At 67.0% G+C, this 56,354-nt stretch carries 53 protein-coding genes and 1 tRNA gene (1 of these 54 running past the window's edge); 26 read left to right on the top strand and 28 right to left on the bottom strand.

What is annotated here, in order from left to right:
• Window positions 1-385: 385 nt before the first annotated feature.
• Window positions 386-811, top strand: coding sequence for a hypothetical protein (locus IE266_RS26925; protein WP_229864226.1), 426 nt, complete (start codon window positions 386-388; stop codon window positions 809-811).
• A 28-nt stretch (window positions 812-839) separates the two neighbouring features.
• Here IE266_RS26925 and IE266_RS16875 read toward each other — a convergent pair whose 3' ends face one another.
• Window positions 840-1,331 (bottom strand): hypothetical protein, encoded by a 492-nt coding sequence (locus IE266_RS16875; protein WP_189681289.1) that lies wholly within the window; start codon window positions 1,329-1,331, stop codon window positions 840-842.
• Between the two features lie 22 nt (window positions 1,332-1,353).
• A complete protein-coding gene (locus IE266_RS16880) occupies window positions 1,354-2,502 on the bottom strand; it encodes a hypothetical protein (protein ID WP_189681290.1) in 1,149 nt (382 codons plus the stop codon).
• A gap of 423 nt (window positions 2,503-2,925) precedes the next feature.
• On the opposite strand from IE266_RS16880, the gene IE266_RS16885 reads away from it, so the two are divergent.
• Window positions 2,926-2,999, top strand: a tRNA-Cys gene (locus tag IE266_RS16885).
• 56 nt (window positions 3,000-3,055) lie between these two features.
• Here the strand turns inward: IE266_RS16885 and IE266_RS16890 are convergent.
• Entirely contained in the window at window positions 3,056-4,843 is a 1,788-nt protein-coding gene (locus tag IE266_RS16890) for a divergent polysaccharide deacteylase family protein (protein WP_189681291.1), read from the bottom strand.
• A 178-nt stretch (window positions 4,844-5,021) separates the two neighbouring features.
• On the opposite strand from IE266_RS16890, the gene IE266_RS16895 reads away from it, so the two are divergent.
• From IE266_RS16895 to tpiA, 7 genes are read left to right on the top strand one after another with little or no spacing between them, the layout of a single operon-like run.
• Window positions 5,022-5,603: an anthranilate synthase component II gene (locus IE266_RS16895; RefSeq protein ID WP_189681292.1), complete on the top strand. Its 582-nt coding sequence runs from the start codon at window positions 5,022-5,024 to the stop codon at window positions 5,601-5,603.
• On the top strand, window positions 5,600-6,616 hold the full coding sequence (gene trpD, locus IE266_RS16900; RefSeq protein ID WP_189681293.1) for an anthranilate phosphoribosyltransferase: 1,017 nt from the start codon (window positions 5,600-5,602) through the stop codon (window positions 6,614-6,616). The genes IE266_RS16895 and trpD overlap by 4 nt, the downstream gene beginning before the upstream one ends.
• On the top strand, window positions 6,616-7,275 hold the full coding sequence (locus IE266_RS16905; protein ID WP_189681294.1) for a uracil-DNA glycosylase: 660 nt from the start codon (window positions 6,616-6,618) through the stop codon (window positions 7,273-7,275). The genes trpD and IE266_RS16905 overlap by 1 nt, the downstream gene beginning before the upstream one ends.
• Window positions 7,276-7,277: 2 nt before the next feature.
• Window positions 7,278-8,090, top strand: coding sequence for an indole-3-glycerol phosphate synthase TrpC (trpC, locus tag IE266_RS16910; RefSeq protein ID WP_189681295.1), 813 nt, complete (start codon window positions 7,278-7,280; stop codon window positions 8,088-8,090).
• Window positions 8,090-8,563: a cyclic pyranopterin monophosphate synthase MoaC gene (moaC, locus tag IE266_RS16915; protein WP_189681296.1), complete on the top strand. Its 474-nt coding sequence runs from the start codon at window positions 8,090-8,092 to the stop codon at window positions 8,561-8,563. Before trpC ends, moaC begins: the two co-directional genes overlap by 1 nt.
• Window positions 8,560-9,732, top strand: coding sequence for a molybdopterin molybdotransferase MoeA (locus IE266_RS16920; RefSeq protein ID WP_189681297.1), 1,173 nt, complete (start codon window positions 8,560-8,562; stop codon window positions 9,730-9,732). The genes moaC and IE266_RS16920 overlap by 4 nt, the downstream gene beginning before the upstream one ends.
• Before the next feature lie 27 nt (window positions 9,733-9,759).
• Complete coding sequence (tpiA, locus tag IE266_RS16925) at window positions 9,760-10,509, top strand: triose-phosphate isomerase (protein WP_189681298.1); 750 nt, start codon at window positions 9,760-9,762, stop codon at window positions 10,507-10,509.
• A gap of 57 nt (window positions 10,510-10,566) precedes the next feature.
• Here tpiA and IE266_RS16930 read toward each other — a convergent pair whose 3' ends face one another.
• The 5 genes from IE266_RS16930 to IE266_RS16950 form a co-directional block, all read right to left on the bottom strand.
• Window positions 10,567-11,961 carry a TRAP transporter large permease gene (locus IE266_RS16930; protein WP_189681299.1) on the bottom strand — a complete coding sequence of 465 codons (1,395 nt, stop codon included), beginning with the start codon at window positions 11,959-11,961 and terminating at the stop codon, window positions 10,567-10,569.
• A gap of 3 nt (window positions 11,962-11,964) precedes the next feature.
• Entirely contained in the window at window positions 11,965-12,654 is a 690-nt protein-coding gene (locus IE266_RS16935) for a TRAP transporter small permease (protein ID WP_189681300.1), read from the bottom strand.
• Between the two features lie 91 nt (window positions 12,655-12,745).
• The gene (locus IE266_RS16940) at window positions 12,746-13,750 is read right to left on the bottom strand and encodes a TRAP transporter substrate-binding protein (RefSeq protein ID WP_189681301.1); all 1,005 of its coding nucleotides are present in this window, start codon (window positions 13,748-13,750) and stop codon (window positions 12,746-12,748) included.
• 256 nt (window positions 13,751-14,006) lie between these two features.
• Window positions 14,007-15,224: a sigma-54-dependent transcriptional regulator gene (locus IE266_RS16945; RefSeq protein WP_189681302.1), complete on the bottom strand. Its 1,218-nt coding sequence runs from the start codon at window positions 15,222-15,224 to the stop codon at window positions 14,007-14,009.
• Complete coding sequence (locus IE266_RS16950; RefSeq protein ID WP_189681303.1) at window positions 15,221-16,969, bottom strand: sensor histidine kinase; 1,749 nt, start codon at window positions 16,967-16,969, stop codon at window positions 15,221-15,223. Before IE266_RS16950 ends, IE266_RS16945 begins: the two co-directional genes overlap by 4 nt.
• Window positions 16,970-17,030: 61 nt before the next feature.
• Between IE266_RS16950 and IE266_RS16955 the strand changes: the two genes are divergently transcribed.
• Window positions 17,031-18,212 (top strand): cytochrome P450, encoded by a 1,182-nt coding sequence (locus IE266_RS16955; protein WP_189681415.1) that lies wholly within the window; start codon window positions 17,031-17,033, stop codon window positions 18,210-18,212.
• A 79-nt stretch (window positions 18,213-18,291) separates the two neighbouring features.
• On the opposite strand, the gene IE266_RS16960 is transcribed toward IE266_RS16955, so the two are convergent.
• A complete protein-coding gene (locus tag IE266_RS16960; RefSeq protein WP_189681304.1) occupies window positions 18,292-18,759 on the bottom strand; it encodes an Lrp/AsnC family transcriptional regulator in 468 nt (155 codons plus the stop codon).
• A 147-nt stretch (window positions 18,760-18,906) separates the two neighbouring features.
• Between IE266_RS16960 and cysG the strand changes: the two genes are divergently transcribed.
• The 9 genes from cysG to infC all read left to right on the top strand — a co-directional run bounded on the left by cysG (window position 18,907) and on the right by infC (window position 27,676).
• On the top strand, window positions 18,907-20,301 hold the full coding sequence (cysG, locus tag IE266_RS16965) for a siroheme synthase CysG (protein ID WP_189681305.1): 1,395 nt from the start codon (window positions 18,907-18,909) through the stop codon (window positions 20,299-20,301).
• The gene (locus IE266_RS16970; protein ID WP_189681306.1) at window positions 20,301-20,603 is read left to right on the top strand and encodes a DUF2849 domain-containing protein; all 303 of its coding nucleotides are present in this window, start codon (window positions 20,301-20,303) and stop codon (window positions 20,601-20,603) included. The genes cysG and IE266_RS16970 overlap by 1 nt, the downstream gene beginning before the upstream one ends.
• A gap of 9 nt (window positions 20,604-20,612) precedes the next feature.
• Window positions 20,613-22,280 carry a nitrite/sulfite reductase gene (locus IE266_RS16975; RefSeq protein ID WP_189681307.1) on the top strand — a complete coding sequence of 556 codons (1,668 nt, stop codon included), beginning with the start codon at window positions 20,613-20,615 and terminating at the stop codon, window positions 22,278-22,280.
• Window positions 22,270-23,037: a phosphoadenylyl-sulfate reductase gene (locus IE266_RS16980; RefSeq protein ID WP_189681308.1), complete on the top strand. Its 768-nt coding sequence runs from the start codon at window positions 22,270-22,272 to the stop codon at window positions 23,035-23,037. Before IE266_RS16975 ends, IE266_RS16980 begins: the two co-directional genes overlap by 11 nt.
• A complete protein-coding gene (locus IE266_RS16985) occupies window positions 23,034-23,402 on the top strand; it encodes a DUF934 domain-containing protein (RefSeq protein WP_189681309.1) in 369 nt (122 codons plus the stop codon). Before IE266_RS16980 ends, IE266_RS16985 begins: the two co-directional genes overlap by 4 nt.
• A 75-nt stretch (window positions 23,403-23,477) precedes the next feature.
• Window positions 23,478-24,299, top strand: coding sequence for a ferredoxin--NADP reductase (locus IE266_RS16990; RefSeq protein WP_373310587.1), 822 nt, complete (start codon window positions 23,478-23,480; stop codon window positions 24,297-24,299).
• 122 nt (window positions 24,300-24,421) lie between these two features.
• Window positions 24,422-25,783 carry a calcium-binding protein gene (locus tag IE266_RS16995; RefSeq protein WP_189681311.1) on the top strand — a complete coding sequence of 454 codons (1,362 nt, stop codon included), beginning with the start codon at window positions 24,422-24,424 and terminating at the stop codon, window positions 25,781-25,783.
• 84 nt (window positions 25,784-25,867) lie between these two features.
• Window positions 25,868-27,052 (top strand): MFS transporter, encoded by a 1,185-nt coding sequence (locus tag IE266_RS17000; RefSeq protein WP_189681312.1) that lies wholly within the window; start codon window positions 25,868-25,870, stop codon window positions 27,050-27,052.
• A 159-nt stretch (window positions 27,053-27,211) separates the two neighbouring features.
• Window positions 27,212-27,676 carry a translation initiation factor IF-3 gene (infC, locus tag IE266_RS17005; protein WP_229864240.1) on the top strand — a complete coding sequence of 155 codons (465 nt, stop codon included), beginning with the start codon at window positions 27,212-27,214 and terminating at the stop codon, window positions 27,674-27,676.
• Between the two features lie 74 nt (window positions 27,677-27,750).
• On the opposite strand, the gene IE266_RS17010 is transcribed toward infC, so the two are convergent.
• The 3 genes from IE266_RS17010 to IE266_RS17020 form a co-directional block, all read right to left on the bottom strand.
• Window positions 27,751-28,533, bottom strand: a complete 783-nt coding sequence (locus IE266_RS17010; RefSeq protein WP_189681313.1) for an FAD binding domain-containing protein — start codon at window positions 28,531-28,533, stop codon at window positions 27,751-27,753.
• Window positions 28,534-28,637: 104 nt separating this feature from the next.
• Entirely contained in the window at window positions 28,638-31,001 is a 2,364-nt protein-coding gene (locus tag IE266_RS17015) for a xanthine dehydrogenase family protein molybdopterin-binding subunit (protein WP_189681314.1), read from the bottom strand.
• An 88-nt stretch (window positions 31,002-31,089) separates the two neighbouring features.
• Window positions 31,090-31,572: a (2Fe-2S)-binding protein gene (locus IE266_RS17020; RefSeq protein WP_189681315.1), complete on the bottom strand. Its 483-nt coding sequence runs from the start codon at window positions 31,570-31,572 to the stop codon at window positions 31,090-31,092.
• A 222-nt stretch (window positions 31,573-31,794) separates the two neighbouring features.
• Here IE266_RS17020 and IE266_RS17025 point away from each other — a divergent pair, with 222 nt between their 5' ends.
• Window positions 31,795-32,103 (top strand): 5-aminolevulinate synthase, encoded by a 309-nt coding sequence (locus tag IE266_RS17025; protein WP_189681316.1) that lies wholly within the window; start codon window positions 31,795-31,797, stop codon window positions 32,101-32,103.
• A 324-nt stretch (window positions 32,104-32,427) separates the two neighbouring features.
• On the opposite strand, the gene IE266_RS17030 is transcribed toward IE266_RS17025, so the two are convergent.
• The 7 genes from IE266_RS17030 to trkA form a co-directional block, all read right to left on the bottom strand.
• Window positions 32,428-33,297 carry an MBL fold metallo-hydrolase gene (locus IE266_RS17030; RefSeq protein ID WP_189681317.1) on the bottom strand — a complete coding sequence of 290 codons (870 nt, stop codon included), beginning with the start codon at window positions 33,295-33,297 and terminating at the stop codon, window positions 32,428-32,430.
• The gene (locus IE266_RS17035; RefSeq protein WP_189681318.1) at window positions 33,294-34,304 is read right to left on the bottom strand and encodes a molybdopterin-binding protein; all 1,011 of its coding nucleotides are present in this window, start codon (window positions 34,302-34,304) and stop codon (window positions 33,294-33,296) included. The genes IE266_RS17030 and IE266_RS17035 overlap by 4 nt, the downstream gene beginning before the upstream one ends.
• A complete protein-coding gene (locus tag IE266_RS17040; RefSeq protein ID WP_189681319.1) occupies window positions 34,301-35,272 on the bottom strand; it encodes an XdhC family protein in 972 nt (323 codons plus the stop codon). Before IE266_RS17040 ends, IE266_RS17035 begins: the two co-directional genes overlap by 4 nt.
• 249 nt (window positions 35,273-35,521) lie before the next feature.
• On the bottom strand, window positions 35,522-36,793 hold the full coding sequence (gene hflX / locus IE266_RS17045) for a GTPase HflX (RefSeq protein ID WP_189681320.1): 1,272 nt from the start codon (window positions 36,791-36,793) through the stop codon (window positions 35,522-35,524).
• Window positions 36,793-37,032 carry an RNA chaperone Hfq gene (gene hfq / locus IE266_RS17050; protein WP_088648030.1) on the bottom strand — a complete coding sequence of 80 codons (240 nt, stop codon included), beginning with the start codon at window positions 37,030-37,032 and terminating at the stop codon, window positions 36,793-36,795. The genes hflX and hfq overlap by 1 nt, the downstream gene beginning before the upstream one ends.
• 132 nt (window positions 37,033-37,164) lie before the next feature.
• On the bottom strand, window positions 37,165-38,658 hold the full coding sequence (locus IE266_RS17055; protein WP_229864227.1) for a TrkH family potassium uptake protein: 1,494 nt from the start codon (window positions 38,656-38,658) through the stop codon (window positions 37,165-37,167).
• A gap of 39 nt (window positions 38,659-38,697) precedes the next feature.
• Complete coding sequence (gene trkA / locus IE266_RS17060) at window positions 38,698-40,068, bottom strand: Trk system potassium transporter TrkA (RefSeq protein ID WP_189681322.1); 1,371 nt, start codon at window positions 40,066-40,068, stop codon at window positions 38,698-38,700.
• A gap of 105 nt (window positions 40,069-40,173) precedes the next feature.
• Here trkA and IE266_RS17065 point away from each other — a divergent pair, with 105 nt between their 5' ends.
• Entirely contained in the window at window positions 40,174-40,641 is a 468-nt protein-coding gene (locus IE266_RS17065) for a hypothetical protein (protein ID WP_189681323.1), read from the top strand.
• 132 nt (window positions 40,642-40,773) lie between these two features.
• Here IE266_RS17065 and ntrX read toward each other — a convergent pair whose 3' ends face one another.
• The 5 genes from ntrX to dusB form a co-directional block, all read right to left on the bottom strand.
• Window positions 40,774-42,189, bottom strand: coding sequence for a nitrogen assimilation response regulator NtrX (gene ntrX, locus IE266_RS17070; RefSeq protein WP_189681324.1), 1,416 nt, complete (start codon window positions 42,187-42,189; stop codon window positions 40,774-40,776).
• Window positions 42,186-44,477, bottom strand: a complete 2,292-nt coding sequence (locus tag IE266_RS17075; RefSeq protein WP_189681325.1) for a sensor histidine kinase NtrY-like — start codon at window positions 44,475-44,477, stop codon at window positions 42,186-42,188. Before IE266_RS17075 ends, ntrX begins: the two co-directional genes overlap by 4 nt.
• 100 nt (window positions 44,478-44,577) lie before the next feature.
• Window positions 44,578-45,945, bottom strand: a complete 1,368-nt coding sequence (locus tag IE266_RS17080) for a response regulator (protein ID WP_189681326.1) — start codon at window positions 45,943-45,945, stop codon at window positions 44,578-44,580.
• Window positions 45,945-47,027 carry a two-component system sensor histidine kinase NtrB gene (locus IE266_RS17085; protein ID WP_189681327.1) on the bottom strand — a complete coding sequence of 361 codons (1,083 nt, stop codon included), beginning with the start codon at window positions 47,025-47,027 and terminating at the stop codon, window positions 45,945-45,947. The genes IE266_RS17080 and IE266_RS17085 overlap by 1 nt, the downstream gene beginning before the upstream one ends.
• Window positions 47,024-48,019 (bottom strand): tRNA dihydrouridine synthase DusB, encoded by a 996-nt coding sequence (gene dusB, locus IE266_RS17090; RefSeq protein WP_268249760.1) that lies wholly within the window; start codon window positions 48,017-48,019, stop codon window positions 47,024-47,026. The genes IE266_RS17085 and dusB overlap by 4 nt, the downstream gene beginning before the upstream one ends.
• Before the next feature lie 194 nt (window positions 48,020-48,213).
• Between dusB and IE266_RS17095 the strand changes: the two genes are divergently transcribed.
• From IE266_RS17095 to IE266_RS17105, 3 genes are read left to right on the top strand one after another with little or no spacing between them, the layout of a single operon-like run.
• Entirely contained in the window at window positions 48,214-49,353 is a 1,140-nt protein-coding gene (locus tag IE266_RS17095) for a bifunctional 2-C-methyl-D-erythritol 4-phosphate cytidylyltransferase/2-C-methyl-D-erythritol 2,4-cyclodiphosphate synthase (protein ID WP_189681329.1), read from the top strand.
• Window positions 49,350-49,838, top strand: a complete 489-nt coding sequence (locus IE266_RS17100; RefSeq protein ID WP_189681330.1) for a phosphatidylglycerophosphatase A family protein — start codon at window positions 49,350-49,352, stop codon at window positions 49,836-49,838. Before IE266_RS17095 ends, IE266_RS17100 begins: the two co-directional genes overlap by 4 nt.
• A gap of 7 nt (window positions 49,839-49,845) precedes the next feature.
• The gene (locus IE266_RS17105) at window positions 49,846-50,328 is read left to right on the top strand and encodes a CinA family protein (protein WP_189681331.1); all 483 of its coding nucleotides are present in this window, start codon (window positions 49,846-49,848) and stop codon (window positions 50,326-50,328) included.
• Between the two features lie 19 nt (window positions 50,329-50,347).
• On the opposite strand, the gene IE266_RS17110 is transcribed toward IE266_RS17105, so the two are convergent.
• Both IE266_RS17110 and IE266_RS17115 read right to left on the bottom strand, forming a co-directional pair.
• Window positions 50,348-50,905: a DUF4453 domain-containing protein gene (locus IE266_RS17110; RefSeq protein ID WP_189681332.1), complete on the bottom strand. Its 558-nt coding sequence runs from the start codon at window positions 50,903-50,905 to the stop codon at window positions 50,348-50,350.
• 31 nt (window positions 50,906-50,936) lie between these two features.
• Window positions 50,937-51,386 (bottom strand): type II toxin-antitoxin system RatA family toxin, encoded by a 450-nt coding sequence (locus tag IE266_RS17115; protein WP_189681333.1) that lies wholly within the window; start codon window positions 51,384-51,386, stop codon window positions 50,937-50,939.
• A gap of 159 nt (window positions 51,387-51,545) precedes the next feature.
• Here IE266_RS17115 and hpt point away from each other — a divergent pair, with 159 nt between their 5' ends.
• Together hpt and typA are read left to right on the top strand one after the other, a co-directional pair.
• Window positions 51,546-52,085, top strand: a complete 540-nt coding sequence (hpt, locus tag IE266_RS17120; RefSeq protein ID WP_189681334.1) for a hypoxanthine phosphoribosyltransferase — start codon at window positions 51,546-51,548, stop codon at window positions 52,083-52,085.
• A gap of 199 nt (window positions 52,086-52,284) precedes the next feature.
• On the top strand, window positions 52,285-54,105 hold the full coding sequence (gene typA, locus IE266_RS17125) for a translational GTPase TypA (RefSeq protein ID WP_189681335.1): 1,821 nt from the start codon (window positions 52,285-52,287) through the stop codon (window positions 54,103-54,105).
• A gap of 79 nt (window positions 54,106-54,184) precedes the next feature.
• Here the strand turns inward: typA and IE266_RS17130 are convergent, their stop codons facing one another.
• The gene (locus tag IE266_RS17130) at window positions 54,185-54,472 is read right to left on the bottom strand and encodes a DUF1330 domain-containing protein (protein WP_189681336.1); all 288 of its coding nucleotides are present in this window, start codon (window positions 54,470-54,472) and stop codon (window positions 54,185-54,187) included.
• A gap of 1 nt (window position 54,473) precedes the next feature.
• Window positions 54,474-56,354, bottom strand: the 3' portion of a protein-coding gene (gene alaS, locus IE266_RS17135) for an alanine--tRNA ligase (RefSeq protein WP_189681337.1). Its footprint extends 792 nt past the window's final position; the window shows 1,881 of its 2,673 coding nt (coding positions 793-2,673); the start codon falls outside the window, past its right edge — the gene reads right to left on this strand; the stop codon is at window positions 54,474-54,476.

The following is a 56,354-nucleotide window of genomic DNA, read 5'->3' on the forward strand; positions in this document are numbered from 1 at the left end:
GACCCTACCGAGAAACCCGATGGCCACCGACAGCTACACCACGCACCGGGACGTCACCTCGCAAAGGCTTCGTGCGACATCGGAAAATCCTTTCGGACCCTGCGGAAACAGGGCCATTTTAGGCCATGCGAGAAGAAACTCGCACCGCCCGCAGCGCAACTCGGAACTGACCATTGGTCTTGCGCGTGTCCGCAAGGGAGCTGCGGAAAATTTTGGCGACGCAGATCGCCCCGACACTAGGACAGGATGAGCGCCGGAACCCAAGCAGCAGTTGAAGTGACAGCGGCCGAACAGAAAATCAGATCAATTGGAAGGCGCGGTGGTCGTAGGCTCCACTGTAACCCTGCCTGTCGGAATGACGCCTGAAATGTAAAGGAGTGCACCCATGGCGACGATTACAATGGTGATCACGGCTAGTGTTCTCGGGGACATCGAAGTCTCCTGCAGGTTCAACCAGCTGGGGCAGCCCCACGGTTCATTTAAGCATGGACCTCAGGCTGCGCTGATGCAAGCCGCTTGTGGCTGCCCGAATTACCTGGGCCGAAAGGTCCTGACCAAGGCGGACGGATCACCACTGCCCTATCGCCGGATGGCCGAGATCATGCGCACCGAGCGCGAGCGCCTCGAGCTGCTGGCCTACGACCTCCACGCGTTGCGCTACCGTGGCGTGAAGGAGCTAGCCTGGGCCGGGTGCGACGACGACGAGATCATGAGTTACTCTGGGCACTCCACGAAGGCGATGGTGCGGCTCTACGCCGGCGAGGCGAGGCAGGAGATGGCGGCGCGGAGGGCAAGGGAGAAGCGTCGTTGAACGCTGGTCCTAGCTGTACGATCTCAGATTAACCTAGGGAACGGATCAGCACATCACGCGCCACGAGCACCTGAGCTGCACCTTCCCAGAACGGGCGCATTTTCAGCACTTCATCGGTGTCAGTCACAACGTTCGAGAACATAGAAAGCGCGACTTTGTAACTGGCAACCGCATCGCGCGAGCCCACCGGCAGAAGATCTTCCAGCATATCCACTGTCGAGTACTGCCTCATGACGTTTTCAAGTAAGCGTGCTCGAGCATCCGGGATTTCCGATGTGCCATCCACGACGGCAGCAGCATATGCCGCGGCAAAAGTTTGGAAGTCGAGGGCCGAAAGCCGAATTTCATCGCTACGTCTTTCGATGACTTCGGCCACGGCACGGTCAGCTTCAGCCCCCTTTTGGTCATGCCAAAGCCACAGAGAAAGACCCGCATTCAAGAGGAACATGACAACTGCCCCGACAACCATCCATCCTCGGGGGGTACTTTCAGCATTAAACCAGTCTTTCACATGGCCCATCGCTTGCCTATCGACTGAGTGTTCACTTCCTGACCGTTGCTCTAGGGGCAAAGCCCTCATCTTCGTTGGCCGCCGTTGCCGCTCGACACGCCTCTTGCCACCTATCATAGCCCATTGCACGCAAAGTTTCACGTGTCGCCTCATCAATACCTTCCGCCGCACATGGGTCATACCTAGTCGACACGGAGTTTTCGAACTCAATCGAGACATTACCGTTCACATCGATGGGCTGGGCATTCCCTTCTAGCGCAAGTGCGAAGAGCGCAGACACCACAAAGACGATCGAAGTGCCCTTGAGCGTCGTGTAACCGGGTGAGTGGATGCTAAAGTCCTGCTCTGGAATATACCGGTCACCCCTTTTGACCGACGCCGCCATCGCATAGATCGATTCTTGCAGCTTGTCCGTCACTCCCTCTTCGCTACGGCGCGAAAAAGCCTCAACCACAGCCAAGACGAAGGCCTGAAAGTGGTAGGATTCACGTGCATTGAACTCCAATCCGGTAGTCTGAAACCGCGCCAGAAAGTCTCCGTTTACGATTACATTTTGATACGCGGCACCGAGGACCGGTCGCAGAAGATCCGCCCTCATGCTGATCAATGCATTTTGCGTTCTCAGGGAACGATAAGTCCGACCGTCCAGATCTCGTTCGTCGATCTCTGCAAGCCAACGAACCCGCCGAACCAGAAGACCAGCACTCGCATAAGGTTCGGGCGCCTCCCTCCAACGCTCCGGTAGCCCGAAGACTTCGCCGACCAGAGTGTTCCGAACCTCGTTGTCTTTGGGGCCGATGGGGCCAGGTAAGACCACCAGGTCGCCCGCTTTCACTTCATGATAGAGACCATTGATCCAACCAAGCGCGAGCTCACGACGCTTAGACCAACGTGTGTTTCCGAGATCGAGGGCGGCGACCTCAGCCATCAACTCCCCAACCCGGTCAGAACTCCGGTAGGCGACTTCCGCGTATCTCTCCCCGCGGACTATAGCTTCTTTTGTATGTTCAGAACGTGGATAACTGGTTCCTGAAGGAAGAGGCAGGCCGGGATAGTCCAAGAAAACGACGCCAAAGTCCTTCATCACATCGTAATGGCGGTACCTTACGCCCGGAAAGATGCGATATGCTTTGTCATCTTCACCGAATACGCGTGCTCTAATATCGACAATGGGTGGCAAAGTGAGTTCCCGAATCTTCCTGTTGGCGCGATTTTATCGTCGATAATTCACTTTGAAACAACCGATCCTGCGCACCGCCACCCGGAAACGAAGGATGGCAAAGGCTGCGACCTGAAATCTGCTGCTGTCCACCGGCCAAGCGAAGAGCAGTCAAGACAGTGGCTCGCTGCGCGCTTTGCGTTGAGAAGTCGCGTCCTAAACCCACATCGCGCTGACGTCTCGCGCCGCAAATGGCCTCCCCCCAGGACCCAAAGTAGGTAACCTAGAAGGCTGACGTCCCCGCCCTCCGGTCGCGGATTGAGTTGAGGCTCCAAGGCCCGTGAAAGCCCCCATGAACAGAACAAGCACAGAACACGAACGTGATAACCGGAGTGATAACCGCTTGACGGCACCGATGGGAAAATCTATGCAGCGTCGGCAGTTGGCGGGTTGGCGGAGAGGTTACGCAGCGGATTGCAAATCCGTGTAGACCGGTTCGATTCCGGTACCCGCCTCCAGAACACTCCCCCAAGACCCGGCAACGCCCTGTATTCTCAGGCGAATCCCCCCGGCCTCACTCCCCCACCGATGCCCTCAGCACCGCCGAGACCGGGGCCAGCGCGACGCGCGTGGCGCGGTCCTGCAGGGCCCAGAGCACCAGTGACGAGATCGTGTCGGGCCGCACCCGGCCCAGCATCACCACGGCGCCCTCCTGGCCGGCGCGGAAGGCGGCCTGGTCGAGGAATCGGCGCATCACCGTCGGTGACTGCCCGGCGCCGTCGAAATCGCGGAACACCGCCGCCGCCGGCACGCCCTCCTTCACGGCGAGCTTCTGCATCGTGTTCAGCCCGTTGCCCTGGGTGATGACGCCGCGCCCGCTGGCGCCGGCAAAGGCGCTGACCTGGTCCGACAGCGCGCGGTTCCCCTGCAACCCCGTGCCCGTGCCCTCGAGCACCGCCAGCGCCTCGGGCACCCGGTCGAAGAGCGTCGAGAGCGAGACCTCGGCATCCTGCGCCGTCGCCGCCGCGGGCAGGTCGACCAGCGCCACCACCTCGAACCCGGCGGCGCGGTGGCGCGCCATCTTGGCGGCGGCCCCCGGCTTGGTCGGATCGACCGCGAAGGTCAGCGGATAGGGAAAGTCGCTCAGCGCCTCGACGCCAAAGGCCTTGTCGTCGTCGATCAGGACGATCGCCATCAGCGGCTTGTCCTCGGGGTTCTCGAAGGGCGCGGCAAAGCGCACCAGCGGTGGCGCATTCTCGTCGACCTCGGCCACCGGCGCTTCGGCGGTCTCGGCTGCATTGCGCTCGGTCAGCGGCACAACCCGCTTGCCGATACGCGGCTGCAGCTCGGCCCCCTCGGCCGCCTGCGACAGCACCACGACCTTCGGCGCCTCGCCCGGCGTCGCCTCGTTCACCGCCGGAGGGCTGTCGCTCTCGGGCACGGCAATCGGCGCATCGCGCGTCTCCGGCGCGGCGATCTGCGCGGGAACCTCGGCCACTTCCGGCGCGGGCACCGCCTCGGGGGCAACCGCCGCACTGCCGGAGGCCGGGGCCTGCCCCTCGGCAGGGGCCGGTTCGGCCACCGGCGGCGCGGCCGGAGCCGTCGCCACCTCGGGCGCGGCCTCGGGGCCGGGCACACTCACCTGCGGCGCCGTGCCACCGGGTGCGGGTTCGCTCTGGCCCGCCACCTCGGGCAGCGGCGCCTCGCCCGTCGCTCCCGAGGCAGCGACCACGGCTTCGGTCTCGGGCGCGGGCTGCGCGCCCGCCTCGGTCGCCACATCCGGGGCCGGGTCGCCCTCGGGCTGCGGCATCGGCGCGGTTGCATCACTTGTTGCGGGGGCCGGCTCGACCGGCGTCACCACCACCGGCGCACCGCCCGCCGAGGGCGCGCTCACCGCCTCGGGGGCCGCCGAGGCCTCGGGCCGCGCCGGCGCTTCACCGGCAACCTGCGGTGCGGCAACCACCTCCGGCACCGCCGGGGCCGGCACCGCTTCCGGCGCGCTCACCGCGCTCTCGGGCTTGACCTCCACGCCCGCGCCTTCGGCGCTCGGGGCAGTCGTGCCCGGCACCGCCGGGGCCGGCGCCACTTCGGGCTGGTCCGCCGGGGCGGTATCCGCGCCCGCGGCCGGAGCGGCCGGCGCCGCCACCTCGGCCGGCGCGGCGGGCTTCGCCTCGACCACCTGCGCGTCCTTGCCCTCAACGCCGACGTCGCTCTCCCCGGCGCTCGTCGATCCGCTCGCCGAGACCGGCGGCTCGCTGCGCACCTCGGGCACCGGCGTCACCGGCGAGAGCACCGAAAGCGTCACCAAACCGGCCCCGACCACGACGCCGCCAGCAACGATACCTCCGAGAAATCCACGCATAGCTGCCTTGCCTCTCATCTGTTGGCCCGCAGCCGCCGGCTGTCTCAGGCAGCCTTGACGACGGAACGGGTCGCGGACGGTTGCGCCTTGACGCTGGCCCGCAAGCCTGACCATTTAGGTGCCGAACCTTCACGCGCTCGGGGCCACCGCCCCTGGCCCCCATCGACCGATACGCCGAATGCTGCTGCTGATCGACAACTACGACAGTTTTACCTACAACCTCGTGCATTATCTAGGGGCCTTGGGCGCAACCGTGACGGTCAAGCGGAACGATGCGCTTGACGTGCAGGCCGCGATGGCGATGAACCCGGCGGGCATCGTGCTCTCGCCCGGCCCCTGCGATCCCGACCAGGCCGGCATCTGCCTCGCCCTGACGGCGGCCGCCGCCGAGACCCGCACCCCGCTGCTCGGCGTCTGCCTCGGTCACCAGACCATCGGCCAGGCCTTCGGCGGAAAGGTGGTCCGCGCCGGCGAGATCGTGCATGGCAAGCTCGGGCATATCCGCCATACCGGCAAGGGCCTCTTCGCCGGTCTGCCCTCGCCCTTCGCCGCCACCCGCTACCACTCGCTGGTGGTCGAGCGCGCCTCGCTGCCCGACTGCCTCGAAGTGACCGCCGATCTCGAGGACGGCACCATCATGGGCCTGCAGCACCGCGAACTGCCGATCCACGGCGTCCAGTTCCACCCGGAATCGATCGCCTCCGAGCATGGCCACGCCCTGCTCGACAATTTCCTGAAGACGATGAAGGTGCCGGCATGAGCGACGCGCTGAAACCGCTGATCGGCGCTGCCGCCGAACGGGCGCTGACCCGCACCGAGGCCGAGACGGCCTTTGCCATCCTGTTCGAGGGCGAGGCCACGCCCAGCCAGATCGGCGGCCTGCTGATGGCGCTGCGGACGCGGGGCGAGACGGTCGACGAATACGCCGCCGCCGCCGCGGTGATGCGCGCCAAGTGCCACCACGTCGCCGCGCCCGAGGGCGCCATCGACATCGTCGGCACCGGCGGCGATGGCAAGGGCACGCTGAACATCTCGACCGCCGCCGCCTTCGTGACCGCCGGCGCGGGCGTGGTGGTCGCCAAGCACGGCAACCGCAACCTCAGCTCGAAATCCGGCTCCGCCGATGCCCTGACCCATATGGGCATCAAGGTGATGATCGGCCCGAAAGCCGTTGAAACCTGTATCAAAGAGGCCGGCATCGGCTTCATGATGGCGCCGATGCACCACCCGGCGATGGCCCATGTCGGCCCGGTCCGGGCCGAGCTCGGCACCCGCACGATCTTCAACATCCTCGGCCCGCTGACCAACCCCGCCGGGGTCAAGCGCCAGCTCACCGGCGCCTTCAGCCGCGCGCTGATCCGCCCGATGGCGGAAACCCTGCGCCAGCTTGGCTCCGACTCGGCCTGGCTTGTACACGGCAGCGACGGCACCGACGAACTGACCATCACCGGCATCACCTGGGTCGCCCGGCTCGAAAACGGCACCGTGAGCGAGACCGAGGTCCACCCCGAGACCGCCGGCCTGCCCGTCCACCCCTTCGAGGCCATCGTCGGCGGCAGCCCCGAGCACAACGCCGCAGCCTTCCGCGCCCTGCTGGCGGGCGAGCACTCGGCCTACCGCGACGCCGTGCTGCTGAACTCTGCCGCCGCGCTGGTGGTGGCCGGAGCCGCGCCCAGCCTGCCCGAGGGCGTCGAGATGGCCCGCGCCAGCATCGACAGCGGCGCCGCCCGCGAAAAGGTCGAAATGGTCGCCCGCCTGTCCCAGGCCGGCTGATGCCGCTCGACCTGTCGCGGCTCGGTCCCTGGGCCAGCCTGCCGTTCTTCGCGCAGGACCTGCCCCGGATCGAATCCGCGCTGGCCGCCGAAGAGACCCCGGTCTATCCGCCGCCCGCCCGGATCTTCGCGGCACTGGAACGCACGCCGCCTGACGCCGTGCGCGTCCTGATCCTCGGCCAGGACCCCTACCACACGCCCGGCAAGGCCGACGGCCTGGCCTTCTCCATTCCGGCCGACTTCGGCGGCAAGCTCGACAGCCTCGGCAATATCTTCAAGGAGTTGCAGAGCGACCTTGGCCCAGCCCGCCAGCGCACCGATCTGGCCGACTGGGCCGACCAGGGCATCCTCCTGCTCAACACCGCGCTGACCGTCCCTCAAGGCCGCCCGCAGGGCCACAAGTCGCTCGGCTGGCAGCGCCTCGTCCACCAGGTGCTCGACCGCCTCGACGACCGTCCCCGCGCCCTCGTCCTCTGGGGCAAGCCGGCGCAGAAACTCGGGCAACGGATGCAAAATCCTGAACATTTGCGCATTGAAACCGCGCATCCCTCGCCGCTTTCCGCCTATCGCGGCTTCTTCGGCTCTCGCCCCTTTTCCCGCGTCAATGCGTGGTTGCAGGCAAACGGCGAGAGGGCCATAAACTGGGCCGACCAGGAGTAGCCATGACCAATACAATTCTCGACCGCATCAAGGCCTACAAACTCGAGGAAGTCGCCGCCGACAAGGCCGCGAAGCCGCTCGAAGCCGTCGAGGCCGAGGCCCGCGCCGCCGACCCCGTGCGCCCCTTTGCCGAGTCGCTGCAGCGCGCCGCCCTCGAAGGCTACGGCCTGATTGCCGAGATCAAGAAGGCCAGCCCCTCCAAGGGCCTGATCCGCGCCGATTTCGACCCCGCCGCGCTCGCCCGCGCCTATGAGGACGGCGGCGCGACCTGCCTCTCGGTGCTCACCGACACGCCCAGCTTCCAGGGCGCCAAGTCCTTCCTGACCGAAGCCCGCGCCGCCTGCGCCCTGCCCGCGCTGCGCAAGGACTTCATGTATGACACCTACCAGGTCGCCGAGGCCCGCGCGCTGGGGGCCGACTGCATCCTCATCATCATGGCCTCGGTTTCCGACGCCCAGGCCGCCGAGTTGGAAGACGCCGCGATGGACTGGGGCATGGACGTGCTGATCGAAGTCCACGACGAGGCCGAACTCGAACGCGCCGGTCTGCTCAAGAGCACGCTCGTCGGCATCAACAACCGCGACCTGCACAGCTTCGAGACCTCGCTCGACACCACCCGCAAGCTCTCCAAGCTGGTGCCGGCCGACCGTACCATCGTCTCGGAAAGCGGGCTGAACACGCCCGAGGACCTGGCCGACATGGCCCGCTACGGCGTCCGCAGCTTCCTCATCGGCGAAAGCCTGATGCGGCAGGACGACGTCGCCACCGCCACCCGCACTCTGCTCGCCAACCCGCTGCGCGCCGGAGGCTTCTGATGGCGCTGACCCATTTCGACGCCAAGGGCGACGCGCATATGGTCGATGTCTCCGAAAAGGAGATCACCGCGCGCATCGCCGTGGCCGAGGGTCACGTGAAGATGGCGCGCGAAACCTTTGACATCATTTCCGAAGGCCGCGCCAAGAAAGGCGATGTGCTGGGTGTCGCGCGCCTTTCCGGAATCATGGGCGCCAAGAAGACCGCCGAATTGATTCCGCTCTGCCACCCGCTGCCGATCACCAAGGTCTCGGTCGACCTCACGCTCGACCCCGACCTGCCCGGCGTCCGCATCGAGGCCACCGTCAAGACCACCGGCCAGACCGGGGTCGAGATGGAGGCCCTCACCGCCGTCAGCACCGCTGCGCTGACGGTCTATGACATGACCAAGGCCGTGGACAAGGCGATGGAAATCGGCGGCATCCGCGTTCTGCTCAAGGATGGCGGCAAATCCGGCCGCTACGAGGCATCATGATCTCTGTCGCCGAAGCCCGCGCCCTGCTGTTCGATCTCGTCGCGCCCCTGCCGGTCGAGGAGGTTCCCCTCGCCCAGGCCAACGGCCGCGTGCTCGCACGCGAAGTGACGGCCCGGCGCGACCAACCGCCCTTCGACGCCTCCTCGATGGACGGCTACGCCATCAAGGCGACCGAGGCGCAGAAGGATTCGATGTTCCGCGTCATCGGCGAGGCGGCGGCAGGCCACGGCTTTTCCGGCACCGTCGGCGCCGGCCAGGCGGTGCGCATCTTCACCGGAGCGCCGATGCCCAAGGGCGCGGATTTCGTTGTGATTCAGGAAGATGTGAGCCGTACCGGCGAAATCATCACCATCTCCGACGAACCCGGCAGCAACCCCAACGTCCGCGCCGCCGGCGGCGACTTCCGCATCGGCACCACCGTGGCAGCGCCCCGCCGCCTGCGCCCGCAGGACATCGCCCTGCTCGCCTCGATGAACATTCCCCGCGTCAGCGTCACCCGCAAACCGGTGGTCGCGCTGATCTCGACCGGCGACGAACTGGTGATGCCGGGCGAGGAACCCGGCCCCGACCAGATCATCGCCTCCAACACCTTCGGCCTCAAGGCGATGCTGGAAGAGGCCGGCGCCGATGCCCGCCTGCTGCCCATCGCCCGCGACAGCCACGCCTCACTCGACACCGCCTTCGGGCTGGCCCGCGGCGCCGACCTGATCGTCACCATCGGCGGCGCCTCGGTCGGCGATCACGACCTCGTTGGCGAGGTGGCGCAGGACCTCGGCCTCAAGCGCGCCTTCTACAAGATCGCCATGCGCCCCGGAAAACCGCTGATGGCGGGCCGGATGGGCGATGCGGCGATGGTCGGCCTGCCCGGCAACCCGGTCTCGGCCATGGTCTGCGGCCACCTCTTCCTGGTGCCCATGGTGCGCGCCCTGCTCGGCCTCGGCACCGATATCCCGCCATTGCACTCGGCGCGCCTCGCGGGTGCGCTCGGCCCCAACGGCCCGCGCGAACACTACATGCGCGCCGTGGTCGAAAACGGGCAAGCACGGGTTTTCGACAACCAAGACAGTGCCATGCTGGGCGTTCTTGCGGTGGCCAACGCGCTGGTGGTACGGCCCCCCAACGATGCCGCCCTCGCCGATGGCGCGGAAATCAGCTATCTGCCGATCTGACGGCAATACTTTCACGGGAGATCTGCAATGCGGCGTAAACTGGCGGCCGGCAACTGGAAGATGAACGGCCTCGGCGCAAACCTGGCCGAGCTCTCTGCCCTGCTTGCCGCCCAGCCCGATCCCGCCTGCGAGATGCTGATCTGCCCGCCCGCCACGCTGATCCACCGCGCCGCGGCGCAGGCGCAGGGCAGCACCCTGCGGATCGGCGCACAGGATTGCCACGCTGCCACCAGCGGCGCCCATACCGGCGACCTCTCGGCCGAGATGCTGCGCGATGCCGGCGCCACCCATGTCATCACCGGCCATTCCGAACGCCGCGCCGACCACGGCGAGAGCGACGCCATCGTGCGCGCCAAGACCGAGGCCGCCATCGCCGCCGGCCTCACCGCCATCCTCTGCCTTGGCGAAAGCCTCGGCGACCGCCAGGCGGGCCGCACCCTCGACGTGATCCGCGCCCAACTCGCCGGCTCCCTGCCCGACCAGGCCGGCGGCGCGACACTGGTGGTCGCCTATGAACCGATCTGGGCCATCGGTACCGGCCAGGTCGCCACGCTCGACCAGATCGGCGAGGTCCACGCCTTCCTGCGCGCCGAACTGGTCGCCCGTTACGGCGAGACAGGCAATGCCATCCGCCTGCTCTACGGCGGTTCGGTCAAGCACGCCAACGCCGCCGAAATCTTCGCCGTCAAGGACGTCGACGGCGCCCTCGTCGGCGGCGCCAGCCTCACCGCGGCCGATTTCGCCCCCATCGTCGCCGCCCTCTCGGCAGCACACTAGGCCCCAAAGAAAAACGCCGCCCCCGAGGGAGCGGCGCAGGTGTAGCCGTTGGACCGGCTACTTCACGATTATCTCTGGCCCCATGATCGCCGTCGGCAGCACCGTCGACAGCCATGGCACGTAGGTAATCAGGATCAGGAAGACGAAGAGCACCGCCAGGAACGGCAGCGCCGCCCGGACCACCGCCATCATCGACATCCCCGCCACGCCCGAGGTCACGAAGAGATTCAGACCCACGGGCGGCGTTATCATCCCGATCTCCATGTTCACCACCATGATGATGCCAAGGTGGATCGGGTCGATGCCCAGCTCGATGGCAATCGGAAAGACCAGCGGCGCCACGATCACGATCAAGCCCGAGGGCTCCATGAACTGCCCGCCGATCAGCAGGATCACGTTCACGATCACCAGGAACATGATCGGCCCGAAGCCCGCCGACAGCATGGCGCTGGCGATCTTCTGCGGGATCTGCTCGTCGGTCAGCACATGCTTGAGGATCAGCGCATTGGCGATGATGAACATCAGCGTGATCGTCAGCTTGCCCGCCTCGAACAGCGTGTCGCGGGTGTCGCGGTGGAAGAAGGCCGTCACCAGCGCCTGCGGCGCGCTCAGCAGGCTGCGCCGGCCCCGGTCCGCTGTCTCCTTAAGCGGCCCGATGTCACGATACACGAAGCAGGCGATCAGGAAGGCATAGACGGCGGCCACGGCGGCGGCCTCGGTCGGGGTGAAGATCGCCCCGGTGATGCCCGGCAGGCCATAGATCCCGATCATGATGATCGCGATCAGCATCAGCCCCCAGAAGGCATCGCGGAAGCTGGCGAATATCTCGCCCCAGCCCTGCCACTGCCCCTTCGGCATCCCCTTGATCACCGCCATGATGTAGATCGTCACCATCAGCATCAGCCCGGCGAGGATCCCCGGAATGACCCCGGCCAGGAACATCCGCCCGACCGAGACGTCGGTGGCGCTGGCATAGACCACCATCACGATGGACGGCGGGATCAGGATGCCCAGAGTGCCCGCGTTGGCGATCACCCCGGCGGCGAAATCCTTGGAATAGCCCGCCTGCCGCATCGCCATGATGACGATGGAGCCGATGGCCACCACTGTCGCCGGCGAAGACCCCGACAGCGCCGCGAACAACATGCAGGCGAACACCCCGGCAATCGCCAGACCGCCGCGCATGTGCCCGACGCAGGCGATGGAAAAGCGGATGATCCGCCGCGCCACGCCGCCGGTCGACATGAAGGACGAGGCGAGGATGAAGAAGGGAATGGCCAGCAGCGTGTAATGCCCTGCCATCGCGTTGAACAACGTCTGCGCCACCGAGGCCAGCGAGGTATCCGACAGCGCCAGCAGGAAGAAGATCGACGACAGGCCCAGCGAGATGGCGATCGGCACCCCGATCAGCATCAGGCCGATGACGACGAGGAAGAGGATTGCGACTTCCATGGATCAGTTGTCCCGGTTCATGTGGGCGACGTCGGCGACGGCGTCCTCGGCTTCGTGGCTGACGATCAGGCCGCCGGAAGTGCCCTTGGCAATCCGGACCGTCGCCTGGATCAGGCGGAACAGCAGCAGGGCCATGCCGATCGGCAGGATGGCATAAGGGATGAAGCGCGGCATCTTCTCGTATTTGTCGCCGTCGTTCATGATCGGCTCGATCCAGCGCAGCCAGCTCGGAATCGGCACCTCGGGCATCTCGTACCAGCCGCGATACGAGGTCCGCTTCATCTCCTCGAAGCCGGTCGGGAACCAGCGCCCGGTGGTCTGCGGCAGGTTGGCGAAGTTGGCCCAATAGTCCCAGGCGCCCTTCAGCAGCAGCACGGCATAGAGGATGCAGCAGGCGGCGGCGACCAGCGCCAGGATGAACCGCGGTCTGGGCGGCAGCATCGCGGTGATCGCGTCGACGCCAAGATGCGCCGTCACCTTCACCGCATAGCTCACGCCGAACAGCACCAGCCAGGCAAAGAGGATGGTGGTGACTTCGAGACCCCAGCTGAAACCGGTGTTGAAGACATAGCGCAGGACCACGTTCATGAAGGTGACAAGCGTCATCGCGCCAAGGATGACCGCGATCGCCGTCTCCTCGAATTCATGGACGAACCGTCCGACACCGGAATGTGGTTGATAATGCGAAGCCATGCAGTCCTCCCCAGGGCCGCTGATACGCCGCTCCCGGCGCGGGGTGGTCCGGCCCCCCGCAGGGAGCCGGACACGGGGTTTTCAGGTCAGGTCAGAGGCCGGCGTTGATCGCCTGGGCCGCGTCGATGTTTTCCTGGCCGACATCGTCCAGGAACTGGGTCCAGACCGGCTTCATCACGTCGACCCATGCCTGGCGCTGCTCGGGCGTCAGTTCGCGGATCACGCCGCCGGCGGCGAGGATCGCCGCGCGGGCGTCCTGGTCGACCTTGTCCACCTCGGCGTTGCGCGAGACGGTGACTTCCTCGAGGATCGTCGCCAGCTGGGTGCGCACGTCATCCGGCAGGCTGTCCCACCAGTCGGTCGAGGTCACGACCATATAGTCGATGATGCCGTGGTTGGTCTCGGTGGTGCCGTCCTGCACCTCAAAGAACTTCTGGCCGTAGATGTTCGACCAGGTGTTCTCCTGCCCGTCGACAACGCCGGTCTGCAGCGCGCCGTAGACTTCCGAGAAGGCCATCGGCTGCGGGCTGGCCTTGAGGGCCTCGAACTGCGCCTTGATCACTTCCGACGGCTGCACGCGGAACTTCAGCCCGGCGGCATCAGCGGGCGAGATCAGCGGCTTCTTGGCCGAGATCTGCTTCATGCCATTGTGCCAGAACTGCAGGCCCAGCAGGCCGCGCTTGGTCATCGATTCCTTCATCTTCTGGCCGGTTTCCGAGGTCTGGAACGCGTCGACCGCGGCGATGTTCTTGAACATGAAGGGCAGGTCGAAGATCCGGAAGACCTTGGTGAACTGCTCGAACTTCGACAGCGAGGGCGCGGCCATCTGCACGTCGCCCTGCAGCATGGCTTCCAGCACCTTGTCGTCATCGTAGAGGGTCGAGTTCGGATAGACCTCGACGCAGGCCTTGCCGTTCATCTCCTCGTTGACGCGGTCCGCGAAGAGCTGGGCGGCGATGCCCTTGGGGTGCTTGTCGGCATTGGTGACGTGGGCGAACTTGATGACGATCTCGCCAGCGTCGCAGGCAGCCGAAGCGGCCGATGCGCTGATGCCAAGGGACAGGGCGGCCACGGCGGCCGCGGTTACGAATTTCATCGGGTACTCCTCCCAGAGTTTACACGGTTCGGGGCCAATCCCCCCGAGGCACCGGTGATTCGATGCGCTGAGTGGAGTGAAGCGAATCGCGGAGAACCGCTCAACAATCCCGAAGGGCCTTCGGAAATGGCACTTCAAAAGTAGCAAATTCAATTACTTGGTGACCAAAGTTAAAGCGCCCCGAAAACCAACCTTCAAACCGCGTGCGAATCTCCACACACGCACCCCCGCCAACTGTGCGGATTTCCGCACAGTGTCAGCGGCGGAAATCCTCCGGCCTGATTCCGTATTTCGCCAGCTTGTCGTAGAAGGTCTTGCGCGGCAGCTTCAGCGCCTTCGCCGCCTCCGAGGCATGACCGTTCTGCCGTCCCAGCGCCGCGATCAGCAGCGCCCGCTCGACCTGCGCCAACTGCTCGACCAGGCCCAGGTCCGCCGCCTCGGTCGCCTCCTCGGGCATCCCCAGCACGAAACGCATCGCCGCGCTCATCAGCGACCGCGTATTTCCCGGCCAGGGCTGCGCCATCAGCGCCGCCAGCTTCTCGGGCGAGATGTCGGGCGTGCGGATCCCCGCCTGCTCCGCCGCCTGCGCGACGTAATGGCGGAACAGCACCGGAATATCCTCGCGCCGCTCGGCCAGCGAGGGCACCCGCACCCGGCTCACCTCCAGCCGATAGAGCAGATCAGCATTCAACCCGCTGCCCTCCAGCTCCACCGTGCTGCCCGCCAGCAGCCGCACGTCGCCCTCGCCCTCCAGCGCCCCGATCAGCGCGATCTGCGTATCCGCCGGCAGCCGCGTGATCTCGTCCAGGAAAAGCGAGCCCCCCGCGCTCGCCGCCAGGGCCGAGGCCAGCGCGGCGCGGTCCATCCCATCCGCCGCGCGCTTCTCGAAGGGCGCCTGCGCCCGCGCCGACGACAGGTGAATGACCTCGGCCACCTTCGAGATGCCGCTGCCCGGCGGCCCGCTCACCAGCACCTCGGTCTCGGTCCGCGCCACACGCCGCACCGAATCCCGCATCCCCCGCGCCAGATCGGACTCGCCGAACAGCATCCGCGCCACCGGGTCACCCGCCTCGGCCTGCGCCTGCGCCGCCCGCGCCTCCAGCACCTGCCGCCGCGCCTCCAGCGCGCGACGCAGCACCGCGACCAGATCCGCCGGCGCGCAGGGCTTCTCGAGGAAGTCGAAGGCGCCCCTCTCCATCGCCGAGACCGCCATCGGGATATCGCCTTCGCCGGTCAGCAGCACCACCGGCAGCTCGGAATCCACCGCATGGGCATAGCTCAGCAGGTGGAACCCGTCGCGCCCCGGCATCCGCATGTCCGACAGGATCACGCCTGGAAAATCGGCCCGGATGTGGTCCTTGGCCGCCACGAAGCTGCCCGCCGCAATCGCCACCATCCCGGCCAGGTCCAGCGTCTGCGCCATCGCCTCGCGCACCGCCGCGTCGTCATCCACCAGCAGAACCGTATCGCTCATGCCGCTTCCTCTTCCCGCCAGCGCTCCAGCCGCACCGAGAACTCGGCCCCGCCGTCGAGGTTCTGCCCCCGGATGTCGCCACCGAAGCTCTGCACGATGCCATAGCTGATCGACAGCCCCAGCCCCATCCCCTCGGCCGCGCCGATCTTCTTGGTGGTATAGAACGGGTCGAACACTCGCCCCGGATCGGCGATGCCCGGCCCGGTATCCGCCACCGTCACCGTCACGCCCGCGCCCTCGGCGATGCCCAGCCGCAGGGTCTTCTCGGCGCGCCCCTGCATCGCATCCACCGCATTCCCGACAAGGTTGAGGAACACCTGCCCCAGCCGCACCTCGCCGCCGCGCACCCAGACCGGCCCGGCGGGCGGCGCATAGACCAGCTCCACCCCCTCCTGCTCCAACCGCGCCGTGACCATCTCGATCACGCTCTCCATCACCTTCACGACATCCACCCGCGAGGGCGGCTCGCTCTCCTGCCGGGCAAAGGCGCGCAGGTTCTGGATGATCCGCCCCATCCGCCGCGCCATGTCCGAGATCCGGCCGAGGTTCTCGCCCGCCACCTCCGGCCGCCCCCGCTCCAGATAGGCCGCGCCATTCTCGGCGAAGGAGCGGATCGCCATCAGCGGCTGGTTCAGCTCGTGGCTGATCCCCGCGCTCATCTGCCCCAGCGCGCTCAGCTTGCCGGCCTGCACCAGGTCCTCCTGCGCCCGCTTCAGCGCCGCCTCAGCCTCCTCGCGCTCGCGCACTTCGCGGCGCAGTTGCACGTTGGTCTCCAGCAGCTCCGCCGTCCGCTCCGCCACCCGCGCCTCCAGCACCTGGTTCGCCTCGGCCAGCGTCCGCCGCCGTTCGGTCGCCACGAACAGCAGCGCCCCGAAGGCCAGGCACATCGCCGCCACCGCCGCCGCCTGCAACCCCGCCAGCCGCCGCGCCGGAGCGGTATCGACCAGCACCTCGCCCATCAGCCCGATCACCGGCAGATCCTGCGAAAGATGCAGCGCACGCGCCGGCAGATAGGGCCCCCAGCCCAGCTCCCAGATCTCGTGCTCCCCAACCGAGGTGACGGCAAAGGGTAACGCCGCACCCGAAGGCGGATGCAGCCCCACCTCGCCCGGTCCGCGCCGCCAGAACAGCAGCTCCGAGCGGTTCGTGATGAAGACCTCGCCGCGATGGTCGGTGAAATAGACCGCCGGCGTATCGCCGCGCCAGGTCTGCTCGACCGCGTTCACATCGGCCACCATGACCAGCGCGCCGCGGACCCGCCCGTCGGCCCCAAAGGAGGGCACCGCGTGGAAATAGCCCCGCCGCCCGTCCGGCCCGCCGGTCAACCCATGCGCCGCCCCCAGCGCCCCCTGCATCGCCCGCTCGAACCAGGGCTGCGTGGCGATCCGGCCGCCCTCCCAGCGATGCGCCGAAACCAGCACGTTGCCGGCTGTGTCGGCAAAGAACACCTGCAGAGCGCCGGTCTTGTCCGCGGCCATCAGCAGCAGCCGCTTGGCCTCGTCGCGCTCCTCCGGCGTCTCCAGATGCGCCAGCGCGGGGTGATCCACCGTCAGCACCGCCAGTTCACGGAAGGCCTGCAACTGGGTGCTGAGCCGGTCCGAGGCCAGCGCCAGGTCGCTCTCCGACCGCTCCGCCAGCTGCTCCAGCGCCTGGCCATAGCCATAGCGCCAGACAGCCCCCGCCAGCGCCGCCACGGCGACGAGGAAGGTCAATACAATCAGGTTCCTGCGGCGGCGCGATGTCATGGCGGCCAGATTAGCAGCGCCGGGCTTGCATTGGCCAGAGAGCTTGGCATCCTCCACCGCCATGCTGACCCTGCACCAATCCCCGACCGACCCCGCCTTCGTGCAGGACCCCTATGCCTTCTATGCCGTGGCGCGGGCGCAGGGCGACCTGCACCACTGGGCCGATTACGCCATGCCGGCCGCCTTCTCGCAGGCCGCGGTCGCCGCCCTGCTGCGCGACCGCCGCTTCGGCCGCGAGATCCCCGCCGAACGTGCCACCGCCCCGCCGCCGCATACCGCGCCCTTCTACGCGATCGAGGCGCATTCCATGCTCGAAGCCGAGCCACCGCGCCACACCCGCCTGCGCGCCCTGGTGCTGCGCGCCTTCACCTCGCGCCGCATCAATGCGCTGGCCGAGGACATCGCGCAGCTCTGCCACCAGCTGATCGACGCCTTCCCGCCGGGCGAATTCGACCTGCTGCCCGCCTTCTGCACGCCGATCCCGGTGCGCCTGATCGCCCGCCTGCTGGGCGTGCCCGAGGGCGACGCCCCCGCTCTGCTCGGCTGGTCGCACGCCATGGTGGCGATGTATGTGCCGCACCGCAGCCCCGCGACCGAACATGCCGCCGCCCGCGCCGCCACCGATTTTTCCGCCTACCTGCGCGAGGTCATCGCCCACCGCCGCAGCCGCCCCGCCGACGATCTCATCACCGAACTCATCGCCGCCGAACAGGCCGGCGACCGCCTCTCGACCGACGAGCTGATCTCCACCTGCATCCTGCTGCTCAACGCCGGGCACGAGGCCACCGTCCACGCCCTCGGCAACGCGGTGAAATGCCTGCTCGAAACCGCCACGCCGACCGAGGCTCTGGCCCAAAACGCCATTGCCGGAACCGTCGAGGAACTGCTCCGCTTCGACGCCCCGCTGCACATGTTCACCCGCTACGCCTATGAAGAGGCGACGGTTTTCGGCCATACCTTCCAGCGCGGCGACCAGGTCGCGCTGCTCCTTGGCGCCGCCAACCGCGACCCGGCGGCCTGGCCCGACCCCGACCGCTTCGCCCCAGGCCGCACCCCGCGCACCAACGCCAGCTTCGGCGGCGGCCTGCATTTCTGCGTCGGCGCGCCGCTGGCCCGGCTCGAGATGCAACTCGCCCTGCCGATCCTCTTCGCCCGCTGCCCCGGCCTGCGCCTCGCCGAGGCGCCGCGCTACGCCAACACCTACCACTTCCACGGCCTCGAACGGCTGATGGTCCGCCGCTGACCGCGCCCCTGCTTCTTCTCTTTGGCAAATATCTCCGGGGGTGTCGCGCCGCAGGCGCGGCGGGGGCAGCGCCCCCCCGCTACGCCTCCAGCGGCAGCATCGTCGTCGACTTGATCTCTTCCATCGACAACAGCGCGGTGACGTTATGCACCCGCACCTCCGAGATCAGCGCCTGGTAGAACTTGTCATAGGCCCGCGCATTCCGGACCCGCACCTTCAGGATATAGTCGATATCCCCCGCCAGCCGGTGCGCCTCCAGCACCTCGGGCCGCGCCCGGATCGCGCGCAGAAAGTCCTTCTGCCACTCCGCCTCATGCTCCGAGGTGCGGATCAGCACGAAGAAGCAGGCCTCGAATCCCAACGCCTCCGGGTCCAGCACCACGGTCTGCTGGCCGATGATTCCAGCCTCCTTCATCTTGCGGATCCGGTTCCAGACCGGGGTCTTGGAACTGCCCACCGCACGCGCGATATCGTCCAGCGACTGGCTCGCATCCCGTTGCATCTCGATGAGAATTTTCCGGTCGGTTTCGTCGATCCGCACTGACATTCCCGTAAAGCTCCTTCTCGCAGGCCGACTGTTCCGTTTCGCCACGCAGGCGGAACAAACGTCCTTATTTGCCCGCCCATATGGCGTCAGGGCGGGATATTTTCCTATATTGAGGCGCAAGTCAAACAGCCTTGGGCCAGCCTCGCCATGAACCACTTCCCGATCTTCGTCAGCCTCGACGCCGCCCGCGTCGTGGTCTCCGGCGGCGGCGACCCGGCCCTCGCCAAGCTGCGCCTGCTGCTCAAGACCCCCGCCGTCCTCACCGTCTTCGCCGCCGACCCCGCGCCCGAGATCGCGGCCTGGGCCGAGGCCGGCAAGCTGGCCCTCGAACCCCGCGCGCCCGAAGCCGCCGATTTCGTCGGCGCGACCCTCGCCTATGCCGCCGAGGAAGACGAGGCCGAGGCCGCCCGCACCGCCGCGCTCGCGCGCGCCGCCGGGGTGCTGGTCAACGTGGTCGACAACCTCGACGCCTCCGCCTTCATCACGCCGGCCATCGTCGACCGCGCACCCGTCACCGTCGCCATCGGCACCGAGGGCGCGGCCCCGGTCCTCGCCCGCGCCATCAAGGCCGACCTCGAGGCCCGCCTGCCCGCCAGCCTCGGCCCCATCGCCCGCATCGGCAAGGCCTTCCGCAAGCTCGCCGAAACGCTGCCCCATGGCCGCGCCCGCCGCGACTTCTGGTCCGACTACTACACCACCGCCGGCCCCCGCGCCTTCGCCGAACAGGGCGAGGCCGGCGCCGCAGCCGCCCTCGACGACCTGCTCGCCCATCACCTCGGCCAGACCGCCCGCCCCGGCCATGTCGCCTTCGTCGGCTCCGGCCCCGGCGACCCGGAGCTGCTGACCCTCAAGGCCCGCCGCGCGCTCGACGAGGCCGACGTGGTGGTCTACGACCGCCTCGTAACCCCCGCCATCCTCGAACTCGCCCGCCGCGAGGCGCTGATGATCGACGTCGGCAAGGAGGGCTTCGGCCCCTCAACCAGCCAGGACCACATCAACGCGCTGATCGTCGAACATGCCCGCAAGGGCGCCCAGGTCGTGCGGCTGAAATCGGGCGACCCCACCGTCTTCGGCCGCCTCGACGAGGAAATCGACGCCTGCGACGCCGCCCGCATAGGCTGGCACATCGTCCCCGGCATCACCGCCGCCTCGGCCGCCGTCGCCTCCATCGGCCAGAGCCTCACCCGCCGTGGCCGCAATGCCTCGGTCCGCTTCCTCACCGGCCACGATGTCGCCGGCTTCGCCGATCACGACTGGGCCGCGCTGGCCCGTCCGGGCGAGGTCGCGGCGATCTACATGGGCAAGAAGGCCGCCCGCTTCGTCCAGGGTCGCCTGCTGATGCACGGCGCCGACCGCGCCACCCCGGTCACCGTGATCGAGAACGCCTCGCGCCCCGACCAGCGCGTGCTCTCCAGCACGCTCGCGACCCTGCCGACCGATCTCGCTGCAGCCGCGATGAACGGCCCGGCCCTAACGTTCTTGGGCCTCGCCCCGCGCGCAGCAGCGCAGGCCCTGCCAGCACTTCAGAAGGAATTTGCCTGATGTCCCGCCCCTATTCGCCGAAAGTCGTCACCGCCAATGACCTGCTGCTGGGCGACGTGATCTATCAGACCGCCGCCAACGACTGGACCCGCGACCTTGCCGAGGCCGAAGTCCTGCGGGACGAGGCCAGCGCCGACCTGCGCCTGCGCCAAGCCGTGCAGCAGCCCGGCATCGCCGTCGGCGCGTACCTCGCCGAGGTCAAGCTCAGCGCCAACGGCCCCCAGCCCGCCCACTTCCGCGAAGCGTTCCGCGCCACCGGCCCGTCCAACTATTTCCACGGCAAGCAAGCCAAGCGCGCCTGAGGACCAGCTATGTATACCTACAACGACTTCGACAAAGCCTTCCTCGCCGAGCGCAACGCCCAGTTCCGCGCCCAGGTCGAACGCCGCATCAGCGGCGCCCTGACCGAGGACGAATTCAAGCCACTGCGCCTGATGAACGGCGTCTACCTCCAGCTGCACGCCTACATGCTGCGCGTGGCAATCCCCTATGGCACGCTGAACGGCGCCCAGATGCGCCAGCTCGCCCTGCTCGCCGAGAAGTGGGACAAGGGCTATGGCCATTTCACCACCCGCCAGAACATCCAGTACAACTGGCCGCGCCTGCGCGACATTCCCGACATGCTCGACGCCCTTGCCGAAGTCGGCCTGCACGCGATCCAGACGAGCGGCAACACCATCCGCAACACCACCGCCGACCATTTCGCCGGGGCCACAGCCGACGAAATCGCCGACCCCCGCCCGGTGGCCGAGCTGATCCGCCAGTGGTCCACCGACCACCCGGAGTTCCAGTTCCTGGGCCGCAAGTTCAAGATCGCCATCACCGGTTCCGAAACCGACCGCGCCGTGACCCGTGCCCATGACATCGGCCTGCGCATGGTGCGCCGCGAAGGCGAAGCCGGCTTCGAGGTCATCGTCGGCGGTGGCCTCGGCCGCACCCCGATGATCGGCAAGGTGATCCGCGACTTCCTCCCCAGGGCCGACCTGCTGCCCTACCTGGAAGCGGTTCTCGCCGTCTACAACCTGCTCGGCCGGCGCGACAACAAATACAAGGCGCGCATCAAGATCACCGTGCACGAGAACGGCATCGAGAAGGTCCGCGAGCTGGTCGAAGAGGCCTTCCTCGAACGCCGCGCCGATTTCGCCGGCGTCGACCAGGAGCTGCTTGCCAGCTTCGAGGCCGCCTTCGCCAACCCGGAATTCCGCGTTGCTCCGACCGAGACCTTCGATGCCTTCTACAATGCCGACCCGGTGTTCCGCGCCTGGGCCGACACCAACCTCGCCGCCCACAAGGCGCCGGGCTATTCCATCGTGACCGTCTCGCTCAAGGCGCATGGCGCCACGCCGGGCGACGCCACGGCGGAACAGATGCGCATCCTGGCCGACCTGGCCGAGCGTTTCGGCCATGACGAGCTGCGCATCAGCCACGAACAGAACGTCATTCTGCCGCATGTCCACAAGTCCGACCTGCCGGCGGTCCACGCGATCCTGTCGAAATACGGTCTCGCCACCGCCAACGTCGGCCTGATCTCCGACATCATCGCCTGCCCCGGCATGGACTACTGCGCGCTGGCCACCGCCCGCTCGATCCCGATCGCGCAGGAAATCGCCACCCGCTTCGACGAGTTGAAGCTGGAACACGACGTCGGCCCGCTCAAGCTCAAGATCTCGGGCTGCATCAACGCCTGCGGGCACCACCACGTCGGCCACATCGGCATCCTCGGGCTCGACCGGGCGGGCGTCGAGAATTACCAGATCACCCTCGGCGGCGATGCCACCGAGACCGCGGCCATCGGCGAACGCGCCGGCCCCGGCTTCTCGGCGGAGGAGATCGTGCCCGCCATCGAACGCCTGGTGCTGGCCTATCTCGATCTGCGCGCGTCGCGCGAGGAGACCTTCCTCGACGCCTTCCGCCGGCTCGGGATGGCTCCGTTCAAGGCCGCGCTCTACCCCGACGAGGCCCGCGCAGATGCCGCTTGATGTGCATGTCGCACCGCTCGACCGCCCCGCCGAAGGGGTGGTCGACCCGGCCCTGGCCGAACGTGTCGCCGCGCTGAACGCCCGCTTTCGCCACCACTCGGCGACGCAGGTGATGCACGGCGCGCTCAACGACGCCGGCAAGATCGCCCTGGTCTCCAGCTTCGGCGCCGAATCCGTCGTGCTGCTGCACATGGCGGCGGTCATCGACCGCGCCGCCCCGGTGCTCTTCATCGACACCGAGATGCTCTTCACCGAAACCCTGGTCTACCAGGCCGAGGTGGCCGAGCGTCTGGGCCTGACCAACATGCAGACCGTCCGCGCCGCCGATATCGTCACCAAGGACCCCGACGGCACGCTCCACCAGCGCGACCCCGACGCCTGCTGCGCCCTGCGCAAGACCGAACCGCTGAACGCCGCGCTCGATGCCTTCGACGGCTGGATCACCGGCCGCAAGCGGTTCCAGACCGGCGCCCGCGCCGCGCTCGACTTCTTCGAGGCCGAGCCGGGAACCGGGCGCATCAAGGTCAACCCGCTGGCCCACTGGGCGCCCGAGGACGTGCGCGCCTACATGGAAGAGAACCGCCTGCCGCGCCACCCGCTGGTCGCCAAGGGCTATCCCTCGATCGGCTGCGCCCCCTGCACATCGCCGGTTAAACCGGGTGAAGATCCCCGCGCAGGCCGTTGGCGCAACACGGCAAAGGACGAATGCGGCATCCACTTCGTGAATGGCCGCGTGGTAAGAGGAAACGCAGCATGAGCATCATCGTCACCGACCGGGGCTTCACCTCCGACGACTGGACCGGCCCGGTCCTTGACCTGCCCGCCGAGACCGATCCGGCGACGCTGGCCGAGCATATGGATGCCGCGCTGATCCGCATCCCCTTCGCCAGCTTCGCCGACGGGCGCGGCTTCACCCTGGCCCGCCGCCTGCGGCTGGCCGGGTTCAAGGGCCGCCTCCGGGCGCAGGGCCATGTCATCGCCGACCAATACGCCATGGCCCGCCGCGCCGGTTTCGACGAGGTCGAGATCGACGAAACCCTCGCCGCCCGCCAGCCTGAAGAGCAATGGCAGGCCCGCGCCGACTGGCAGTCCCACAGCTACCTGAACCGCCTTCGCGGATAATTTCCTTTCCCTGATCTCGATCAAGGACTAGTTGAGAGGCGCCCGGCATCAACCGGGCGAACGCATATGACCGAAATGACCGCAGTGAACCGTGCCGTGAACGAAGCGACCCCCGTCAAACCCGCCCACCTGCCCGATGCGCAGACCGTCACCGAAGTCCACCACTGGACCGACCGTCTGTTCTCCTTCCGCGTGACGCGGCCCAAGTCGCTGCGCTTCCGCTCGGGCGAGTTCGTGATGATCGGCCTCTTGGGCGACAACGGCAAGCCGCTGCTGCGCGCCTATTCCATCGCCTCCCCAGCCTGGGACGAGGAACTGGAGTTCTACTCGATCAAGGTGCAGGACGGCCCGCTCACCTCGCGCCTCCAGCACATCCAGCCCGGCGACGAGATCATCCTGCGGCCCAAGCCGGTCGGCACGCTGGTGCATGACGCCCTGCTGCCCGGCAAGCGCATCTGGTTCTTCGCCACCGGCACCGGGTTCGCCCCCTTCGCCTCGCTGCTGCGCGAACCCGAGACCTACGAGAAATACGACCAGGTCATCATCACCCACACCTGCCGCGAGGTGGCCGAGCTCGAATATGGCCGCCGCCTGGTCGAAAGCCTCAAGGACGATCCGCTGATCGGCGAGCTGGTGGGCGACAAGGTGCTCTACTACCCGACCACCACCCGCGAACAAAGCCCGAAGATGGGCCGCATCACCACCCTGCTGACCGACGGCACCGTCTTCCGCGACCTCGGAATAGACCCGATGAGCCCGGAAACCGACCGCGCCATGGTCTGCGGCAGCCTCGGCTTCAACAAGGATCTCAAGGACGTCCTCGAATCCTTCGGCCTGCGCGAGGGCGCGAATTCCGATCCCAAGGAATACGTGGTCGAAAAGGCCTTTGTCGGCTGACCGCAACCGCGGCCCGATTGCATCAATCCCCGGATACCGGCCCGGCAAAGTCTTGATCTCCAGGACCTGCCGGCCAATCCTTGGCCTTCGAATATTGAGAAGGCACAAGGATTATCAATAGGATGGCCATTGTTCACGGCACCCCGCGCGCCAACATTCTGGACGGAACCCCCGGCAACGACATCATCTACGGCTATGCCGGCCGCGATCGCCTGATCGGCCTCGACGGTGACGATCTCCTCTACGGCGGGCGTGGCAATGACACCTTCCTGCTGGGCGGCACCGGCCACAACCAGGTCGACGGCGGCCCCGGCAGCGACACGCTCAGGCTCGACCTGAGCGACCGCGGCGCGGATGTCTCGCTCACGACGACCTTCTATTACAGCACTGGCAAGCTGAAGTATGAACTCTCCGACGGCAGCTTCTCCGTCACCGCAAGCAGGGTCGAAACCTACCTGATCCATGCCGGCGCGGGCGACGACAACCTCGTCGGCGGCGACGGCAACGACCGCCTGTCCGGCAATGATGGCGATGACAGCCTTGGCGGCGGCAGGGGCAACGACATGCTCTACGGCGGGCGTGGCAACGACTACCTCGAAGACCATGAAGGCGAAGACCAACTCTTCGGAGGGGCTGGCCATGACAGCTTCTACGTCACCCACGAGATGCAGGCCTCCCCCTCGCAGGAACTGGTCGACGGCGGCAACGGCCACGACACTCTGAACCTCATGATCTCCGGCGAGGACGATGTCCAGGGCACCTTCCTCTCGGGCGGAGAGTCCGGCCTGTCGGACGGCATGACCATCCGCAATGTCGAGGTTTTCAGCATCTCCACCGGCGCCGGCGACGACACGCTGACCATGCGTGCTTCCGCCCTTGGCCGCTATCGCATCGACGCCGGCGACGGCCATGACCGCGCCACCCTCGATCTCTCCCGCCTCGCCGGAGAGGCCAACTTCAGCATCCGCGCCGGCGAATGGACGGTCGACGGCCAGCAGGTCAGCGTCGTTGCCGACGGGGTCGAGGACCTGACCATCATCGGCAACGGCCAGGCCAATGCCTTCCGCGCCACCAACGACAAGGTCACCCTGCGCGGCAATGGCGGCAATGACCTGCTGGAAGGCGGCGCCGGCCATGATCGCCTCTTTGGCGGCACGGGCCGCGACACTCTGCGGGGCAGCAACGGCCGCGACCGGCTCGAAGGGGGCGCGGGCAACGACTGGCTCGCAGGCGGCACCGGCGCCGACAAGTTCGTCTTTTCGACCAGGGGCGGCACCGACACGGTGCGTGACTTCAAGAGCGGCACCGACAAGATCGTCTTTACCGGCACCGGCGCCGATTTCGACGACCTCGCCTTCGCGCAGCGCAACGGCTTCGTCCGCGTGACGCTGACCACCGACACCTCGGACAGCCCCACGGTCATCAAGCTCCTGAACACCACCCTGGCCGAGGTCACCGACGCCGCCGACTATCTCTTCCTCTGAGCCGGTCGGCGCGGGCTTGACGCCCGCGCCCCCGGACCCATAGTCGAAACGGGGCGCATCCCGCGTCCGCCGACCGGAGCGCCCGTGACCCAGCAGACCGCGTCCACCGCCGTGATCCCGCTGCTCTCGGCCGCGAATTTCATGATCGGCATGGGCGCCTTCATGGTGATCGGCGCGCTGACCCCGGTGGCGCAGGACCTCGCCATCGCGCCCGAGGTCGCCGGCCGGCTGATGATCTTCTACGCCATGGGCTACGCGATCCTCTCGCCGCTGCTGGTCGCCCTGACCGGGGCGATGGGACGCCGCCGGGTCATGGCGCTCGGCATGGCCGCCTTCGCGCTCGCCAACCTGATCGCGGCACTGGCCCCCGACCCGGCCACGCTCTTCGCCAGCCGCATCCTCGCCGCTGCCGGGGCCGGTCTCGTCACGCCCGTCGCCGCCGGCGTCGCCGCCCTGCTCAGCGCCCCAGAACGCTGCGCCTCCACCCTGGCCGCCGTCTTCTTCGGCCTGACCCTGGCCCAGGTCGCCGGGGTGCCCGCCGGCGGCTTCATCGCCTATACCTTCGGCTGGCGCAGCGCCTTCGCGCTGGTGGGCCTGCTCTCGCTGCCCTTCGTCCTACTGATCTGGCTGCGCGTGCCCGCCGGCCTGCACCTGCCGCCGGTCTCGCTGGGCGACCTCGGGCGCACGCTGGTCAGCCCGCGCCACCTGACGGCCCTGCTCTTCACCTGCTGCTTCGTCGGGCCGACCTACATCGTCTACACCTATATCTCGCCCCTGCTGGAAACCCGCATGGGCTTCGGACGCGACGGCATCACCCTCTACCTGCTCAGCTGCGGCGCGGGGGCGGTGATCGGCAACCTGATCGGCGGCCGCCTGACCGACCGGATCGGCCCCGCCCGCACCCTCGCCCTGCTCGCCGTGGTGCAATGCGGCCTGCTCCCCGTCTTCTCCTTCCTGCCGCTGCCGGTCTGGCTGCTCTTCGCCCTCGGCTTCACCTGGTCCGCCTTCGGCTGGTCCTTCAACGCCCCCCAGCAGCTGCGCCTCATCACCCTCGACCCCGGCCGCGCCTCGGTGCTGCTGGCGCTGAACGCCGGGGCGATCTACATAGGCTCGGCCGCCGGGGCCTCGGTCGGCGCCGGCGTGCTGGCCGCCTGGGGCCTCGACAGCCTCGGCCTCGCCGCCGGCGCCAGCCTCCTGATCGCCATCGCCGTGCTCGCATTGGGCGAATCCCTGGCCCGCCGCGCCGCCCCGGATGGGTTTTCCCGGTGAATGCGACTTGAACCATGCCGGCGCGATAGCTACCTTGCGCCACCAGACTGACAACAGCAAAGGATTGATTCCATAGCCCGCAGACCCCACAATGCGCCGCCGCAACGCGACACCGGCCCGCGCATCAACGACAAGATCCGTGCCCCCGAGATCCGCCTGATCGGCGCCGATGGCGAGAACGTCGGGGTGGTCACACCGTCCCGCGCGCTGGACATGGCCGTCGAGGCCGGGCTCGATCTCGTCGAAATCTCGCCGAACGCCGTGCCGCCGGTGTGCAAGATCATGGACTTCGGCAAGTACAAATACGAGACGCAGAAGCGCGAGGCCGAGGCGCGCAAGAAGCAGAAGATCATCGAGATCAAGGAAATCAAGTTCCGCCCGAACACCGACACGCATGACTACGAGGTCAAGATGCGCTCGGTCTTCAAGTTCCTCGAGGCCGGCGACAAGGTGAAGGTCACCCTGCGCTTCCGCGGCCGCGAGATGGCGCACCAGAACCTTGGCCGCGAACTGCTGGAACGCGTCGCCGAGGACACCAAGGAAGTCGGCAAGGTCGAAAGCTTCCCCAGGCTCGAAGGCCGCCAGATGGTCATGCTGATCGGCCCGCTGCCGAACAAGGGCTGAACCACCCCGACCGGACCGAAGAAAATGGGCGCCCCTCGGCGCCCATTCGTGTTTCCGGGGATGGAGGGCGGCCCTCAGGCCGCCGCAATCGCCCGCTTGGTCATCACGCCCACCAGGTGCGCGCGATATTCCTTGGTCCCGTGCAGGTCGCCGATCATCCCGTCGGCCGGCACCTTCAGATCCATCAGCGCATCGGTGCGGAAGTCCTTGTGCAGCGCCTCCTCGGCATCCGACCAGCGGAACACGCCCTCTTCCGAGGCGCCGGTGACGGCCACCCGCACCTCATGGCCGTATTTCGCCAGGAACACCCCCACCAGCGCAAAGCGCGAGGCCGGCTGCACGAACTTCTGATAGCTCGCCTTTTCCGGGATCGGGAACTTCACCGCGGTGATGATCTCGCCCGGCTCCAGCGCCGTGGTGAACATCCCCTGGAAGTAATCGTCCGCCGCGATCTCGCGCGCATTGGTGACGATGGTCGCCCCCGACCCCAGCGCCGCCGCCGGATAGCAGGCCGAGGGGTCGTTGTTGGCAAGGCTGCCGCCAATGGTGCCGCGATTGCGCACCGCCGGGTCGCCGATCATCGAGGCCAGGTGCGCCAGCGCCGGATAGGCCCCCGCCCCCGCCGCCACCGCCGCATGGGTGGTGCCGCCGCCGATCACCAGCGAATTGCCCTCTTTCCTGATGCCCTTCATCTCGGCGATGCCCGACAGGCTCACCAGCGTCGAGGGGCTCGCCAGGCGCTGCTTCAGCGTCGGGATCAGCGTCTGCCCGCCGCCCAGCGGCTGCGCCTCGTCATCGCCCAGCGCCTTGACCGCATCCGCCACGCTCGACGGTTTCACGAAGTCGAAATTATACATCTCGTTTCCCTTTCGAAGATCGTCGGAGGCCAGGCCCCCATCTTCTTCTCTTTCCAAATACCTCCGGGGGGTCCGGGGGGCAGCGCCCCCCGGTTCCGTCCCGATCAGCTGTTCATCGCCGCCCAGACGCGCGCCGGCGACATCGGCATGTCGATATGGGTCACCTTCGCCCCCCCCGACTGCAATGCGTCGATCACCGCGTTGACGACCGAGGGCGGCGAGCCAATGGCCCCCGCCTCGCCGCAACCCTTCACCCCCAGCGGGTTGTGCGTGCAGGGCGTCTGGCACGAATGGTCGATCTCGAAGCTCGGCAGGTCGTCGGCCCGCGGCATCGCATAGTCCATATAGGACGCGCTCAGCAGCTGGCCGTCGGCGTCATAGACGCAGTTCTCGAGCAGCGCCTGCCCGATCCCCTGCGCCAACCCGCCATGGACCTGGCCGTCCACGATCATCGGGTTGATGATATTGCCGAAATCGTCGGCCGCCATCATCCGCTCGATGGTCACCTTGCCGGTCTCCGGGTCGACCTCGACCTCGCAGGCATAGGCGCCGGCGGGATAGGTGAAGTTCGACGGATCATAGAAGGCCGTCTCCTCCAGCCCCGGCTCCAGGTCGGCCAGCGGATAGTTGTGCGGCACATAGGCGGCCAGGCAGACCGAGCCCCAGTCCACCGACTTGTCGGTGCCCGCGACCGAGAACTTGCCGTCCTTCAGCTCGATATCGGCCTCCGAGGCTTCCAGCAGGTGCGCGGCGATCTTCTTGGTCTTGTTGATGATCTTCTCCGCCGCCCGCACCATGGCAGAACCGCCCACCGCGATCGAACGCGAGCCATAGGTGCCCATGCCCATCGGGGTGCGCGCGGTGTCGCCATGCACGATCTCGACCATGCTCTCGTCGATGCCGATCATCTCGGCGATCACCTGCGGGAAGGTGGTCTCATGCCCCTGCCCGTGGGCGTGCGAGCCGGTCATCACGACAAGCCCGCCGGTGGCGTTCACCCGCACCGTTGCGCTCTCGTAAAGACCCGCCCGCGCGCCCAGCTGCCCGACGAGGTTGCTCGGCGCGATGCCGCAGGCCTCGATATAGCAGTTGATGCCGAGGCCGCGCCACTTGCCCTTCTCCTCGCTGGCCTTTCGGCGGGCGGCAAAGCCCTTGATGTCGGCGATCTCCTCCAGCTTGTCCATCGTGGCATGGTAGTTGCCGGTGTCATATTCCACCGCCACCGGGGTGGCATAGGGGAACTGGGTGATGAAGTTCTGTCGCCGCAGCGCGATCGGGTCGACCCCCAGCTCGCGCGCCGCCTTGTCGATGACCCGCTCCAGCTGGAAGGTCGCCTCGGGACGGCCGGCGCCGCGATAGGCGTCGACCGGCACGGTATTGGTGAAGACCGCCCGCACGTTCACGTAGATCAGCGGCGTCTTGTAGTTGCCCGCCATCAGCGTCCCGTGCAGCCAGGTCGGCACCGAGGTCGAGAAGGTCGAGAGATACGCGCCCATGTTGGCCAGCGTGCTGGTGCGCAGCGCGGTGAAGTTGTTGTCCTTGTCCAGCGCCAGCTCGATCTTGGTGACATGGTCCCGGCCATGGGCGTCCGACATGAAGGCTTCCGACCGCGAGGCGGTCCATTTCACCGGCCGGTTGATCGCCTTGGCCGCGAAGGTGCAGAAGGCCTCCTCGGCATAGTGGAAGATCTTGGTGCCAAAGCCGCCGCCCACGTCCGGCGCCACGACGCGCAGCTTGTGTTCGGGAATGCCCAGCACGAAGGCGCCCATCAGCAGGCGGATCACATGCGGGTTCTGGCTGGTGGTATAAAGCGTGCTCTCACCGGTCGCCCGGTGGAAGTCGCCCACCGCCACCCGCGGCTCCATCGGGTTGGCGACGAGGCGCTGGTTCTTCAGCTCCAGCGTGGTGACATGGGCGGCCTCCTTGATCGCCTTGTCCACCGCCTCGCGGTTGTCCTCGACGAAGCCCCAGTCATAGCAGAGGTTGCTGGTCAGCTCGTCATGCACCTTGGTGGCGCCGTCCTTCAGCGCCTCGGCCATGTCGATCACCGCCGGCAGCTCCTCCAGCTCCAGCTCGATCGCCTCGGCGGCATCGCGCGCCTGGGCATAGGTCTCGGCCACCACCGCGGCGATCGGGTCGCCCACGTGGCGCACCTTGCCGCGCGCCAGCACCGGGTGGCCGGGCTCCTGCATCGGCTGGCCGAAACGGTCGGTCACCAGCCAGCCGCAGGGCAGCCCGCCAACCGCCTCGAAATCGGCGCCTGTGAAGATCCGCACCACGCCGGGCATCTTCGATGCGGCCTCGGTGCCGACCTTGACGATCTTCGCATGGGCGACATCCGAACGCAGGAAATGCACATAGGCCTGTCCCCGCAGGTTGATGTCGTCGGTATAGTTCCCGGCTCCGGTCAGGAACCGCACGTCCTCGCGCCGCTTCGGGCTGGCGCCAATGCCGTGATCCTTGGGCATGTCTCTTGATCCTCCCCGCGCAGTCCTCCCGACCGCGCCCTGAATTACTGCCGCAGGCCGTGCGCCCGTGGCGCACCGCCCCCCGTCGTTACTCGGCCGCGACCGCCACGTCCTGCCCGGATGCCGCCATGATCGCGCGGACGATGTTGTGATACCCGGTGCAGCGGCAGATATTGCCCTCCAGGTAATGGCGCACCTCGGCCTCGGTCGGCTTGGGGTTCTCCTTCAGCAGCGCCGCCGCGCTCATCACCATGCCCGGCGTGCAGAAGCCGCACTGCAGCCCGTGGTAGTCCTGGAACGCCTGCTGGATGCGGTTGAGCGTGCCATCCGCAGCCGCCTGACCCTCGATGGTGGCGACCGAGGCGCCCTCCGCCTCCAGCGCCAGCATGTTGCAGGACTTCACCGAATTGCCGTCCACATGCACCACGCAGGCCCCGCATTGCGCGGTATCACAGCCGACGTGGGTGCCCGTCATCCCCAGATTCTCGCGCAGGAAAGTGACGAGCAAGGTCCTCCCCTCCACCTCGCCACTGACCTCGCGGCCATTGACCGTCATGCGTACCTGAACCATTGGAACCTCCCCTTATGCTCATTCCGTTGCGGCGAGTTAAGCACGCCGCCTGCCACATGAGAACCGAAATCTTGGCCTATTTCCGAGGCAAACCGCCCACCGCGCAATCACCTCTCGCGACCGTGAGCCGGGCAAAGGGGTAAGGTCCTCCTTACTCGACGCGAGCAACAACCCTCGGTCTAATGGCCCCGTATTTCATCCAAGCCATTTCCAGGAGGACGCATGACGTCCGATCTGAATCCGTTAACGATTCCAATGCTCATCGCGCTCACCGCCGCCGGCTACGCCCTCGCCACCTCCGGCGTCACCCCGCAATCCGCCGCCCTGGTCGCCCTCGGCCTGCTCGCCGCCGTGACGGCCGAGATCCTGCTGCTGCGCAACAGCGACCTCAGCGTCATCTACCTCGCCATCATCGCGCTCGAAACGCTGATCGTCCTCGCCCTCGCCGCCTGGCTCGGAGAGGCCATCACCCCCCAGCGCATCGCCGGCGCCGGGCTGGTGCTGAGCGGCATGGCCCTGGTCGCGCATTGAGATTGTGTACCGATCCGAAACGCTCTGGGCGCGCTTGGCCGGATTGCCCCTAACCCCGTGCAAAGGGTATATTTCATACTGTGAACGGCATCACAGACCACAAGCCCCGGAGGGTCCATTCTGACCCCGAGGAATCGATGCCAGTATTGGAGACGAGTATGCGTTTTTCGACCGCGACGACCCTGCTTCTGATCTTTGCCGCCGGATATACGGCCTCGGTCACGATGCTGGTGCTTGCCATCAGCGCCTGAAACCACGGTTCCATCCCTCGCGCCGCTCGTCCCGCAGCGCGAGCCAGCCCCTGCCTTTCCCCGAGGCAGGGGCTTACCCGTTCCGCACCCGCTGCAGGTTCTGCCGGTGCACCGCCTCGTAGCAGGCGGCATAGCGACAGGCCTTGTCCTCGTCGAACAGCACCATCGACTGCGCCAGCGACTCCGGCGCCTCACCCGAGCGGATCAGCGCGATATAGCGCTCCGTCGCCCCGATCAATCCGACGCCATAGCCGCCATCCGCAATCACATCCGGGTGGCCGTGGTTCGGCAGGATCTGCCGCGGCCCCAGGGCCCGCAGCCGCCCGAGATCGCGCAGATGCGCGTCGAACCCCTGCGGCTCGGCAACATAGGTCACCGTGTCCTCCAGCGTGTCGCCGGCCAGCAGGATCTGCCCCTCGGGCAGCCAGAGCACGGTCGCATCGTCGCTGTGAATGTCGAAGTGGAGCAGCTCGACCCGCTCACCCCCCAGCGACAGCTCCATCCGCCCCTCGAAGGTCTCGGTCGGCAGGATCAGCGGGTTGATCGCCGGCGCGCCGCCCAGCGTGCCCTCCTCGATCGCCGCCCTGTCGCGCTCCAGATGCGCCGCCGTCCGCGCATTGGCGATGATGCGGCCATCGGCAAAGACCTCGGTTCCGGCCACATGGTCGAGGTGATGATGGCTCAGCACCAGGGTGAACTCGCGCACCCCCAGCCGCTCCAGATGCGCCCGCACCGCCCGCGCGTGCTCCAGCGTCGTATGCGGATCATAGACAATTGCCGAAGAACCCGCGACCAGGGCATAACTCGCGATCCCCAGCGCCAGCGCACCATCGTCCACCCAGTTCCGGCCCTCCCCCCAGGCATAGCCCGGCAAACGGCCGTCGTAATAGGCATAGATCCCCGGCAAAGGCGTCAGGATACGCATCCCCTCGGGCGGTCTCATGTCTCGCTCCTCTTGCGCCCGGCGCGCGGCTGCGGCCGCGTCGGGATCTCCTTCAGCAGACCGCCCACGCCCATCCCGGCGATATCGGCGCCGCTGACCTCGATGCCGCAGGCAATGCGCGACAGAACCCAGTCCGCGCCGTTCAGCGCCGGCGAGCGCGCGCAGCCCGGCAGCCCGATCACCACGCGCTCTCCCAACTGCCCGAGGAACAGAAGGTTCCCGGGGTCGACCGGCATCCCGAAGCGTTCCACGCTGCCGCCGGCCCTCCGCACCGCCGAGGGCGCCACGTCGTCGATGTCGCTGGTAGCCGAGCCGGTCAGGATCAGCGCGATATCACCGCCGAGATCCCCCAGCGCCGCCGCCAGCCGCCCGGTGTCATGCGGCACGGTGCGCACCTCGGCAAGCTCCATCCCCAGCGCCTCGACCCGGCCCCGGATCGAGGCGACGCCCTTGGCATTGTCCGGGCCGCCCGGAATGTCGGTGACCACCAGCCCGGCGCTGCGATGCACCACCCCGGCCATGCGGATCGCGCGCGCGGCAACCGCCGCCGCCTGCTCCACCGCCGCTCCCGGCACCGCATAGGCGATGATCTTGATCGTCGCCACCATGCCCCCGGCCTCCATCTGCTGGAAGGCCGGCACGGTGGCCAGGGTGATCATAGGATGCACCCGGTTCACCGCCTCGATGGCGGCCACATCCAGCACCGCCACGCCCGGCGCCTTGGCAATCAGGTTGACCCGGCCGGTAAAGGGCTCGGTCACCCGCAGCCCCGCCGCCGCCGGATCGGGCACCAGCGCCGCGGCGATCCGCGCGGCCGCCGCGTTCTCGCCCAGGTCACCCGGATCGAGCCGAGCGACGATGACCTCGTTCAGCCCCGCCGCGACCAGCGCCGCCACATCCGCCGCCGTCAGCACCGCGCCCTTGCGCAGCCGCCCCTTCTCCAGCGCGACCGAATGGGCCAGCACCGCGCCCTCCGCCTCGGCGACCGGGACAGGCCCGAACTTCACTTGGCCCGCCCGCGCAGCACGGCCGTCATCTCGGCCAGGATCGAAACCGCAATCTCCGCCGGCCCTGCCGCGCCGATATCCAGGCCGATGGGCGCATGGATCTGCCCGATCTCGGCCTCGCTGAACCCGGCCGCCGTCAGCCGGTCGACCCGCTTTGCATGGGTCCGGGTCGACCCCAGCGCGCCGATGTAGAAGGCACGCGAGCGCAGCGCCGCCTCGATGGCCGGATCGTCGATCTTGGGATCATGTGTCAGCAGCACCAGCGCGGTACGCGCGTCCAGCCCCAGCTGCGCCACCGCCTCGTCGGGCCAGTCGTTCAGGATCGTCTCGCCCGGAAACCGCGTGTCCGACCCGAAGGTCTCGCGCGGGTCGATCAATACCGGGTCATAGCCGGCGATCCGCGCCATCGGCACCAGCGCCTGCGCGATATGCACCGCGCCGACGATGATCAGCCGCAGCGGCGGGTTGTGGATGGCGACAAAGGTCTCGCCGTCCTCCTCAAAGCCCGAACGGTCCATCCGGAACCGCTCGTCGAACCCCGCCGAGGTCAGCGCCCGCGCGCCGCTCTGCGTGTTGACCACATAGGCCACCGGCCGCCGCGCGGCCCGCGCCTCGACCAGGTCGCCCAGCAGCGCCGCCGGCAGCGCGCTGCCGACCGGCTCGACCAGCACCTTGATGGTGCCGCCACAGGCCAGGCCCACGGCGAAGGCATCCTCGTCCGACACGCCGAATTCCAGCAGGCGGTGCTTGCCGTCGGCCATGGCCTCCATCGCCTCGACGATCACCGCCCCCTCGACGCAACCGCCCGAGACCGACCCCTCGATCCGCCCGTCGCCGCCCACCGCCAGCTGCGCGCCCACCCGGCGCGGCGCGCTGCCCCAGGTTTGCACCACGGTCGCCAGCGCAGCCCCGATCCCGTCGCGGAACCAGGTCAGCGCGGTTTCGGGTATCGTATCGAAACGGTCCATGTCAGGCCCTCCCAGGGCACAATATAGGCGGTGGAAGCGCGGAGTCTGCCCCCAAAACGAGCGCGGGCCTCGCGTCCCGCCGGTTCGCCTTCGGGCAAGATGCCTCCGGGGTCAGCCGGGATGAAGGAACGGCGGCTCAAAGCCCGCCGCAAAAGCGTCCCGGATTCACTCCCCGGAAAAGACAAGCAATTTCAGTAACTTGAAAAGCGTCCTAGCTGGGACACCCAAATCCGCCTCGAATCCGGCCCCTCACAGGGCCGAAAACTGCGCCTTCTGGCGGGGGGTCCAGGTCACCGTCAGCTCGTATCCGTCCTCGCCCTGGGTCTCGTTCTGGACCACCTCCTGCTTGAACAGCCAGGCCCGGCGGCGGCCCTCGTCGAAGCCCAGGTGCAGCTGCTCCTCGGTCCGCGCATCCTGCACCTTCAGGGCAATCGCCGAACACAGCGCGTCCAGCCCTTCACCCGTCAGCGCCGAGATCGCCAGCACCCCGTCGTCCCGGTCTGCCCGGTTCCGCATCGCCTCGCGCTCCTCCGCGGGCAGCGCATCGACCTTGTTCCAGACCTCCAGCCGCGGCGTCCCCTCCTCGACCCCGAGCGAGGCCAGAATAGTCTCCACGTCCCGCGCCTGAGCGCCGGTATCGGGGTGCGAGATATCCCTGACGTGGACGATCAGATCGGCGGCCAGCACCTCCTCCAGCGTCGCCCGAAACGCCGCCACCAGCTGCGTCGGCAGGTTCGAGATAAAGCCCACCGTGTCGGACAGGATCACCTCCGTCACCTCCGGCAGCCGCAGCCGCCGCATCGTCGGATCGAGGGTGGCGAAGAGCATGTCCTTGGCCAGCACCTCCGCCCCGGTCAGCCGGTTGAACAGCGTCGACTTGCCGGCGTTGGTATAGCCCACCAGCGCGACGATCGGATAAGGCACCTTCGCCCGCGCCGCCCGGTGCAGCGTGCGGGTCTTGGCAACCTTGTCGAGCTGCTTCTTCAGTGCCAGCAGCTGGGTATCGATGGCCCGGCGGTCGGCCTCCATCTGGGTTTCACCAGGGCCGCCGACAAAACCAAGCCCGCCGCGCTGACGCTCCAGGTGGGTCCAGGCCCGCACCAGCCGCGTCCGCTGATACGACAGCGCCGCCATCTCGACCTGCAGCACCCCTTCCCGCGTGCGGGCGCGATCCGAGAAGATCTCGAGGATCAACCCGGTCCGGTCGAGGATCTTGACGCCCCATTCCTTCTCGAGGTTGCGCTGCTGCACCGGCGAGACCGGCCCGTCGATCAGCACCAGCTCGACCTCGTTGGCCGCGAAGACCGCCTTCAACTCGGCAATCTTGCCCGAGCCGAAAAGCAGCCCGGCATGAGCCTTGGGCAGCGGCACCACGTTGGAGCCAAGCACTTCGAGATTGGGCAGCGCGGAGGCGAGCGAAACCGCTTCCTCCAGCGCGGGTTTGGGCGCGCGGCGGTGGTCGTCGGTCTTCAGGTCAGGATGCAGCACCCATGCGCGGGTGGGCAACCGGTCGTGTTCCATCAGGAAGCGTCTTCACCCTCGTAGAGGTTGATCGGCTGAGCAGGCATGATCGTCGAAATCGCATGCTTGTAAACAAGCTGCGACTGCCCGTCGCGGCGCAGCAACACGCAGAAATTGTCGAACCAGGTGATGACCCCCTGCAGCTTCACGCCGTTGATAAGGAAGATCGTGACCGGAACTTTCGTCTTGCGCACATGATTCAGGAACGCGTCCTGAAGATTTTGTCTGTCTGAAGCCATTTTCGCGTAATCTCGCTATGTTCTTGCCGACCGCTGCGCCACAGCGCGCCTCTTGTGTCAAGTATGAAGCGTGGCGTTGGGAGATTCCACCCTAAAAAATCAGGCTGTTACTCAACCGTTGCCGAGGTGGCATCAATTCCGCCACAGATCGGGTGTCAAAAGTGCGATGATCGCGAGCATTTCCAGCCGCCCCAGCACCATCGCGCCGCTGAACACCGCCTTGGCCATGTTGCCCAGTTCGATCAACCGGACCGGGTTGGAAGAGCCAAGCTCGGTCAGTGGCCCGGTGGTAGACAGGGCGGCGATGGACAGCACCAGCGCGTTCTCGAAATCCAGTCCGAGCGCAGCCAGCGCGGCGGCGATCACCGCAAGCGAAACTGCGAAGAGCATGAAGAATACGAAGGCCAGCAGCGCACCGTTCTTCTGGATCCGGCTGGTCTCGGAGCCTTCGGGAGTGACCGAGGACGGGTGCACCAGCCGCTGCATCTCGCGCACACCGCTGAGGTAGAGCGCGAAGACCCGTAGCAGCTTCACCCCCCCGGCGGTCGTGGCGACGCCACCACCGAAGACGGCGAGGCCCATGAGGATGATGCCCGGCGTCGGCAGTCCCGACCATTGCTGCGCCTCGGCCCAGTCGGCGCTGGCAAAACCGGTCGTGGTCAGGAAGGACATGACCGTGAAGGTCGACCCCCAATAGGCGCGCAGGGCAAGGCTGGCATTCTCGGCCGCGTTGGCATCGATAGCGCCGATCCAGTGCCGCAGGAACAGCAGCAGCGGCAGCACGACGACGATCAGCAGGCCGACGCGGAATTCCGGGTCGCGGTCAAGCCGGGCATGACCACGCGCTACGGTATCGCTCGAGAAGGTGAGGCGCGAAAGCGCGAAGAACATGAACAGGAAGAGGATCCCCTCGCCCGCCATCCCGGCATGGGCGCCATCCATCCCGCCGACCGGAGAAATGCCCGAGGTCGCCATGACCGACATGGCGTGACACAGCGCGACCAGCGAGTTCTCTCCGACGATCAGCAGGAGAACCCAGACGGCGACGGTCAACCCGATGTAGATCGGCGCAAGCGTCATTGTGGTCCGCGCGAGACGCACGCGCGGATCGACACCCGGCCCGCGCATCGGCCCCACCACGGTGCGGCCAGGCGCGCCCTGCGAGGTTACCTCAAAGCCGCCCAGGCTGAGTGGCGCAAGGATCGAAGAGGCGGCGACCCACATCAGGAACCCGCCCAGCCAGCCGACCTCGGCGCGCCAGAGGTGCAGCGAATTGCTGAGGCGCGCGGGTTCGAACAGGCTGGCGCCGGTGGTGGTGACCGCGCTGACCATCTCGACATAGGCGTTGAAGAAGGTGGTGGTCTTCAGCGCGTCATGGAACGGGATGGCCAGGAAGGCCGGGAGGATCACGAAGGTCGCGAAAAGGGACAGCAACTGGCTCAGCGGGCTGTGCCGCGACGGCCGGCTGGCCATCGCCAGGGCGATGAGCGTCACCACGATCAGCCCCATCAAGCCGGAGTAGAAGAAGGACCGCGAGGTCGCGTGGTCGCGCAGCACCAGCGCATGGGCCGAGGGCAGCAGCATGGAGATCGCCGCAACCGCCGATATCTGCAGGAACAGCGGCATCCGCAACAGGGGGCCGGGTATGGTCTGCCGCCGCATGGCTTAGAAGAAGTCGATCGAGACCTGCAGCAGGCGCTCGACCTCGCTCACGTCATCGGCCATTGCAAAGAGCGCGATGACGTCGCCGGCCTCGATCTTCAGCGTGCCGAGCGGGCGCATCACCTCGCCGTTCTTCATCACCGCACCGATCAGCACCCCTTCGGGGAAATCGATGTCGCGCATGGTCTGACCGGCCAGCGGCGAGGTCGACATCACCTCGGCCTCGATCATCTCGGCCTCGGCATCGCCGATGGAATATACCTGCCGGACGCGGCCATGACGGATGTGGCGCAGGATCGAGCTGACGGTCGTGGCGCGCGGGTTGATATAGGCGTCGATCCCCAGCGGCGCCATCAGCGGCACCAGCGTCGGATCGTTGATGAGGGCGATGGCAAAGGGGCAGCCTTCGGCCTTGGCCCGCACCGCCGCCAGCATGTTGGTCTTGTCGTCGTCGGTCACCGCCAGCATGGCGTCGGCGCGCGAGACGCCCGCCTCGTTCAGCAGGGCCGAGTCGAGGCCGTCGCCGTTCAGCACGATGGTGCGTTCCAGCGCTTCGGCGGCGCGCTCGGCGATGGCGCGGTTGAGTTCGATGATCTTGGCGCGGGTGCGGCTCTTTTCCAGTGCGCCAGCCACGGTCAGCCCGACATTGCCGCCGCCGACGATGACCACACGGTCCTGCTTTTTCTGCGTCTTGCCGAATATCTCGAGTGTGCGGGCCACGTCATCGGTGTGGCAGAAGATGTAGCAGTTGTCGCCGACGAAGATCTGGTCGCCCGGCTCGGGCGCGAAGAGCGTACCTTCGCGTCGGATTCCGACGACGATGGAGCGCAGGGTCGAGAAGAGATCGGTGAGTTGACGCAGCGCGGTGTTCACCACCGGGCAGTTCTCGTCGATAGTGATGCCGAGCAGCTGCGCCTTGCCGTCCATGAACACCTCGGTGTCGAAGGCGGCCGGCGCCGAGAGGCGGCGCATGGCGGCGGCGGCCACCTCGCGCTCGGGCGAGATCACCACGTCGATGGGCAGGTGATCTCGACGGTAGAGATCGGAATAGATCGCGTTGAGATAAGACTGGCTGCGCAGGCGCGCGATCTTGCGGTTCACCGCAAAGACCGAATGCGCCACCTGGCAGGTCACCATGTTGACTTCGTCCGAATGGGTGGCGGCGATGATCATGTCGGCATCTCGGGCGCCGGCGCGTTCCAGCACATCCGGGTAGGAGGCGAAACCGGCAATACCCTGCACGTCGAGCGTCTCGGTAGCACGGCGGACTAGATCGGCATTGCTGTCGACCACCGTCACGTCGTTTCTTTCGCCAGAGAGGTGGCGGGCGATTTGCCAGCCGACCTGACCCGCGCCGCAAATAATGACCTTCATGCCGTCCCGTCCCGTGGCCCCGCCCGCAGGACCCTTTGCATGACAGATGGCCCGGACACGGTCAATTCAATTGTCAGGCGCGCGCGGCGCGTGCAGACTGAGCGCATGAAATTCGCCCGCTCCCTGCTTCTGCTCTCGCTGGTGGCCGCCTGCGCGCCGCTGTCGATCTATTACCGCCCCGGCGTCAGCGTCGCCCGGCTCGACACCGACCGGACTGCCTGCGAGGTGTCGTCCCTGCGCGACGCGCCGGTCGCCAACCAGATCCGCGAGAACCCGCCCATTTTCGTGCCCGGTCGACAGGTCTGCGTGCCCAATGGCGCCTGCACGACATATCCTGGCTACTGGCGCAGCGGCGGCTTCTATACCGTCGATGTCAACAGCGGCCTGCGGGCGCGGTTGATGGATCAATGCATGGGCCGGAAGGGCTATCAGCCCGTCACCATCCCGCGCTGCGAGAGTGCGGTGGCGCAGGCGGTGCCGCCGGGCGCGACGAAGGTGCTGCCGAAAATCGACGAGAAGTCCTGCGCGGTGATGAACCGCGACGGCACCTGGCAGATCGTCACCACGCGGTGAGCCAAGGTCGTTTTCCTTCGAGGAAAACGGACGAATTCCTTCGAGGAATTCGTCCGCGTTATGCGTCTAATCGGGAGCCCGGTTTCCTCGCAGGAAACCGGAGCGAATTCCTCGCAGGAATTCGCTCCACGCCTATTCCGCCGCTTCCGGGCTCAATTCGTCGAGGTAGGCAATCCTTGCCCCCGATTTGGTCGTGGTCACCACGCCCAGCGACTTCAGCTTGCGGTGCAGCGCAGAACGCTCCATGCCGACAAAGCTTGCCGTGCGGCTGATGTTGCCGCCGAAGCGGTTGATCTGGGTCAGCAGATACTCGCGCTCGAAAGCCTCGCGCGCCTCGCGCAGCGGCAGGGTCGCCAGCGCGCCCGAGAGCACCACCCGGCCCTCCTCGCTGCCGCCTTCCTGTTCCGCCGGCAGTTCGCGGGCCTCGATCGGCCCCGTGCCCTCGCCGAGGATCAGCACGCGCTCCACCAGGTTCTTGAGCTGGCGCACGTTGCCCGGCCAGGCCATGGTCTGCATCAGCGCGACCGCCTCCTCGCTGAGCGGGCGGATCGGCAGGCCTTGAGCAGCGTTGCATTGCGCGATGAAGGCCTCGGCCAGCAGCGGGATGTCGTCGCGGCGCTCTTCGAGCGAGGGCACCGAGATCGGCACCACGTTCAGGCGGTGGAAGAGTTCCTGGCGGAACTGGCCGGCGCGGATCTCGGCTTCGAGATCGCGGTTGGTCGAGGAAATCACCCGCAGGTCGACCCGTACCTTGTCGTTGCCACCGACCCGGCTGAACTGCTGGTCGACCAGCACGCGCAGGATCTTCGACTGGGTCCCGACGGGCATGTCGGCGACCTCGTCGAAATAGATCACCCCGCCATGCGCCTGTTCCAGCAGGCCCGGCTCGACCCCGCGCTCGGGAGACTCGCGCCCGAACAGCACCTCTTCCATCCGCGACGGTTCGACGCCGGCGCAGTTCACGGTGACGAAGGGCGCCGCGGAGCGGTTGGAATGGGCGTGGATATAGCGCGCGGCGATCTCCTTGCCCGAGCCTGCCGGCCCGGTCAGCATCACCCGGCCGTTCGACTTGGTCACCTTGTCGAGCTGGCCGATCAGCGTGCGGAAGGCCGCGCTCTGCCCGATCATGTCGGCAGTGGTCACCTCGCGGCGCTTGAGCGAGGAATTCTCGCGGCGCAGGCGGCTGGCCTCCATCGCGCGGCGGATCACCACCATCAGCTGGTCGATGTTGAAGGGCTTCTCGATGAAGTCGTAGGCACCCTGCTTGATCGCCGCCACCGCGATCTCGATGTTGCCGTGGCCCGAAATGATGACCACCGGCACATCCGGATTGTCCCGTTTGACCGCCTTGAGGATGTCGATGCCGTCCATCCGGCTGTCCTTGAGCCAAATGTCGAGGATCATCAGCGCCGGCGGCTCGGTATTGATCGCCTGCATGCACTCATCGGAATTCCCCGCGAGCCTCGTGGCATAACCCTCGTCTTCGAGGATGTCCGAAACCAGCTCGCGAATATCGCGTTCGTCGTCAACGATTAGAATATCACTCATGTCGATCCTGCTTCTTTTTCTGTTATGTTTGCCTCGTCTTTCACGGAGCCGGGCGTAATCGTGCCCGCTGCGGGCCCGGTCGGCAGGCGGATCACAGCCATGGCGCCGTGGTGCGTGTTGCCATCAAATACCGGGGCATCTTCGAGGGCGAGGCTACCGCCGTGTTCCTCGATGATCTTCTTGACGATGGGCAGGCCAAGGCCCGTCCCTTCGTTGCGTGTTGTGACATAAGGTTCGAACAGCCGGGCGCGGTCCTCGGGCAGACCGATGCCATTGTCGGCGATTGTGATCTCGCAATCCTGCGCGCGCGGGGTCAGCGTCACGCGGATCTCCGGGGAAAAGCCCTCGGGCGCGCCTTTCTGGCGCAGGGTCTCGATCGCTTCGCCGGCGTTCTTTATGAGGTTGGTCAGCGCCTGACCGATCATCGTCGCGTCGAGTTCGGCCTCGAGTGGCCCGTCCGGCAGGTTGGAGCGGATGGTCACGTCGGGCTGGCCGGTCTGCTGCAGCAGCACCGCATCGCGCACCAGGCGGGTCAGGTCCTCGGTGCGGCGGTCGGGCTCGGGCATCCGCGCGAACTTGGAAAATTCGTCGACGATGCGGCGCAGATCCCCGGTCTGGCGGATGATCACGTCGGTCATCGCCTCGAGCCGCTCGCTCTCTTCGCCCACCAGCGGCGAGAACTTGCGGCGGATCCGTTCGGCCGAAAGCTGGATCGGCGTGAGCGGGTTCTTGATCTCATGCGCGATGCGCCGCGCCACGTCGCCCCAGGCGGCCATGCGCTGGGCGCTGACGAGGTCGGTCACATCGTCGAAGGCCACCACGTAGCCTTCGAGGCGGCCATGTTCGTTGCGCCGGGTGGCCATGCGGACGAGCAGGTTCTCGAGCCGACCATTGCGCGTGACCTTGACCTCGCCCTGCACCACCTCGTTGGCACCGGTGCGCAGGTTGTGGAACAGGGGGCCGAATTCGGGAATCGCCACCGCCAGGGCAAGCAACTGCCCCTCGCCCGACCATGCCAGCAGCCGCTCGGCAGAGCGGTTGACGAAGGCAACGCGGCCCTCGGGATCGAGCCCGACCACGCCCGACGTCACTGAGGACAGCACGGAATCGAACAGCCGGCGGCGGCGTTCGATCTGGCGGGTGTTGTCCAGCAGCGTCTCGCGCTGGCCTTTCAGTTGCCGGGTCATCTGGTTGAAGTAGCGCCCGAGCATTGAGATTTCATCGTCGGTGTCTTCCTCGATCACCTGCACGTCGAGATCCCCTGCCCCGACCTGCTGCGCCGCGAGGGTCAGGCGCCCCACCGGGCGCGACAGGCGTTCGGCGAACCACAGGCCCAGCCAGATCGCGGCAAGGATCAGGATCACCGCGAAGCCGAGGTAGAGCAGCCCGAACTCGAAGACCACGCGGCCGCGTTCATTCTCGAGCTGCTGATAGAGACGGATGGTCTCTTTGGTCTCGTCCAGAAGGCTGAGGATCTGTCCGTCGACCAGGCGGCTGACATAGAGGAAGCGGTCGACGAAGGCGTCGAGCCGCACCAGCGCCCGGAATTCGTTGTTGTCCCAGTCCTGGATGACAGTGATGCCATTGGTGCTGGCCTCGGCGATCTGATCGGGCGTCGGATGCTCGAAGTCGAAGAGATAGGAACCCTCGCCACGCGCGCGGATGTCGCCGGTGCCGTCGATGACATAGGCTTCCTTGAGGCCGCGCTGGATCTGCGGCTGGGCCTGTGTGAGGACCACCCGCAGTTCGGCGTCCGACATGAAGACGGTGACGCGGCGGGCGGAGTCGAGGAACCTGCCGAGCGCGGTGGCGTCTTCCTCGAGGTCCCGGCGCTGTTCCTGCTCATAGGCCTGCGCGGCGGCCAGCGACGAGCCGACGACGCGGCTGACACGATCCGAGAACCAGCCTTCAAGGCCGATATTCACCGTCATGCCGGCAAAGACCGCCACCGTCACGGTCGGGATCAGCGCCAGCAGGGTAAAGACACCGATCAGGCGCAGGTGCAGCCGCGAGCCCGCCGACTTGGCGCGGCGGGCGGCAATGATGCGGCCGAGCTGGCCCAGCACCAATGCGGCGACGACAAGGACATAGACCAGGTCGGCAAGCAGCACCGAGCGCAGCGCCATGGCCGAGGGGCCGCGATCGAAGGTGCCGATGGCCAGGAAGGTGACAAGCGCAAGGACGGGCCCAAGGACCACCAACCCAAGCGTCGCCGCGTTCTGGACGCGGCGCGTCCGGCGCCAACGGTTGAACGCCAGAATCGACCGACTTTGCGACCGGGAAACCACCCGCCGTCCTCATCCTGATGCGCTGCTCGAGCAGCTGACCGCCAAAACGTCGTGGTCACGGCAGGTGCGAACACCCACATGCCACGCTTCTGTGGCCTTTTTACATCAATTTGCGGCGCCGTGTCACCTGAATATCGAGGTCCGTGATCTTCTTGCGCAAAGTATTGCGGTTGATACCGAGCAGATCGGCGCATTTGGCCTGGTTTCCACCGGTCGCCTCGAGCGCGATCTCGATGAGCGGGATCTCCATTTCCTTGAGAATGCGTCCATAGAGGCCCGGCGGCGGCAGCATGTTGCCATGCAGGTCGAAGTAGCGCTGCAAGTGGCGCGCCACCGAGGCAGACAGCTTTTCGCCCTCGCCCTTCCCGAGCACCGGCTCGACCTCGGGCTGGTTGCCCAGCACCTGTTCGACCTCGGCACGGGTGATTTCCTCGGCGCGGCTGGTCAGCACGAGCCGGCGGATGGCGTTTTCCAGCTGACGCACGTTGCCGGGCCAACTGTAGACCCGGAACAGCTCTTCGGCCTGCGCGCCAAGCCGACGCTTGGGGGCGCCTTCCCGTTCGGCGCGGGCGAGGAAGTGCTGCGCCAGCAGCGGAACATCGTCGACCCGTTCGCGCAGGGCCGGCACATGCAGGGTTGCGCCGCTGAGGCGGTAGTAGAGGTCGCGGCGCACGTGGCCGGCCTCCATCGCTTGGGCGAGGTTGGTCTGGCTGGTCGCCATGAAGCGCGGGACGTGGTCGCCCGGCACATCCATCATGCGGACGATGCGGGCCTGGATTTCGTCGTCGATGTCGGAGATCTCGTCGATCAGCAGCGAGCCGCCCTTGACCCGCGCCAGAACCCGCGCGGGCCCTTCCAGCTCGCGCAGATCCGCCGCGGTGACGGTGACATAGGGCAATGTGCGGCGGTCGGAGAAGTCGTGAATCGCCCGCGCGATCAGCGACTTGCCAGTTCCGCTTTCACCCGAGATCAGCACCGGCAGGTCGGTGTTCATAACCCGCGCCACCAGTCGATACAGCGCCTGCATGACCGGAGTGCGGCCCACCAATGGCAGGTCGTCGGGGCGTTCGTCCACCTCGACCCGCTTTTCTGCGGGGCGGTGGCGTTTGAGTTCCAGCGCCCGCGCGGTGCGCTTCATCAGGTCGGGCAGGTCGAAAGGCTTCGGCAGATAGTCGTAGGCCTCGGCCTCGGCCGCCTGGATCGCCGTCATGATGGTGTTCTGCGCCGAGATCACGATCACCGGCAGGCCGGGCCGGTCCTGCGCGATTTTCGGCAGCATCTCCAGGCCATTGCCGTCGGGCATCATGACGTCCGAGATGACCACGTCGCCTTTGCCCTCGCCCACCCAGCGCATCAGCGTGGTCAGCGAACTGGTCGCGTGGACCTTGCAGCCTGCGCGGGTCAGCGCCTGGGTCAGAACGGTGCGGATCGTGCGGTCGTCATCCGCGACCAGGACAGTGCCGTCCATCAGGTGGTCTCCTCAGTTATCGTCCCCCGCGGCACGCGCGGCAGGGACAGACGAAATACGGTGCGTCCGGGTTGCGAGGTGACGGAGATCCATCCCCCGTGGTCCGAGACGATCTTGCTCACCAGCGCCAGCCCGAGGCCGGTGCCATTCTCGCGCCCCGAAACGAAGGGGTCGAAGATCTCTTCGCGGATCGCCTCGGGAATGCCGGGGCCGTCGTCGATGATCTCGATCTGCAGGGGCAGCGACTGGCCCGAACCATCGGAGCGGCGCAGGCTGAAGGAGTGTTCGAAGAAGGTATGGATCCGGATGGTTCCGCCTTTTGGATCAGCGGCTTCGGAGGCATTCTTTAGAAGGTTCAGCACGACCTGCAGCAGCTGGTCGGGGTCGCCGTAGGCCAGCGGAAGCGAGGGATCGTAATCCTCGACGATCTTCATGTGCGCCCCGAAGCCCAGCAGCGCCGAGCGCCGGGCGCGGTCCAGAACGTCGTGGATATTGACCGGGCGCAGATCTGGCGTCAGGAGGTTGCCGAATTGCTCCACCTGTTCCAGCAGCTTCACGATCCGGCGGCTCTCGGCGACGATAAGATCCGTCAGTTCAAGATCTTCCGGCGCAAGATTCATGCTGAGCAGCTGCGCCGCTCCGGTGATCCCGGCCAGCGGGTTCTTGATCTCGTGCGCCAGCATCTCGGCCATGCCGATGGCCGATTGCGCCGCCGACTTGACCGAATGGCTCTGGGTCATCCGGCCCGCCAGTTCGCGTGGCGTTACCAGCATGAGCATCTGCCCCTCCGCCCCTTGCAGCGGCGCGACCTGCAGCGCGCATTGCAGCGGATCGCGCCCGCCGGCGGCGATATTGGCGTCGTTGACGAAGAGCGGCGTGCTGTTCTCGCGGGCGCGGGCAAGCGCGCGTTCGATCGGCGTGTCGACTGAAATCAGCTCCCACAGCAGCCGCCCCGCAGCGCTGCGCATCGAGGTATTCACGAAGCCCTCGGCCGGCGCGTTCATGTTGGTAACGCGGTCTTCCTCGTCCAGGAGAAAAGCCGGCACCGGCAGCGAGGCCCAGATTGCCGTGTCTTCCGTCATGCCGCCACCGCCTTCGTCTCGGGTTCGGCAGCGACCATCGCCTCGCCGATCAGCTCCAGCACCTGGCGCGCATCGCGCGAGGTCAGCACCGCGCGACGCAGGGCCGGCGCGGTGCCGGCGGTGTCCATGTACCAGCCCAGGTGCTTGCGCGCGACGCGCAGGCCCAAGTCGGCGCCGTAGAAGGACAGCATGGATTCGTAGTGTTCGCGCACCATGGCGACAAAGGCCGCGCCTACAGGCACCTCCGGCTCTGGCGTGGCGAACAGCGCTGCCGCGATCCGGGCAAGTTGCCAGGGCTGTCCCTGCGCCCCCCGCCCTACCATCACGCCCGCCGCGCCCGAGGCCTTCAGCGCCGCACCTGCGCGCTCCGGGGTGGTAATGTCGCCATTGGCGATGACCGGCAGGTCGACCGCCTCGACCACAGGGCGGATGGCCGCCCAATCGGCGCGCCCGGTGTAGAACTGGCAACGGGTGCGCCCATGCACCGTAACCATCTGCACGCCAGCAGATTCGGCGCGCTTGGCGATTTCGGCGGCGTTCAGCATGTCGTGGTCCCAGCCCAGCCGCATCTTCAGCGTCACCGGCACCGACACCGCACTGACGACGGCCTCGATCAGGCTCAACGCGTGATCCGGGGTCTTCATCAAGGCCGAACCGGAATAGCCGCTGGTCACCTTCTTGGCCGGGCAGCCCATGTTGATGTCGATGATCGACGCGCCGCCTGCCTCGACCATGCGAGCCGCCTCGGCCATCCAATGCGCTTCGCGCCCGGCCAGTTGGACGGCAGTATTGGCCGCCTCGATCCCCAGTTCGGCGCGCTCGCGGGTGCCGCGACGGGCCTGGACCATTTCCTGGCTGGCCACCATCTCGGAGACGACGAGACCGGCGCCGAACCGCGCGACGAGGTCGCGGAACGGACGGTCGGTGATCCCTGCCATCGGGGCGAGGAAGACCGGCGGAGTGAGAGCTCTGGAACCGATGTGAACGATCAACTGCCTAAACCTTGTGCATGAGCGATCCCTAGCCAGCGCATCGGCCGGGCACAATGTCGCGCGGGCAATTCCCGGCCGCATAATAGGCACCTGCCTGTTTTTTGAGCACACCTCAACAGGCAATTGCCTCGCGGGGTGGCAACCCTTAGACAGAGCGCCTGAAACCGGACGTTCCGAAAAGGCCAAATCCTGACATGACCACCGCCGCTCTCATCGTCGCCGCAGGTCGCGGCCTGCGCGCCGGGGGCGGTGAGCCAAAGCAATGGCGGCCGATCGCCGGGCGGCCGATGGTCGAGCATACGATTGCGGCGTTTCAGGCCGTGCCGGGAATCGGACAGATCGCTTTGGTGCTGCATCCCGATGACATGCACCGGCGGACGGATTTCGAGGCGCGGGGCATCCTTGTCGCCACTGGCGGCGCCGAGCGGGCCGCTTCGGTGCAGTCGGGGCTGGAGGCCCTGTCGGACTCCGGAGCGACACGCGTGCTGATCCACGACGCCGCGCGGCCCTGCGTCAGCGCAACGGTGATCGAGAGCGTGATCGGGGCGCTGGAGGCCGGCGCTCTGGCTGCCGCACCGGCGCTGGCGGTGGTCGATGCGCTCTGGACCGGCGAGAACGGAAAGGTGAGCGGCACCCGCGACCGCACCGGCCTGTTCCGGGCGCAGACGCCGCAGGGCTTCGACCTTGCTGCGATCCGGGCCGCCCATGCTGCCCATCCGGGCGGGGCCGCCGACGACGTAGAGGTCGCGCGGGCATATGGGCTGGACGTTGCAATGCTTCCCGGCGACGAGGACAACTTCAAAGTAACGCTGGCGCAGGATTTTCTCCGCGCCGAGAATATCCTGCGAGGCAAGATGGATGTAAGGCTTGGGAATGGGTTCGACGTGCACGCGTTCGGGGCCGGCGATCATGTCACGCTCTGCGGGGTGCAGGTACCGCATGGGCGCGGGCTGGTCGGACATTCCGACGCCGACGTCGGGATGCACGCGGTGACGGATGCGATCTATGGCGCGCTCGCGCAGGGCGATATCGGCCGGCACTTTCCGCCCAGCGATCCGCAGTGGAAGGGCGCCGACAGCCGGGTTTTCCTGCGCCATGCTGTCGACCTTGCCCGCGAGATGGGTTTCCGCCTGACCAACGTTGACTGCACGCTGATCTGCGAAGCGCCCAAGATCGCCCCTCATGCCGAAGCGATGTGCGCGGCCATGGCGGCGGCCCTGGGCATCGAGCAATCGCGGGTTTCGGTAAAGGCGACAACCTCTGAGAAACTGGGCTTTACCGGCCGGGGCGAAGGCATCGCCGCCATCGCCACCGCGACGCTGGTGGCACCATGAAGCTGATCGCACAGTCCATCGGCACGGTCTGCGGGGTCGGCTATCTGCGCCCTGCCCCCGGCACCTGGGGCTCGGCAGTTGCGCTACCGCTGGCCTGGGCGCTGCACACGCTGGGTGGCTTTCCTGTCCTGCTTGGCGCCGCGGTCGTGGTCTTCGTACTGGGGATCTGGGCGACCACCGAAATGACCAAGGCCTCGGCGAACCATGACCCCTCCGAAATCGTGGTGGACGAGGTGGTGGGCCAGTTCGTCGCCCTGCTGCCGCTGTCCTGGGCCGCCTGGCGCATGGAGTTGCCGATCACCGCGCTCTGGCCCGGATGGGTTGCGGCCTTCGTGCTGTTCCGCCTCTTCGACGTCTGGAAACCCGGCCCTGTCGGCTGGGCCGACCGCCGTAACGATCCGGCGGGAGTGATGCTGGATGACGTGATCGCGGGCGTCCTGGCCGCAGCCGGGGTGAGGCTGATGGCCTGGGTCGCGCATGGGTGATGGGGCGATGAACGTCGCCGCGCTGCTGGAGGCTGCCCGCGCGCAGGGTGTGCATATCGCCACGGCCGAAAGTTGCACCGGCGGCATGGTCGCGGCGGCGCTGACCGATGTTCCGGGCTCTTCCGACGTGGTCGAGCGCGGCTTCGTGACCTACTCCAACGCGGCGAAGATGGACATGCTGGGCGTCCGGAAAGCGACGCTCGACGCCCATGGCGCGGTCTCCGAGGAGGTTGCCCGCGAGATGGCGGAGGGCGCGTTGGCCCATGCGCCGGTGGAACTCGCAGTCTCCATCACCGGCATTGCCGGACCGGGCGGATCGGAGTTCAAGCCCGAGGGCCGGGCCTGCTTCGGCCTTGCCGCCAAGAACCGCCCGACCTTAGTGGAAACCGTCGAATTCGGCGCCCTCGGCCGCGCAGAGGTGCGGGTCGCCGCAAGGGACCACGCGTTGAAACTGCTGATGAACGCACTGGACGCCGGCGCGTCTTCCTGACGGGCCTCAAACTGGCCGCTTATCCCGCCTCGGATGCGCAGGGAGTGCGTCCCGGCCAGTACAGCCATCCCGCACTGCGGAACGCCCCCCAGACAGGCGCCTGCGCCACGACATAAACCCAGTCGCCGACCGCTTCGTGTTCGAACATGACGTAGTCGCCGGGCGAAAGCTGACCGATAGGGTGCAGCGGCTCGTGATAGCCATAGTAGAGCGGTGTCACCGGCCCGGTCCAGCCGAGGCAGCCCCATTGCCCGTCCATCCGTATCGGCAGATCGGTCAGCACCTTGCGAAAGGCCATGTCCGGCATGTCGAGCCAGGTGCGGTTGGTGTCGACGCGACAGCCATGTTCGGCCTCGAGAGAGACGATCCGGGCAATCGTAGATTGGGCAGCCTCGCCGAGGGTCACCGTCTGCGTGGTGCAATCGGAATTGTCGAAGATCGCTTGGCCGAGCGGTGAGGTGAAGCAATAGCCGGCACGGTCCATCAGCAGGTTGCGGGTGAACCAGACATCCTCGCAGCCTTCGATTGCGAAGGCCGGAAGTGGAAGCAGCATCAGGAGCAGGGCAAGCAGGCGCATGGCGAAACTCTCGCCCCGGCAGGGCCTTGCGTCAAGCGGTGCCGTAAAGCTGCGCCGCGCGCGTCTCGAAGGCGCGCACGATGCGGTGCATCGCCTCGTTGAAGACGACGCCGATCACCTTCTGCAGGATCGCGTTTCGGAACTCGAAATCGACATCGAAGGAGACGGTGCATCCGGTATCGGTGGGCGTGAAGACCCAGGTGGACTTCAGGTATTTGAAGGGACCGTCGAGGTATTCGGTGTCGATCCGCAGATCTGCCGGCCAGAGCGTCACCCGGCTGCCAAAGCGTTCGCGAAAGACCTTGAAGGAAATCACCAAGTCGGCGTCCATCACCTGTTTCTCCCCCTCTTCGCGGGTCGAGCGGATACGCGCGGCGGCGCACCAGGGCAGGAACTCGGGGTATTTCGCCACGTCGGCCACCAGGTCATACATCTGCCGGGCATCATAGGGCAGCTGGCGGGTCTCGGCGTGTCTGGTCATCGGGTCGGCGGCTCGTGTTGGGTCGGGGCTGATGTCCTATTTATGGGCGCAAAGTTCAAGGGCCGCGGCCATTTCGACGCAGCGGCTGGAATTGTCCGGGCCCTGCTTGTAAGTCTGGCGCCTGCGGGCGCCTCGCCCCGCTCAACTGGGGATGCCAGAATGCCGGACCGGGCTTACGTGATCGACGAGATGATCTCGGCCAAGGCCATCGCCGCTCGAATCGAAGCGCTGAGCCGCGAGATCAAGGCGGAGTTCTCGGACACCGACAAGCTTGTGGTCGTCGGTCTGCTGCGCGGCAGCTTCGTCTTCATCGCCGACCTGGTGCGCGAGCTGGACCTGCCGATCGAAGTCGATTTCCTCGAAGCCTCCTCCTATGGCAATGCGATGGAGAGCAGCCGGGAAGTGCGCATCCTCAAGGACCTGCGCGGCGCAATCGAGGGTCGTGACGTGCTGGTGGTCGAGGATATCGTCGATACAGGCTATACACTGAGCCATGTCATCAACCTGCTCAAAAGCCGCAAGCCGCGCAAACTCAAGTCCATCGCGCTGCTCGACAAACCCTCGCGCCGCGAGGTCGATTTCCGCGCGGACTGGATCGGTTTCGAGATCCCGGACGAATTCGTCGTCGGCTATGGCATCGACTTCGCCCAGCGGAACCGAAACCTGCCCTGCATCGGCAAGGTGCGCTTTATCGACTAAGGTGTGGCAGACCGTTTTCCTTCGAGGAATTCGCCCCCGCCACTGAACGCCGCCTGTTTTCCGCGCCGGAAAACAGGCCGAAATCATCGCAGGATTTCTACTGCGACCGGACGTAAGAACCTTTCAGCCCCCTTTGGGCTGGCCTTTTCTGCGCCTGCACTGTATGCGCCGCGCAACACATCCCACAAAAGGCCGAACCATGGATCTGCGCAACATCGCGATCATCGCACACGTCGACCACGGCAAGACCACCCTGGTCGATGCCATGCTCAAGCAATCCGGCGCGTTCCGGGAAAACCAGGCCGTTGCCGAACGGGCGATGGATTCCAACGATCTCGAACGTGAACGCGGCATCACTATCCTCGCCAAGGCCACCTCGGTCGAATGGAAAGGCGTGCGCATCAACATCGTCGACACCCCCGGCCACGCCGACTTCGGCGGCGAAGTGGAGCGGATCCTGTCGATGGTCGACGGCGTGGTGCTGCTGGTGGACGCCGCCGAAGGCCCGATGCCGCAGACCAAGTTCGTGACATCCAAGGCGCTGGCCCTCGGCCTGCGCCCCATCGTCGTGCTGAACAAGGTCGACAAGCCCGACGCCGAACCCGACCGTGCGCTGGACGAATGCTTTGACCTCTTCGCCAACCTCGGTGCCGATGACAACCAGCTCGACTTCCCGACGCTTTACGCATCGGGCCGCGCCGGCTGGGCCGACGACACGCTCGAAGGCGAGCGCAAGGACCTGGGCGCGCTCTTCGACCTGATCGTCAAGCACGTCCCCATCCCCTCCCAGGTGGCGCGCCGGAACGAGCCCTTCTCGATGCTGGCCACGACGCTGGCCGCCGACCCGTTCATCGGTCGCATCCTCACCGGTCGGGTCGAGACCGGCACCCTGCGCACCGGCGCCAGCGTCAAGGCCCTGGCCCGCGATGGTAGCCTGATCGAGAACTTCCGCATCACCAAGATCCTGGCCTTCCGCGGCCTGTCGCAGACCGCAATCGACGTGGCCGAGGCCGGCGACATCGTCACCCTGGCCGGCATGAGCAAGGCCACCGTTGCCGACACCATCGCCGCCCCCGAGATCACCGCGCCGATCCCGGCCCAGCCGATCGACCCGCCGACCATCACCGTGACCTTCGGCATCAACGACTCGCCGCTGGCGGGCCGAGACGGCAAGAAGGTGCAGTCGCGCGTCATCCGTGACCGCCTGATGAAGGAAGCCGAAACCAACGTCGCGATCCATGTCGCCGACACCCCCGGTGGCGAGGCCTTCGAGGTCTCCGGCCGTGGCGAACTGCAGATGGGCGTTCTGATCGAGAACATGCGCCGTGAAGGGTTCGAACTGTCGATCTCGCGCCCGCAGGTGATCCTGCGCGACGAAGGCGGCCAGCGGATGGAGCCGATCGAAGAAGTCACCATCGACGTGGATGACGACTATTCCGGCGTGGTGATCGAGAAGATCACCGGCACCCGCAAGGGTGAGCTGGTCGAGATGAAGCCCGCCGGCGTTGGCAAGACCCGCATCATCGCGCTGGTCCCCTCGCGCGGCCTGATCGGCTATCACGGCGAATTCCTGACCGACACGCGCGGCACCGGCGTGCTGAACCGCGTGTTCCACAGCTGGGCGCCCTACAAGGGCGCCATCCCCGGCCGCCGCGCCGGCGTGCTGATCTCGATGGAGAACGGTGTCTCGGTCGCCTACGCGCTCTGGAACCTGGAAGAACGCGGCCGCCTCTTCATCGGCGCGCAGGAACAAATCTACGAGGGCATGATCATCGGCGAACACAGCCGTGACAACGACCTCGAGGTGAACCCGCTCAAGGGCAAGAAGCTGACCAACATCCGCGCCTCGGGCACGGACGAGGCGGTGCGCCTGACGACCCCTATCACCATGACCCTGGAACAGGCCATAGCCTATATCGACGATGACGAGCTGGTCGAGGTCACGCCGAACTCGATCCGCCTGCGCAAGCGCCACCTCGACCCGCACGAGCGCAAGCGGGCCTCGAAGGCCGCCTCTTAAGCGGCCAGACCAGAGAATGAAAAAGGCCGGGACAGTGTCCCGGCCTTTTGCATTTCGGCTTGCCGCCTCGGCGACAGGATTACTCGCTGGTCTCGACGATCAGCAGCTCGCGCTCCGAGGCCCCGCGGGCGTGGTTCAACGCCGCCTGGTAGGTCTCGGAATTGTAGCAGCTTTCCGCGGCTTCGACCGAAGGGAAGGTCGCCACCACGTTGCGCGGACGGGCACGGCCTTCGAGCTGGACGAAACGCCCGCCCCGCGCGATGAACTTGCCGCCGTGGGCGGCAATCGCCTCGGTCGCAAGCTTGGCGTATTTCGAGTAGGCGTCTTCGTCGGTAACGGTTACGTGGGCAATCCAGAGTGCCGGCATTCTATTCTCCAATTACCGCTTCTGCGGCCTTGATCGCTTCGGCGGCGTTGGCAACGTCCGCGCCTCCGCCCTGTGCCATGTCGGGGCGGCCACCGCCACCCTTGCCGCCCAGTTTCTCGACCGCGGCGCGCACCAGGTCAACCGCCGAGAGCGTACCGGTCAGATCGGCCGTCACGCCGGCCGCGACCGCTGCCTTGCCGCCGGTATCGGCGATCAGCAGCACCGCGCCCGAGCCGAGCCGAGCCTTGTGTTCATCGATCAGCGCCGGCAGATCCTTGCCCGAGACGCCCGAAAGCACCTGGGCGTGGAAGGCAACGCCGTTGATCTTCTGCGCCTCGGTCCCGGCCGACGCACCGCCGCCCATCGCCAGTTCGCGGCGCAACTGGGCAACCTCATTGGCCAGAGCCTTGCGTTCATCCAGCAGTGCCTTGAGGCGCGACATGACCTCGTCACGGCCAACCTTCAGCAGTGCCTCGACCTCGGCAAGACGCGCATCGCGCGCGCGCAGTTCGGCCAGCGCCAGCTCGCCAGTCAGCGCCTCGATCCGGCGAACGCCGGCGGAGGAAGCCGACTCGGAGGTGAGGGCAAAGGCGCCGATATCGCCGGTGCGGATGACATGGGTGCCCCCGCAGAGTTCCAGTGAATAGGTCTTGCCGTCCGTCCCCTTGCCGGTATCGGCGCGGCCCATCGAGACCACGCGCACCTCGTCGCCGTATTTCTCGCCAAACAGCGCCTGCGCGCCAAGCGCGCGGGCGTCATCGGGCGTCATGATCCGGGTTTCGACGGGGGTATTCTGGCGGATAAAGGCGTTGACCTCGCGCTCGACCGCATCGAGTTCCTCGCGGCTCATCGCCTTGTTGTGGCTGAAGTCGAAGCGCAAACGGTCCGCCGCGTTGAGCGAGCCGCGCTGTGCCACGTGATCGCCAAGCGCCTCGCGCAGCGCCTCGTGCAGCAGGTGGGTTGCCGAGTGGTTGGCGCGGATCGCGCTGCGGCGGGCATGGTCGACCTCGACGCCGACCGGATCGCCAACCGAGAGCTTGGCCCCAGCGGGCACGTTCTCGACGTAATGTGCGACCAGCTTGCCACCGGCCATGCGCTTGGTGTCGCTGACCCAGACGCGATCGGTCTGGCTGTCGAGCCGCCAAAGGTTGCCGGTGTCACCCACCTGGCCACCGGATTCACCGTAGAACGGCGTCTGGTTCAGCACGATCCAGCCGGTCTCGCCGGCCCCGAGTTCCTTCACCGCCGCGTTGTCGCGGACGATGGCTACGACCTGGCCCTCGGCGCTCTCGGTGTCGTAGCCGAGGAAGTCGGTCGCGCCGTGCTTGTCGGCCACGTCGAACCAGACGGTGGCGTCGGCGGCCTCGCCCGAGCCGGCCCAGGCCGCGCGGGCCTGCGCCTTCTGGGCGGCCATGGCCTCGTCGAAGCCCTCGGTTGCGACAGTCATGCCCTTCTCGCGTAGCGCGTCCTGGGTAAGGTCGAGCGGGAAGCCGTAGGTGTCGTAGAGCTTGAAGGCCGCCTCGCCCGGCAGCTCCTTGCCCTCGCCCAACAGGGCGATCTCGTCGTCGAGCAGCTTGAGGCCACGGTCGAGCGTCGTCTTGAAGCGAGTTTCCTCAAGCTTCAGCGTCTCTTCGATCAGCGCCTGGGCGCGGACGAGTTCCGGATAGGCCGTGCCCATCTGGCGGACCAGCGCCGGCACCAGGCGGTGCATCAGCGGATCCTTGGCGCCCAGCAGGTGCGCGTGGCGCATGGCGCGGCGCATGATCCGGCGCAGCACGTAGCCGCGGCCGTCATTGGACGGCATCACGCCGTCGGCCATCAGGAATGAGGTCGAGCGCAGGTGGTCGGCGATCACCCGGTGATGCACCTTGCCCGGCCCGTC

This window comes from Seohaeicola zhoushanensis, from assembly GCF_014656415.1.
Classification (GTDB): Bacteria; Pseudomonadota; Alphaproteobacteria; order Rhodobacterales; family Rhodobacteraceae; genus Seohaeicola_A; species Seohaeicola_A zhoushanensis.

Bases quoted from the DNA above. Each gene is read 5' to 3' on its own strand.
- IE266_RS16960 (WP_189681304.1), bottom strand. From the start codon at position 18,759: ATGTCAGTGCGGATCGACGAAACCGACCGGAAAATTCTCATCGAGATG.
- cysG (WP_189681305.1), top strand. From the start codon at position 18,907: ATGAACCACTTCCCGATCTTCGTCAGCCTCGACGCCGCCCGCGTCGTG.
- IE266_RS17130 (WP_189681336.1), bottom strand. From the start codon at position 54,472: ATGCCGGCACTCTGGATTGCCCACGTAACCGTTACCGACGAAGACGCC.
- IE266_RS17055 (WP_229864227.1), bottom strand. From the start codon at position 38,658: ATGCCGCTGTTCCTGCAGATATCGGCGGTTGCGGCGATCTCCATGCTG.
- IE266_RS16875 (WP_189681289.1), bottom strand. From the start codon at position 1,331: ATGGGCCATGTGAAAGACTGGTTTAATGCTGAAAGTACCCCCCGAGGA.
- IE266_RS16935 (WP_189681300.1), bottom strand. From the start codon at position 12,654: ATGGCTTCGCATTATCAACCACATTCCGGTGTCGGACGGTTCGTCCAT.
- trpC (WP_189681295.1), top strand. From the start codon at position 7,278: ATGACCAATACAATTCTCGACCGCATCAAGGCCTACAAACTCGAGGAA.
- trpD (WP_189681293.1), top strand. From the start codon at position 5,600: ATGAGCGACGCGCTGAAACCGCTGATCGGCGCTGCCGCCGAACGGGCG.
- IE266_RS17030 (WP_189681317.1), bottom strand. From the start codon at position 33,297: ATGAGACCGCCCGAGGGGATGCGTATCCTGACGCCTTTGCCGGGGATC.
- moaC (WP_189681296.1), top strand. From the start codon at position 8,090: ATGGCGCTGACCCATTTCGACGCCAAGGGCGACGCGCATATGGTCGAT.
- IE266_RS17110 (WP_189681332.1), bottom strand. From the start codon at position 50,905: ATGCGCCTGCTTGCCCTGCTCCTGATGCTGCTTCCACTTCCGGCCTTC.
- IE266_RS17015 (WP_189681314.1), bottom strand. From the start codon at position 31,001: ATGCCCAAGGATCACGGCATTGGCGCCAGCCCGAAGCGGCGCGAGGAC.
- trkA (WP_189681322.1), bottom strand. From the start codon at position 40,068: ATGAAGGTCATTATTTGCGGCGCGGGTCAGGTCGGCTGGCAAATCGCC.
- IE266_RS16920 (WP_189681297.1), top strand. From the start codon at position 8,560: ATGATCTCTGTCGCCGAAGCCCGCGCCCTGCTGTTCGATCTCGTCGCG.
- IE266_RS17040 (WP_189681319.1), bottom strand. From the start codon at position 35,272: ATGGACCGTTTCGATACGATACCCGAAACCGCGCTGACCTGGTTCCGC.
- IE266_RS16940 (WP_189681301.1), bottom strand. From the start codon at position 13,750: ATGAAATTCGTAACCGCGGCCGCCGTGGCCGCCCTGTCCCTTGGCATC.
- IE266_RS16930 (WP_189681299.1), bottom strand. From the start codon at position 11,961: ATGGAAGTCGCAATCCTCTTCCTCGTCGTCATCGGCCTGATGCTGATC.
- IE266_RS17085 (WP_189681327.1), bottom strand. From the start codon at position 47,027: ATGACGGAAGACACGGCAATCTGGGCCTCGCTGCCGGTGCCGGCTTTT.
- IE266_RS17025 (WP_189681316.1), top strand. From the start codon at position 31,795: ATGACGTCCGATCTGAATCCGTTAACGATTCCAATGCTCATCGCGCTC.
- IE266_RS17080 (WP_189681326.1), bottom strand. From the start codon at position 45,945: ATGGACGGCACTGTCCTGGTCGCGGATGACGACCGCACGATCCGCACC.
- IE266_RS16890 (WP_189681291.1), bottom strand. From the start codon at position 4,843: ATGCGTGGATTTCTCGGAGGTATCGTTGCTGGCGGCGTCGTGGTCGGG.
- typA (WP_189681335.1), top strand. From the start codon at position 52,285: ATGGATCTGCGCAACATCGCGATCATCGCACACGTCGACCACGGCAAG.
- IE266_RS17100 (WP_189681330.1), top strand. From the start codon at position 49,350: ATGAAGCTGATCGCACAGTCCATCGGCACGGTCTGCGGGGTCGGCTAT.
- IE266_RS17020 (WP_189681315.1), bottom strand. From the start codon at position 31,572: ATGGTTCAGGTACGCATGACGGTCAATGGCCGCGAGGTCAGTGGCGAG.
- IE266_RS26925 (WP_229864226.1), top strand. From the start codon at position 386: ATGGCGACGATTACAATGGTGATCACGGCTAGTGTTCTCGGGGACATC.
- IE266_RS16955 (WP_189681415.1), top strand. From the start codon at position 17,031: ATGCTGACCCTGCACCAATCCCCGACCGACCCCGCCTTCGTGCAGGAC.
- IE266_RS16950 (WP_189681303.1), bottom strand. From the start codon at position 16,969: ATGACATCGCGCCGCCGCAGGAACCTGATTGTATTGACCTTCCTCGTC.
- IE266_RS16905 (WP_189681294.1), top strand. From the start codon at position 6,616: ATGCCGCTCGACCTGTCGCGGCTCGGTCCCTGGGCCAGCCTGCCGTTC.
- hfq (WP_088648030.1), bottom strand. From the start codon at position 37,032: ATGGCTTCAGACAGACAAAATCTTCAGGACGCGTTCCTGAATCATGTG.
- IE266_RS17115 (WP_189681333.1), bottom strand. From the start codon at position 51,386: ATGACCAGACACGCCGAGACCCGCCAGCTGCCCTATGATGCCCGGCAG.
- IE266_RS17105 (WP_189681331.1), top strand. From the start codon at position 49,846: ATGAACGTCGCCGCGCTGCTGGAGGCTGCCCGCGCGCAGGGTGTGCAT.
- hflX (WP_189681320.1), bottom strand. From the start codon at position 36,793: ATGGAACACGACCGGTTGCCCACCCGCGCATGGGTGCTGCATCCTGAC.
- IE266_RS16970 (WP_189681306.1), top strand. From the start codon at position 20,301: ATGTCCCGCCCCTATTCGCCGAAAGTCGTCACCGCCAATGACCTGCTG.
- IE266_RS16995 (WP_189681311.1), top strand. From the start codon at position 24,422: ATGGCCATTGTTCACGGCACCCCGCGCGCCAACATTCTGGACGGAACC.
- hpt (WP_189681334.1), top strand. From the start codon at position 51,546: ATGCCGGACCGGGCTTACGTGATCGACGAGATGATCTCGGCCAAGGCC.
- IE266_RS16975 (WP_189681307.1), top strand. From the start codon at position 20,613: ATGTATACCTACAACGACTTCGACAAAGCCTTCCTCGCCGAGCGCAAC.
- IE266_RS17010 (WP_189681313.1), bottom strand. From the start codon at position 28,533: ATGTATAATTTCGACTTCGTGAAACCGTCGAGCGTGGCGGATGCGGTC.
- IE266_RS17095 (WP_189681329.1), top strand. From the start codon at position 48,214: ATGACCACCGCCGCTCTCATCGTCGCCGCAGGTCGCGGCCTGCGCGCC.
- tpiA (WP_189681298.1), top strand. From the start codon at position 9,760: ATGCGGCGTAAACTGGCGGCCGGCAACTGGAAGATGAACGGCCTCGGC.
- IE266_RS16990 (WP_373310587.1), top strand. From the start codon at position 23,478: ATGACCGCAGTGAACCGTGCCGTGAACGAAGCGACCCCCGTCAAACCC.
- ntrX (WP_189681324.1), bottom strand. From the start codon at position 42,189: ATGAGTGATATTCTAATCGTTGACGACGAACGCGATATTCGCGAGCTG.
- IE266_RS16895 (WP_189681292.1), top strand. From the start codon at position 5,022: ATGCTGCTGCTGATCGACAACTACGACAGTTTTACCTACAACCTCGTG.
- IE266_RS17065 (WP_189681323.1), top strand. From the start codon at position 40,174: ATGAAATTCGCCCGCTCCCTGCTTCTGCTCTCGCTGGTGGCCGCCTGC.
- IE266_RS16985 (WP_189681309.1), top strand. From the start codon at position 23,034: ATGAGCATCATCGTCACCGACCGGGGCTTCACCTCCGACGACTGGACC.
- IE266_RS16980 (WP_189681308.1), top strand. From the start codon at position 22,270: ATGCCGCTTGATGTGCATGTCGCACCGCTCGACCGCCCCGCCGAAGGG.
- IE266_RS16945 (WP_189681302.1), bottom strand. From the start codon at position 15,224: ATGAGCGATACGGTTCTGCTGGTGGATGACGACGCGGCGGTGCGCGAG.